57 protein-coding genes and 2 pseudogenes (2 of these 59 cut by a window edge) are annotated in these 54921 nt (G+C 62.9%); 29 read left to right on the forward strand and 30 right to left on the reverse strand.

The annotated features are described in order from the left end of the window. On the forward strand, positions 1 to 538 hold the 3' portion of the coding sequence (locus X726_RS158715; protein ID WP_023669087.1) for a metallophosphoesterase family protein. 191 nt of this gene lie to the left of the window's left edge; the window shows 538 of its 729 coding nt (coding positions 192-729); its start codon lies beyond the left edge, outside the window; it ends in the stop codon at positions 536 to 538. 15 nt (positions 539 to 553) lie between these two features. Here the strand turns inward: X726_RS158715 and X726_RS158710 are convergent, their stop codons facing one another. Continuing rightward, positions 554 to 1369 carry a VOC family protein gene (locus X726_RS158710; protein WP_023669088.1) on the reverse strand — a complete coding sequence of 272 codons (816 nt, stop codon included), beginning with the start codon at positions 1367 to 1369 and terminating at the stop codon, positions 554 to 556. Between the two features lie 194 nt (positions 1370 to 1563). Here X726_RS158710 and X726_RS158705 point away from each other — a divergent pair, with 194 nt between their 5' ends. After that, a complete protein-coding gene (locus X726_RS158705) occupies positions 1564 to 2118 on the forward strand; it encodes an alpha/beta hydrolase (RefSeq protein WP_023669089.1) in 555 nt (184 codons plus the stop codon). A 19-nt stretch (positions 2119 to 2137) separates the two neighbouring features. On the opposite strand, the gene X726_RS158700 is transcribed toward X726_RS158705, so the two are convergent. Together X726_RS158700 and X726_RS158695 are read right to left on the reverse strand one after the other, a co-directional pair. Next, positions 2138 to 2911, reverse strand: a complete 774-nt coding sequence (locus X726_RS158700) for an HpcH/HpaI aldolase/citrate lyase family protein (protein WP_023669090.1) — start codon at positions 2909 to 2911, stop codon at positions 2138 to 2140. Positions 2912 to 3038: 127 nt separating this feature from the next. Further along, entirely contained in the window at positions 3039 to 3359 is a 321-nt protein-coding gene (locus tag X726_RS158695) for a DUF1476 domain-containing protein (RefSeq protein ID WP_023669091.1), read from the reverse strand. Positions 3360 to 3406: 47 nt separating this feature from the next. Here X726_RS158695 and X726_RS1000000172230 point away from each other — a divergent pair, with 47 nt between their 5' ends. The 6 genes from X726_RS1000000172230 to X726_RS158670 all read left to right on the forward strand — a co-directional run bounded on the left by X726_RS1000000172230 (position 3407) and on the right by X726_RS158670 (position 6529). Then, positions 3407 to 3529, forward strand: a complete 123-nt coding sequence (locus X726_RS1000000172230) for a hypothetical protein (RefSeq protein WP_280790911.1) — start codon at positions 3407 to 3409, stop codon at positions 3527 to 3529. A gap of 105 nt (positions 3530 to 3634) precedes the next feature. Further along, the gene (gene purC, locus X726_RS158690) at positions 3635 to 4429 is read left to right on the forward strand and encodes a phosphoribosylaminoimidazolesuccinocarboxamide synthase (RefSeq protein ID WP_013532127.1); all 795 of its coding nucleotides are present in this window, start codon (positions 3635 to 3637) and stop codon (positions 4427 to 4429) included. 88 nt (positions 4430 to 4517) lie between these two features. Beyond that, positions 4518 to 4760 (forward strand): phosphoribosylformylglycinamidine synthase subunit PurS, encoded by a 243-nt coding sequence (purS, locus tag X726_RS158685; protein ID WP_023669092.1) that lies wholly within the window; start codon positions 4518 to 4520, stop codon positions 4758 to 4760. A 1-nt stretch (position 4761) separates the two neighbouring features. Continuing rightward, positions 4762 to 5430, forward strand: a complete 669-nt coding sequence (gene purQ, locus X726_RS158680; RefSeq protein WP_023669093.1) for a phosphoribosylformylglycinamidine synthase subunit PurQ — start codon at positions 4762 to 4764, stop codon at positions 5428 to 5430. Between the two features lie 39 nt (positions 5431 to 5469). Next, a complete protein-coding gene (locus X726_RS158675; protein WP_023669094.1) occupies positions 5470 to 5880 on the forward strand; it encodes a hypothetical protein in 411 nt (136 codons plus the stop codon). A gap of 4 nt (positions 5881 to 5884) precedes the next feature. Continuing rightward, complete coding sequence (locus X726_RS158670; protein WP_023669095.1) at positions 5885 to 6529, forward strand: Pr6Pr family membrane protein; 645 nt, start codon at positions 5885 to 5887, stop codon at positions 6527 to 6529. Between the two features lie 15 nt (positions 6530 to 6544). Here the strand turns inward: X726_RS158670 and X726_RS158665 are convergent, their stop codons facing one another. Further along, entirely contained in the window at positions 6545 to 6784 is a 240-nt protein-coding gene (locus tag X726_RS158665; RefSeq protein WP_023669096.1) for a DUF1127 domain-containing protein, read from the reverse strand. 93 nt (positions 6785 to 6877) lie between these two features. Between X726_RS158665 and X726_RS158660 the strand changes: the two genes are divergently transcribed. Then, positions 6878 to 8287: a PLP-dependent aminotransferase family protein gene (locus tag X726_RS158660; RefSeq protein ID WP_023669097.1), complete on the forward strand. Its 1410-nt coding sequence runs from the start codon at positions 6878 to 6880 to the stop codon at positions 8285 to 8287. A 42-nt stretch (positions 8288 to 8329) separates the two neighbouring features. Here X726_RS158660 and X726_RS1000000171060 read toward each other — a convergent pair whose 3' ends face one another. Next, positions 8330 to 8494, reverse strand: coding sequence for a hypothetical protein (locus X726_RS1000000171060; RefSeq protein ID WP_023669098.1), 165 nt, complete (start codon positions 8492 to 8494; stop codon positions 8330 to 8332). A gap of 188 nt (positions 8495 to 8682) precedes the next feature. On the opposite strand from X726_RS1000000171060, the gene purL reads away from it, so the two are divergent. From purL to X726_RS158645, 3 genes are all read left to right on the forward strand, one after another. Next, positions 8683 to 10914: a phosphoribosylformylglycinamidine synthase subunit PurL gene (gene purL / locus X726_RS158655; RefSeq protein WP_023669099.1), complete on the forward strand. Its 2232-nt coding sequence runs from the start codon at positions 8683 to 8685 to the stop codon at positions 10912 to 10914. Continuing rightward, on the forward strand, positions 10911 to 11435 hold the full coding sequence (locus X726_RS158650; RefSeq protein ID WP_023669100.1) for a hypothetical protein: 525 nt from the start codon (positions 10911 to 10913) through the stop codon (positions 11433 to 11435). The genes purL and X726_RS158650 overlap by 4 nt, the downstream gene beginning before the upstream one ends. Positions 11436 to 11534: 99 nt before the next feature. Continuing rightward, positions 11535 to 11768, forward strand: coding sequence for a BolA family transcriptional regulator (locus X726_RS158645; RefSeq protein ID WP_010909092.1), 234 nt, complete (start codon positions 11535 to 11537; stop codon positions 11766 to 11768). A gap of 12 nt (positions 11769 to 11780) precedes the next feature. Here the strand turns inward: X726_RS158645 and X726_RS158640 are convergent, their stop codons facing one another. Beyond that, entirely contained in the window at positions 11781 to 12614 is an 834-nt protein-coding gene (locus tag X726_RS158640; protein WP_023669101.1) for a phosphodiester glycosidase family protein, read from the reverse strand. A 160-nt stretch (positions 12615 to 12774) separates the two neighbouring features. On the opposite strand from X726_RS158640, the gene grxD reads away from it, so the two are divergent. Together grxD and X726_RS158630 are read left to right on the forward strand one after the other, a co-directional pair. Next, entirely contained in the window at positions 12775 to 13110 is a 336-nt protein-coding gene (gene grxD, locus X726_RS158635) for a Grx4 family monothiol glutaredoxin (RefSeq protein ID WP_023669102.1), read from the forward strand. A 118-nt stretch (positions 13111 to 13228) separates the two neighbouring features. Continuing rightward, positions 13229 to 14497, forward strand: coding sequence for a multidrug effflux MFS transporter (locus X726_RS158630; RefSeq protein WP_023669103.1), 1269 nt, complete (start codon positions 13229 to 13231; stop codon positions 14495 to 14497). A gap of 63 nt (positions 14498 to 14560) precedes the next feature. Here the strand turns inward: X726_RS158630 and X726_RS1000000171550 are convergent, their stop codons facing one another. The 4 genes from X726_RS1000000171550 to rpsD all read right to left on the reverse strand — a co-directional run bounded on the left by X726_RS1000000171550 (position 14561) and on the right by rpsD (position 17486). Then, complete coding sequence (locus X726_RS1000000171550) at positions 14561 to 14794, reverse strand: hypothetical protein (protein WP_245259853.1); 234 nt, start codon at positions 14792 to 14794, stop codon at positions 14561 to 14563. 262 nt (positions 14795 to 15056) lie between these two features. Continuing rightward, positions 15057 to 15884, reverse strand: coding sequence for an inositol monophosphatase family protein (locus X726_RS158620; protein ID WP_023669105.1), 828 nt, complete (start codon positions 15882 to 15884; stop codon positions 15057 to 15059). Then, a complete protein-coding gene (gene ttcA, locus X726_RS158615; RefSeq protein ID WP_023669106.1) occupies positions 15874 to 16761 on the reverse strand; it encodes a tRNA 2-thiocytidine(32) synthetase TtcA in 888 nt (295 codons plus the stop codon). Before ttcA ends, X726_RS158620 begins: the two co-directional genes overlap by 11 nt. Before the next feature lie 107 nt (positions 16762 to 16868). Beyond that, positions 16869 to 17486, reverse strand: a complete 618-nt coding sequence (gene rpsD, locus X726_RS158610) for a 30S ribosomal protein S4 (RefSeq protein WP_023669107.1) — start codon at positions 17484 to 17486, stop codon at positions 16869 to 16871. A 416-nt stretch (positions 17487 to 17902) separates the two neighbouring features. On the opposite strand from rpsD, the gene X726_RS1000000171065 reads away from it, so the two are divergent. Further along, positions 17903 to 18052: a hypothetical protein gene (locus tag X726_RS1000000171065; RefSeq protein WP_023669108.1), complete on the forward strand. Its 150-nt coding sequence runs from the start codon at positions 17903 to 17905 to the stop codon at positions 18050 to 18052. An 83-nt stretch (positions 18053 to 18135) separates the two neighbouring features. Here the strand turns inward: X726_RS1000000171065 and X726_RS158605 are convergent, their stop codons facing one another. Beyond that, positions 18136 to 18324, reverse strand: a complete 189-nt coding sequence (locus X726_RS158605) for a DUF3008 family protein (protein ID WP_023669109.1) — start codon at positions 18322 to 18324, stop codon at positions 18136 to 18138. Between the two features lie 160 nt (positions 18325 to 18484). Here X726_RS158605 and X726_RS158600 point away from each other — a divergent pair, with 160 nt between their 5' ends. Next, positions 18485 to 19867 (forward strand): RNB domain-containing ribonuclease, encoded by a 1383-nt coding sequence (locus X726_RS158600; protein ID WP_023669110.1) that lies wholly within the window; start codon positions 18485 to 18487, stop codon positions 19865 to 19867. An 83-nt stretch (positions 19868 to 19950) separates the two neighbouring features. Here the strand turns inward: X726_RS158600 and murI are convergent, their stop codons facing one another. The 3 genes from murI to X726_RS158585 form a co-directional block, all read right to left on the reverse strand. Next, a complete protein-coding gene (gene murI, locus X726_RS158595) occupies positions 19951 to 20739 on the reverse strand; it encodes a glutamate racemase (protein WP_023669111.1) in 789 nt (262 codons plus the stop codon). A 146-nt stretch (positions 20740 to 20885) separates the two neighbouring features. Continuing rightward, positions 20886 to 21470: a hypothetical protein gene (locus tag X726_RS158590; RefSeq protein WP_156940622.1), complete on the reverse strand. Its 585-nt coding sequence runs from the start codon at positions 21468 to 21470 to the stop codon at positions 20886 to 20888. A 105-nt stretch (positions 21471 to 21575) separates the two neighbouring features. Next, a complete protein-coding gene (locus X726_RS158585) occupies positions 21576 to 22424 on the reverse strand; it encodes an RNA methyltransferase (protein ID WP_023669113.1) in 849 nt (282 codons plus the stop codon). 216 nt (positions 22425 to 22640) lie between these two features. On the opposite strand from X726_RS158585, the gene X726_RS158580 reads away from it, so the two are divergent. Genes X726_RS158580 through X726_RS158570 form a run of 3 tightly spaced genes read left to right on the forward strand, consistent with a single transcriptional unit; the run spans position 22641 to position 25091 of the window. Beyond that, positions 22641 to 23852 carry an NADP-dependent isocitrate dehydrogenase gene (locus tag X726_RS158580; protein WP_023669114.1) on the forward strand — a complete coding sequence of 404 codons (1212 nt, stop codon included), beginning with the start codon at positions 22641 to 22643 and terminating at the stop codon, positions 23850 to 23852. A gap of 10 nt (positions 23853 to 23862) precedes the next feature. Next, positions 23863 to 24477, forward strand: a complete 615-nt coding sequence (locus tag X726_RS158575; protein ID WP_023669115.1) for a glutathione S-transferase family protein — start codon at positions 23863 to 23865, stop codon at positions 24475 to 24477. A gap of 14 nt (positions 24478 to 24491) precedes the next feature. Further along, on the forward strand, positions 24492 to 25091 hold the full coding sequence (locus X726_RS158570) for a demethoxyubiquinone hydroxylase family protein (protein WP_023669116.1): 600 nt from the start codon (positions 24492 to 24494) through the stop codon (positions 25089 to 25091). Between the two features lie 100 nt (positions 25092 to 25191). Here X726_RS158570 and alaS read toward each other — a convergent pair. Both alaS and recA read right to left on the reverse strand, forming a co-directional pair. Then, a pseudogene (gene alaS / locus X726_RS01000000166780) lies at positions 25192 to 27874 on the reverse strand (alanine--tRNA ligase). A gap of 271 nt (positions 27875 to 28145) precedes the next feature. Beyond that, complete coding sequence (gene recA / locus X726_RS158565) at positions 28146 to 29249, reverse strand: recombinase RecA (protein WP_023669117.1); 1104 nt, start codon at positions 29247 to 29249, stop codon at positions 28146 to 28148. Between the two features lie 282 nt (positions 29250 to 29531). Here recA and X726_RS158560 point away from each other — a divergent pair, with 282 nt between their 5' ends. Together X726_RS158560 and X726_RS158555 are read left to right on the forward strand one after the other, a co-directional pair. Beyond that, positions 29532 to 30476 (forward strand): carbohydrate kinase family protein, encoded by a 945-nt coding sequence (locus X726_RS158560; RefSeq protein WP_023669118.1) that lies wholly within the window; start codon positions 29532 to 29534, stop codon positions 30474 to 30476. Between the two features lie 70 nt (positions 30477 to 30546). Beyond that, a complete protein-coding gene (locus tag X726_RS158555; RefSeq protein WP_023669119.1) occupies positions 30547 to 31464 on the forward strand; it encodes a pseudouridine-5'-phosphate glycosidase in 918 nt (305 codons plus the stop codon). Positions 31465 to 31667: 203 nt separating this feature from the next. On the opposite strand, the gene X726_RS158550 is transcribed toward X726_RS158555, so the two are convergent. Next, positions 31668 to 31991 carry a TfoX/Sxy family protein gene (locus X726_RS158550; RefSeq protein ID WP_023669120.1) on the reverse strand — a complete coding sequence of 108 codons (324 nt, stop codon included), beginning with the start codon at positions 31989 to 31991 and terminating at the stop codon, positions 31668 to 31670. Between the two features lie 83 nt (positions 31992 to 32074). Between X726_RS158550 and X726_RS158545 the strand changes: the two genes are divergently transcribed. Next, complete coding sequence (locus tag X726_RS158545) at positions 32075 to 32572, forward strand: GFA family protein (RefSeq protein ID WP_023669121.1); 498 nt, start codon at positions 32075 to 32077, stop codon at positions 32570 to 32572. Positions 32573 to 32721: 149 nt separating this feature from the next. Here the strand turns inward: X726_RS158545 and sufA are convergent, their stop codons facing one another. From sufA to X726_RS158510, 7 genes are all read right to left on the reverse strand, one after another. Continuing rightward, positions 32722 to 33102, reverse strand: a complete 381-nt coding sequence (gene sufA / locus X726_RS158540) for a Fe-S cluster assembly scaffold SufA (RefSeq protein ID WP_013532156.1) — start codon at positions 33100 to 33102, stop codon at positions 32722 to 32724. A 105-nt stretch (positions 33103 to 33207) separates the two neighbouring features. After that, positions 33208 to 33594 carry an SUF system Fe-S cluster assembly protein gene (locus tag X726_RS158535; RefSeq protein ID WP_023669122.1) on the reverse strand — a complete coding sequence of 129 codons (387 nt, stop codon included), beginning with the start codon at positions 33592 to 33594 and terminating at the stop codon, positions 33208 to 33210. A gap of 21 nt (positions 33595 to 33615) precedes the next feature. Continuing rightward, positions 33616 to 34857: a cysteine desulfurase gene (locus tag X726_RS158530; RefSeq protein ID WP_023669123.1), complete on the reverse strand. Its 1242-nt coding sequence runs from the start codon at positions 34855 to 34857 to the stop codon at positions 33616 to 33618. A 132-nt stretch (positions 34858 to 34989) separates the two neighbouring features. Continuing rightward, a complete protein-coding gene (gene sufD / locus X726_RS158525) occupies positions 34990 to 36258 on the reverse strand; it encodes a Fe-S cluster assembly protein SufD (RefSeq protein WP_023669124.1) in 1269 nt (422 codons plus the stop codon). Positions 36259 to 36301: 43 nt separating this feature from the next. After that, positions 36302 to 37057, reverse strand: a complete 756-nt coding sequence (sufC, locus tag X726_RS158520) for a Fe-S cluster assembly ATPase SufC (protein ID WP_023669125.1) — start codon at positions 37055 to 37057, stop codon at positions 36302 to 36304. A 29-nt stretch (positions 37058 to 37086) separates the two neighbouring features. Beyond that, complete coding sequence (gene sufB / locus X726_RS158515; protein ID WP_023669126.1) at positions 37087 to 38604, reverse strand: Fe-S cluster assembly protein SufB; 1518 nt, start codon at positions 38602 to 38604, stop codon at positions 37087 to 37089. A 187-nt stretch (positions 38605 to 38791) separates the two neighbouring features. Then, complete coding sequence (locus X726_RS158510) at positions 38792 to 39955, reverse strand: cysteine desulfurase family protein (RefSeq protein ID WP_023669127.1); 1164 nt, start codon at positions 39953 to 39955, stop codon at positions 38792 to 38794. A 255-nt stretch (positions 39956 to 40210) separates the two neighbouring features. Between X726_RS158510 and X726_RS158505 the strand changes: the two genes are divergently transcribed. Then, entirely contained in the window at positions 40211 to 40885 is a 675-nt protein-coding gene (locus tag X726_RS158505) for an alpha/beta hydrolase (protein WP_023669128.1), read from the forward strand. A 242-nt stretch (positions 40886 to 41127) separates the two neighbouring features. After that, positions 41128 to 41775 (forward strand): FMN-binding negative transcriptional regulator, encoded by a 648-nt coding sequence (locus tag X726_RS158500; protein WP_023669129.1) that lies wholly within the window; start codon positions 41128 to 41130, stop codon positions 41773 to 41775. Between the two features lie 43 nt (positions 41776 to 41818). Here the strand turns inward: X726_RS158500 and X726_RS158495 are convergent, their stop codons facing one another. The 4 genes from X726_RS158495 to X726_RS158480 all read right to left on the reverse strand — a co-directional run bounded on the left by X726_RS158495 (position 41819) and on the right by X726_RS158480 (position 45665). Next, positions 41819 to 42715 (reverse strand): phosphatase PAP2 family protein, encoded by an 897-nt coding sequence (locus X726_RS158495; protein ID WP_023669130.1) that lies wholly within the window; start codon positions 42713 to 42715, stop codon positions 41819 to 41821. Between the two features lie 188 nt (positions 42716 to 42903). Further along, a complete protein-coding gene (locus tag X726_RS158490; RefSeq protein ID WP_023669131.1) occupies positions 42904 to 44547 on the reverse strand; it encodes a glycosyltransferase family 39 protein in 1644 nt (547 codons plus the stop codon). 58 nt (positions 44548 to 44605) lie between these two features. After that, positions 44606 to 44938, reverse strand: coding sequence for a lipid-A-disaccharide synthase N-terminal domain-containing protein (locus X726_RS158485; RefSeq protein ID WP_023669132.1), 333 nt, complete (start codon positions 44936 to 44938; stop codon positions 44606 to 44608). Beyond that, positions 44931 to 45665, reverse strand: coding sequence for a glycosyltransferase family 2 protein (locus X726_RS158480; RefSeq protein ID WP_023669133.1), 735 nt, complete (start codon positions 45663 to 45665; stop codon positions 44931 to 44933). Before X726_RS158480 ends, X726_RS158485 begins: the two co-directional genes overlap by 8 nt. Before the next feature lie 254 nt (positions 45666 to 45919). Between X726_RS158480 and tyrS the strand changes: the two genes are divergently transcribed. After that, entirely contained in the window at positions 45920 to 47173 is a 1254-nt protein-coding gene (gene tyrS, locus X726_RS158475; RefSeq protein ID WP_023669134.1) for a tyrosine--tRNA ligase, read from the forward strand. 17 nt (positions 47174 to 47190) lie between these two features. On the opposite strand, the gene X726_RS158470 is transcribed toward tyrS, so the two are convergent. Next, on the reverse strand, positions 47191 to 50577 hold the full coding sequence (locus X726_RS158470; RefSeq protein ID WP_023669135.1) for a DUF3971 domain-containing protein: 3387 nt from the start codon (positions 50575 to 50577) through the stop codon (positions 47191 to 47193). A gap of 184 nt (positions 50578 to 50761) precedes the next feature. Here X726_RS158470 and X726_RS158465 point away from each other — a divergent pair, with 184 nt between their 5' ends. The 3 genes and pseudogenes from X726_RS158465 to X726_RS158455 form a co-directional block, all read left to right on the forward strand. Continuing rightward, positions 50762 to 51229 (forward strand): peroxiredoxin, encoded by a 468-nt coding sequence (locus X726_RS158465; protein WP_023669136.1) that lies wholly within the window; start codon positions 50762 to 50764, stop codon positions 51227 to 51229. A gap of 156 nt (positions 51230 to 51385) precedes the next feature. Further along, a complete protein-coding gene (locus X726_RS158460) occupies positions 51386 to 52669 on the forward strand; it encodes a M23 family metallopeptidase (protein WP_023669137.1) in 1284 nt (427 codons plus the stop codon). Positions 52670 to 52831: 162 nt separating this feature from the next. Next, positions 52832 to 53092: pseudogene (locus X726_RS158455) on the forward strand (ABC transporter permease subunit); the annotation flags it as partial. 47 nt (positions 53093 to 53139) lie between these two features. On the opposite strand, the gene X726_RS158450 reads toward X726_RS158455, so the two are convergent. Beyond that, complete coding sequence (locus X726_RS158450) at positions 53140 to 54321, reverse strand: M24 family metallopeptidase (RefSeq protein ID WP_023669139.1); 1182 nt, start codon at positions 54319 to 54321, stop codon at positions 53140 to 53142. Positions 54322 to 54532: 211 nt separating this feature from the next. Here X726_RS158450 and X726_RS158445 point away from each other — a divergent pair, with 211 nt between their 5' ends. Then, positions 54533 to 54921 carry the start of an ROK family transcriptional regulator gene (locus X726_RS158445; RefSeq protein ID WP_023669141.1) on the forward strand. 778 nt of this gene lie beyond the right edge of the window, so 389 of the gene's 1167 nt are visible here — the first part of the coding sequence; its start codon is at positions 54533 to 54535; its stop codon lies off the right edge, out of view.

Genomic DNA, 54921 nt, shown 5'->3' on the forward strand with positions numbered 1-54921 from the left:
CCGTGTGCTGATCGAGCCCCCTGCTTCCGGGTTGGAAGACGTCGATGCTTTCACCCACCAACGCCTCTCTGAGACATCCCTGACCTGGCTCTCGGCCTTGCCGGTCACCCTGTCGCCTGCCCCGGACATCCTGCTTTGCCATGGCAGCCCCAGTGACGACGACGTGTTCCTGCTCGAGGAAGACGGAGGCAGCCACTTCCACCCCTCCAATGAAAAGCAGATCAGGCACAAGCTGGGCAGCGCCGGCGCCGGGCTGACCTTGTGCGGCCATACACATACGCCGCGCGTTGTGCGCTTGTCGGACAACCGGACAATCCTCAATCCGGGCAGCGTCGGCGTCCAGGCATTCCCCGGCCTGACCGTGACCGGCAGTCCGCATGCCCGCTACGCCCTCGCTACGCGCAAGGACGGACAATGGTCGTTCAGCCATCACGTGGTCAATTATGACTGGACCGAGGCGTCCACCCGCGCGACAGCCACCGGCTTCGACAGCTGGGCGCATGGGCTGCTGACGGGCTACGCCGCCAATTCCTTGTAAGAACCGAGCGGGCGCTCAGCCGGCGGCGCCCGGCACGGTGCGGATAACCGTGCCCCACGGATCTTCCCGCGTGGTTTCAGCGGTTGTCTTGTCCGACCGCATCTCGACCCAGGCCAGACCCGAGCGGGACGGATCGCGCCGGCCGGCGCCGGCGCTGTGCCACGAATTGCCACCGATATGATGGTGGTAGCCTCCCGACGACAGGAACACCGCCTGCCCTCCATACTTAGCGACCGTGTCGAAGCCAAATTCGTCGTGCCACCAGGCCTCGGCATCTTCCGGCCGGCCGACGCGCAGATGGACATGGCCGATAATGCTGTTTTGCGGCGCGCCCTGCCAGCCGGCGTCACCGGCCGGCACGCTGCCAACCACGGCGGCCAGATTCAGCCGCTCGGTCGCCATGGCGATCTTGTCGCCGTTCCACTTCCACTCCTGCGGCAGACGGTCCCTATAGATTTCAATGCCGTTGCCTTCGGGGTCGGTCAGGTACAAAGCCTCGCTGACCAGATGGTCGGAGGCGCCCTCGATGCGGATCTTGTTGGCGGCGGCATGGTTTATCCAACGGCCGAGATCGGCGCGGCTGGGCAGAAGGAAAGCGGTGTGGAAAAGGCCGGCGCTGCGCGGATCGTCGGGCTTGGCCGCTGCGTCAGGCTCGATGACCAGCAGCGGGCGCTCGGCAGCGCCCAGCGTGATGGCGCCATCGGCGCGGCTCAATTCCTGCAGGCCGACAACAGCCCGGTAGTAATCGGCAAGTCCTTCGGCGTCGCGCGCCTTCAGGCCCACGCGTGACACGCTGACGGGGGTCGTCGCGGCAAAAGGCAGTTCGCTCATAAAACTCTCCGTTCAGCGCATTATCCCAGGCCGCGCCACCAGTCTATTCTGTTGTCCATCTCTTCCTGCCTCAAATCGTCGATCCTGATCGTTCACACAAGATGGAAAGAATCGAACAGGTTGTTCACGATTGTGATGCACCGCATGCGTCAGCGCGGGTTGCACGAGACACGGCCGCTCGCTATCTCAGCGCCATGAAAGTCAAAGACGCAGATATTCTGATCGTGCCGGGCTACACCAATTCCGGCCCCGAACACTGGCAGACACGCTGGCAGTCGAAACTGTCGACGGCGCGCCGGGTCGAGCAGGCGGAGTGGTCGAAGCCGGTGCGCGAGGACTGGACGGCGAGCGTGGCGAACGCTGTCAACGAGGCCGAGCGGCCGGTGGTGATCGTTGCCCATTCCCTGGGCGTGGCGGCCGCGGTGCAGGCCATTCCGCAGTTCAGGAAGCCGGTCGCCGGCGCGTTTTTTGTCGCGCCGCCCGACGTCGCCAACCCGGAGATAAGGCCGCGTCACCTGATGACCTTTGGTCCCTATGCGCGCGAACCGCTGCCCTTCCCGTCCATCGTCATCGCCAGCCGCAACGATCCGTTCTGCGCCTTCGAGGTTGCCGAGGACATTGCCGGCGCCTGGGGTTCGCTGTTCATCGATGCCGGCGAAACCGGTCACCTCAATGAGGATGCCGGCTTCGGCCCTTGGCCGGAAGGGTCGATGACCTTCGCCAAGTTCCTGACCGACCTCAAGGCCTGACCGGGCAAGGCACCACGCCTCAGCCCTTTATCGAATCGTTCATGCTTTTGATGAGTATCTTTGCGCCGAGCGAAATCAGCGCATGGTCCGAGCCCATCGCCAGCAGCCGGTAGCCCATCGCCACGACGCGGCCGGCAATCGCCGGCTCAACGACGTAGATCGCCGCATGCTTGCCCGCCTTGCGCGTCCGCTCGGCGATGGAGGCGACGGTTTCCATCATGCTTTCCAGCGTCGAATTGACGGTGGCGCCATTCGACCAGGCGATGGAGAAATCCGATGGGCCGAGGAAGATGCCGTCAATGCCCGGCGTGTCGAGGATGCCGTCCAGCGCATCGAGTGCGGCGCGCGTTTCGACCATGGCAAAGGCCATGGTGCGTTGATTGGTGTCGCGCAGCCATTCGGCGTGGTCGCCTTTGCCATGGCGCGGAAAAGCATAGGTCGGGCCCCAGGAGCGCTCGCCCATCGGCGGATATTTCATCGCCGCGGCAAAGAGTTTTGCATCGGCCACCGAATTCACCATCGGTGCAATCACCGCCTCGGCACCGAAATCGAGGGCGCGGCTGGCCATGTCGAAGCGGCCGACCGGAATGCGCACCAGCGCCGGCTTGTTGGCGGCCAGCACCGGCACCAGGCCGCGCAAGACCGAGTCTTCGTGGTGTCCGCCATGCTGCATATCGAGGGTGACGGCGTCAAAACCCTGCTTGGCGATGATTTCGACCGTCAAAGCGTCCGGAACGCCGGACCAGGCGGTGAACAGCGTTTCATCCGCCGCCAGGCGTGACTTCAGGGACATGGGTGCTTTCCTCGTTGGGTAGAGCCTTGTAACAGGCCTACGCACAGTTTCAGCCGGAAAAGGCTGAAAAGGCAAAGAAAAACCGCCCGGCTGGACCGGGCGGTCGATTGGTCCAGCGCTACTCGCTCTAGGTGTTCTTGATCTGCTCGATCGCCTGCGCCATCAGTTCGTCCATGGTGCGGCGGATCTGGTGATCCGACTGGTCGACGCCGGCGGCGTCGAAATCCTTGCGGATCTTGCGGAATACGTCGTGATCGCCGGCTTCCTCGATATCGGAAACCACAACTTCCTTGGCATAGGCGTCGGCGTCAGTGCCGGATTTGCCCAGCTTTTCGGCGGCCCACAGACCGAGCGCCTTGTTGCGGCGTGCGGAAGCCTTGAAGCGAAGTTCTTCGTCGAAGGCGAATTTGCGCTCAAAACCCTCTTCGCGGTCTTTCATGCTGCTCATGGCTTCCCTCCGATGAAATCGATTCGCGTTGGCGATGGATATGTGTGTTGCCGCAGCACAAACCAAAAGGGCGCGGGCCGGTCAATATGCTACATCACTTGCTGCGCTGCGGCATTTCATTCCTGAAAGCGGTCGATGGAAAGGATTTGCCGATTGAGCAAACGCTGTGATTGGGATAGACCCGGCATTGAACCCCACCCGTCGCCGCACCAATTTAGGCAGACGGACAGGAACTGGTCGCTTGCCGCCTGCCCGCAAATCCAGAGAAAAATCAGATGAAAAATCGCCGCCGCATTTATGAAGGCAAGGCCAAGATCCTCTATGAGGGACCGGAACCGGGCACGCTTATCCAGTTCTTCAAAGATGATGCGACCGCATTCAACAAGAAGAAACATGAGGTCATCGACGGCAAGGGTGTGCTCAACAACCGCATTTCCGAGTACATCTTCAACCATCTGAACCGCATGGGCATTCCGACCCACTTCATCCGCCGGCTCAACATGCGCGAGCAGTTGATCAAGGAAGTCGAGATCATTCCGCTCGAAGTGGTGGTGCGCAATGTCGCCGCCGGCTCGCTGTCCAAGCGCCTCGGCATCGAGGAAGGCACCGTTCTGCCGCGCTCGATCATCGAATTCTATTACAAGGCCGATGCGCTCGACGATCCGATGGTGTCGGAAGAGCACATCACCGCTTTCGGCTGGGCAAGCCCGCAGGAGATCGACGACGTCATGGCGCTGGCCATCCGCGTCAACGACTTCCTCTCCGGCCTGTTCATGGGCGTCGGCATCCAACTCGTCGATTTCAAGATCGAATGCGGCCGCCTGTTCGAGGGCGACATGATGCGCATCGTCGTTGCCGACGAGATCTCGCCGGATTCGTGCCGGCTGTGGGACGTGGCAACGCAGGACAAGCTCGACAAGGACCGTTTCCGCCGCGATATGGGCGGCCTCGTCGAAGCCTATCAGGAAGTTGCCCGCCGCCTCGGCATCATGAACGAGAACGAGCCGCCGCGCCCGACCGGCCCGGTGCTCGTCGCCTCGACCGATGGCCTCAAAGGCAAGCCGCACTAAGTCTTCATTTCTTGACGCGATTCCGGACGAAAAACCGCTTCAGACTTTTCCTGGAATTGCTAAGTCTTCGAACAGGAACCTGTCCAGCATGATCAAGGCCCGCATCACCGTCACCCTCAAGAACGGCGTGCTCGACCCGCAGGGAAAAGCCATAGAGCACGCTCTGTCCGGACTGGGGTTCGGCGGCGTCGGCCAGGTGCGGCAGGGCAAGGTCTTCGACCTCGAGCTCTCAGAGACCGACAAGGCCAAGGCCGAAGCCGATCTGAAAGCCATGTGCGACAAGTTGCTGGCGAACACAGTGATCGAGAATTACGCGGTGGAGATCGCTTGATATGAAATCAGCTGTCGTTCTTCTCCCCGGCCTCAACCGCGACCGCGACATGATTGCGGCGCTGACCAAGATTTCCGGGCAGGCGCCGGCGACCGTCTGGCAGACCGACACCGAAATCCCTGATGTGGACCTGATCGCCATTCCCGGCGGCTTCTCGTTCGGCGACTATCTGCGTTGCGGCGCCATTGCCGCGCGCATGCCGGTCATGCGGGCGGTGGCGGAAAAGGCGGCCAAGGGCGTCATGGTCATCGGCGTCTGCAACGGGTTCCAGATTCTGGTGGAAGCCGGCCTTTTGCCTGGCGCGCTGATGCGCAATGCCTCGCTGAAATTCGTCTGCCGAGAGGTGAAGCTCGAAATCGCCAACGCCAACACCATGTTCACCCGCCGCTATCAGCCGGGCCAAATCATCCGCACGCCGGTTGCGCATCATGACGGCAATTATTTCGCCGATACCGACACGCTTGCGCGCCTCGAAGGCGAAGGACAGGTGGTGTTTCGCTATGCCGAGGGCAGCAATCCCAATGGCTCGATCAACGACATTGCCGGTATCGTCAGCGAGAAGGGCAATGTGCTCGGCCTGATGCCGCATCCGGAAAACCTGATCGAGGCCGCGCATGGCGGCAGTGACGGCCGGGCGCTGTTCGAAGGCGCACTCGGCATCGCCGCCTGATATCTCTTCGAACCTTTCAAAACGCGGGGGCGGTTGACCATGAGACTGACGATTGTTCGCCTAGGTCCCCTGGCTGCTGCCGGCTTGGCGTTGGCGTCCTGCCAGTCCAGCCCGAAGAGCGCGCCGGTCCCCACGGGCAAGAGCGCTTCGCTGCTGGCCATGGAACAGGTAGCGATATCGGCCCACAAATGCTGGATCGCCAGCAAGGATCCCGCCTTCAAATCCTATCAGATGGCCAATGAGCTGAATTCGTTCAGCGGCACGCCCCGCTTCCTGCTGGTGCCGGCCAAGCATTATGGCGGCAAGCCGCTGCTGGTCGTCCAGGCGCAAGGCAATTCCAGCCGCGTCGACGTGTTCGGTCCGCTGATGGACGATCCGCTCGGCGCGCGCATCGGATCCGACATTGCGCGCTGGCAAACGGGCAACCCCTCCTGCAACGCGGCCGCCTGACGCCATGGGCCGCTTCCTGCAGTTTGCGGGATTGATCATCGGTCTGGCCGGGCTTGTACTGCAAGCGTGCATCACCATCCCGGCATCGATGGAAGCCGGCCGCAGTTTTCTCGGCTCCATCGTCTTTCTGTTCAGCTTCTTCACCATCCTGACCAACATCGGTGCAGTGCTGGTCCATGTCTCGCTGCTGTCGCCTTCGGGCTACGCCTGGCTGCCGGCCTTTGCCGGGCCGCGGATGCGGGCGGGCGTGGCGGCTTCCATCGCCCTGGTCTTCATCGTCTACGCGACAGTTCTGGCGCAGCTCTGGCAGCCGCAGGGGCTGTTCCTGCTCTGTGACGTGCTGCTGCACTATGTGACGCCGGTGCTGTTCGTGCTGTGGTGGCTTGTTGCAGGCGCTGACGGCAGGACACGCTGGAGCGACATTTCGTGGTGGATGGCCTTTCCGATCGCCTATCTCGCCTATGCGCTGGCGCGCGCACCGATCGCAGGCGAAGTGCCCTACCCGTTCCTCGACGTTGCGAAAAACGGCGCGGCCAGCGTCGCCCTTGCGGCGCTGGCCGTCACCGGGGTTTTCCTGGTGCTGTGCATCCTCGCCGTGCTTGCCGATAGGGGCGTCTCACGCCTCAGGGCTCCGCGCACCCGTCGTTGACGAACCGGCTCCGGGTCAGTCCCAGAGCCGTCGGATCCCTTCGCGGTGAGCGTCGTCACGCGACACACCGATGTCCCTGAGCTGCTCGTCGGTCATTTCGAGCAAAGCCAGGCGGCCGCGACGGCGCTCGATCAGCACGTCGATCCATCGCGCCAGCGATCTGACCACATGCACGATCCGGCCGACAAAGCCTCGCCGGCTGGACGGCCCGACCAATTCAATGCCCGCGCAGCGGATTGTCTCGATTGTATCCATGTTCTTTCTGCCAAGGTTGCAAATTGTACCCATCTTGGTACGGTTCTGATATGCATTGACACCCGATCTGGTGCAATATACAGAATTGTCACCATGACAAATTGGCTCCCTGACCTCACCATCGGTTCCGGCCCGCTTTACCAGCGCCTTGCCGACAGCATCGAGTCGGACATCGACAAGGGCGTCATCGATGCCGGGGCAAAATTGCCGCCGCAGCGCGATCTCGCCTATGATATCGGCACGACGGTCGGCACGATCGGCCGAGCCTATCAGCTGCTGCGCGAGCGCGGCCTGGTGAGCGGCGAAGTCGGTCGCGGGACCTATGTGCTGGCGCAGCAATCGGAAGCGTCACCCGAATTCGCCGAGCCTGCCGTGCAAGGCACGCGCTATGTCGATGCGCCGCCCGGCAAACTGCGTTTCGACAGCACTGCCGCGCCCGACATCGGCCAGGGCGCCATTGTCGCTGACATGCTCTCGCGCACGGTGCAGGAACACCCGCACGAGATTTCGAGCTACACCAGGGATTTTCCGGAGCGCTGGTTCGAGGCCGGCGCCCGCTGGCTGTCGCGCAATTCGTTCCGTCCGGCGGCCGACACCATCGTTCCCACGCTTGGCACACATGCCGCGGTGATGGCGGCGATTGCGGCACTGACCACGCCGGGCGACTATGTCGCCTTCGAGCACCTCACCTATTCGCAGATCGCCCGCAGCGCCGGGCTGATCGGGCGGCGCATAGCACTGGTGGCATCGGACGAAGAAGGCCTCGATCCCGAGGATTTCGAACGCGTCTGCGCGCAAAAGCACCCGAAGATGATCTTCCTGATGCCGACGGTGCAGAACCCGACGCTGGCGATCCTGTCGGTTTCGCGCCGCGAGGCGATCGCTCGTGTCGCGCGCGCGTACAATGTCATCGTCATCGAGGACGATCTCTATGGCGGCCTGACCGAAGATCCGACGCCGCTCATCGCCGAATATGCACCCGAGCGCACCATTGTCGCCGGCGGTCTGTCGAAATCGGTCGCGGCAGGTGTTCGCGGCGGCTGGCTCTCCTGCCCGCCCGCCTATCGCCATCGCATCCGCGTCGCCCACAAGATGATGACCGGCGGGATGCCGTTCCTGCTGGCGGAGGTGAATGCGCGGCTGGTGCTGTCAGGGCAGGCTGGCGATATCCGCAAACGCAGCATTGCCGAAATTGCCGCCCGCATCGCCATCGTGCGCGAGACACTGGCGGGTTTCGCCTTCAAGTCACACGGCAGCGTGCCCTTCGTCTGGCTGACGCTGCCCGATCCCTGGCTGTCCGGCACGTTCAGGAGCGCATGCCTCGAAAATGGCGTGCTCCTCGACGACGAGGACGAGTTCAAGGCGGGGCGTTCCGAGCAGGTTTTTCACGGCGTGCGTTTCGGCGTCTCGCAGCCAAGGCGGCGCGAGGACATCACCGGCGGCGTCGCGGTGATCCGGCGGCTGCTGGAGGAAGGCCGCGCCGGCTACGACAGTTCGTCCTGAATCGTTGGCGCTAAACCGTGCGCCTGTGTACCGATCTCAGGTTCAGCCCTCTGCCTTGAAGTTTTTGGCTTCCTTTGCGCCCTTGTCCTTGCCGTGCTTCTCGGCCAGGTCCTTGGCCTGCTTGGGCGAAACGTCGGTGGTCTCGGCAATATGCATGGCCTCCTTGTCGGAGAGGCGATTGTCTTTCTTGCCTTGCTTGGTGGCCATGTCGAAATCTCCTGATTGGTTTGAGGCCTAACGGCCGGGATGCCATAGCGTTCCCCAGCGGCTCCCCGCTACCATCGTCGCCCTGTGGTTTTCCGGCGTTTTTCGTCATCCAATGGGGTGTATCACGCCAAAGCTTGCGATATGAGGGGACTCAAATTCCCCTCTCCCATGGACATCAATCGCCGCCCATGACCATTTCCAATTCCGTGCCGATCACCCCGGAACTCATAGCCGCGCATGGGCTGAAGCCCGACGAATACCAGCGCATCCTCGATCTGGTCGGGCGCGAACCGAGCTTTACCGAACTCGGCATCTTCTCGGCGATGTGGAATGAGCACTGCTCCTACAAATCCTCGAAGAAATGGCTGCGCACGCTGCCGACCACCGGGCCGCAGGTCATCCAGGGTCCGGGCGAGAACGCCGGCGTGGTCGATATCGGCGACGGCGACTGCGTCGTCTTCAAGATGGAGAGCCACAACCATCCCTCCTACATCGAGCCCTACCAGGGTGCGGCGACCGGCGTCGGCGGCATATTGCGCGACGTCTTCACCATGGGCGCGCGGCCAATTGCGGCGATGAACGCTTTGCGCTTCGGGGCACCGGACCATCCCAAGACCAGGCACCTGGTCAGCGGCGTGGTTTCCGGCGTCGGAGGATACGGCAACGCCTTTGGCGTGCCGACCGTCGGCGGCGAGGTCAATTTCGACGCCCGCTACAACGGCAACATCCTGGTCAACGCCTTTGCCGCGGGCCTCGCCAAGACCGATGCGATCTTCCTGTCGGAAGCCAAGGGCGTCGGCCTGCCGGTCGTCTATCTCGGCGCCAAGACCGGGCGCGACGGCGTCGGCGGCGCCACGATGGCCTCGGCCGAGTTCGACGACAAGATCGACGAGAAGCGCCCGACCGTGCAGGTCGGCGATCCCTTCACCGAAAAATGCCTGCTCGAAGCCTGTCTTGAGCTGATGGCGTCTGGCGCCGTCATCGCCATCCAGGACATGGGTGCGGCCGGCCTCACCTGTTCGGCGGTCGAGATGGGCGCCAAGGGCGACCTCGGCATCGAGCTTCACCTCGACCAGGTGCCGGTGCGCGAAGAGCGCATGAGCGCCTATGAGATGATGCTGTCGGAGAGTCAGGAGCGCATGCTGATGGTGCTGCGCCCCGAGAAGGAAAAGGAAGCCGAGGCGATCTTCCACAAATGGGGCCTCGACTTCGCTATCGTCGGCAAGACCACCGACGATCTGCGTTTCCGCGTCATCCATCAGGGCGACGAGGTCGCCAATCTGCCGATCAAGGACCTTGGCGACAAGGCGCCGGAATATGACCGCCCCTGGGTCGAGCCGAAGAAGCCGGCGGCGCTCGCAGCCGGCGATGCGCCGAAGGCCGACGTTGCCGATGCGCTGTTGAAACTGCTCGGCGGGCCGAACCTGTCGTCGCGCCGCTGGGTGTGGGAGCAGTACGACACGCTGATCCAGGGCAATTCGCTGCAGCTTCCCGGCGGCGACGCCGGCGTGGTGCGCGTCGAAGGCCATCCGACCAAGGCGCTCGCCTTCTCCTCCGACGTCACGCCGCGCTATTGCGAGGCCGACCCGTACGAAGGCGGCAAGCAGGCGGTGGCCGAATGCTGGCGCAACCTCACCGCCACCGGCGCGCTGCCGCTGGCGGCCACCGACAACCTCAATTTCGGCAATCCGGAACGGCCTGAGATCATGGGCCAACTGGTCGGCGCGGTGAAAGGCATTGGCGATGCCTGCCGGGCGCTCGGCTTCCCGATCGTGTCGGGCAATGTCTCGCTCTACAACGAAACCAATGGCCAAGGTATCCTGCCGACGCCGACCATCGGCGGCGTGGGGCTGATTGCCGACTGGTCGAAGATGACCCGTATCGGCTTTGCCGCCGAGGGCCAGATGATCCTGCTGGTCGGCGCGCCCGCAAGCTGGGGCAGCCATCTCGGCCAGTCCGCCTATTTCAGGGACATCCATGGCCGCACCGACGGGCCGCCGCCATCCGTCGACCTCGCCCATGAAAAGCGCGTCGGCGACCATGTGCGCGCGCTGATCGCGTCGGGCGTCGTGACCGCGGCGCATGACCTTTCCGATGGCGGCTTGGCGATAGCCCTGGCCGAAATGGCGATGGCGTCCGGCATCGGCGCCACCATTCCGGGGCTCGCCGGCACCGACCCGATCCCGGTCTGGTTCGGCGAAGACCAGGGCCGCTACCTGCTGACGCTGTCCGTCGATCCGCAGAGCAAGGAATGGGACGCCATCCGCGAGGAACAGAGCAAGCTCGGCATCTTTGCGCCATGGATCGGCTCGACCGGTGGAAACGAACTGAAGCTCGGCGATGCCAGGGCGATCCCGGTCAGCGAATTGACCGCCGCCCACGAAGGCTGGTTCCCGAACTTCATGGACAAGTCCATTTGACCAGCCTGGCAGCCCGGACGCTGATCGCAGTCGTCTTCTGGCCGTCGCTGTTCTTCTTCTGGTTCCTCGGGCCGTTCGTCTTTTTCCTGCTGTCGACGACCTCGAGCGAGGTCTGTCCGCTGCTGGAAAGGCGTGACCAGTTCATTGAGGCGGCCAATGGCACACTGCAGATGCTGGCCTTGCAAAGTCTGATCTATGCGATCCCCATCGTCTGCCTGGTGCTGTGGAGCCGCCTTTTGCCGAACCCGGCGCGCGCAAGGCATGTCGCCACCTGCATCAAGCTCTTTGCCATTGCGGTCATTACCGGCGCGCTGTGGGAATACGGGTCATCGCTGATCTGCGACGGCTATGGCCAACCATTCTTTTCGCCCTTGTGGCAGATGACCAGCTATCTCCCGATTATCAACCTGGCGCTCAACATCCCGCTCTATGTCCTGGTGTTCAGCCTTGGCCGGGGGTTCTCGACCCGCGACGACATTACCGAAGATGGTGTGGTTCACCCGCGGCAGGATGGCCCTTAGACACTGCGTCGCCGACAGAACGGCTTCAACCCGGACCAGAAAGGCTTTAGGCTGCCGTGCGAGTCACTCGTGCCTAGCCGCCCAGAACAGGATTTTGCCATGGCAATGGATGCCCACGACATCGAAAAACTGATCAAGGACGGCATTCCGGACGCCAAGGTGACGATCCGCGACCTCGCCGGTGACGGCGATCACTATGCAGCCGAAGTGGTGGCCGAAAGCTTCCGCGGAAAGAGCCGCGTCCAGCAGCACCAGATGGTCTATGATGCGCTGAAGGGCAATATGGGCGGCGTGCTGCACGCGCTGGCCCTGCAGACCAGCGTGCCGGACTGAAGCCAGACTGGCCTACTGTTTCTGCGGCTGCTTCGCCGACACTGACGTGATCGGCTTCGCCGACACTGAGATGATCGGGCCCGCCGGGTATTTTCCGCCGACGATCATTCTTTTCCCATCCGACAGCGCGGAAACCGCGCCGTCGAGGAACAGCGCGTTGCGGCATTGTAGCGCGTCGCGAAACAGCCGCGCAAAGCTGCCGAAACTGACCTCAGACCGCGAGATCGCCAGCAAAACGGTGTTTTCATCGCGCACGCCGACGCCGTTGCGGATGTAGCGCGAGGTTCCGTTCGGCTCGAAGCGTGGGTGAATCTTGCCATCGATCACCAGCATCGGGCCGGACTGCGTGGCGAAGGCAACATCGCGTTTGGTGACCGCATAGGCGTTGCTTTCCATGACAGCCGCCTTGCCGTCATTGCCCACCAGAAAGACGCCGTTCGGTTTCAGGAAGAAATTGCCTTCGCCGTCGGCAAGATTGAGCCGTGACTTTTCGCTGCCGTCCTCGACCAGCAGGCCGACCGGCGACAAATCCTCGTGATACATGCCGCCATTCATGGCGAGCAGCACCGGCCTCCCCTCGCCCGCAACCGCCTTGTCGAAGGCTTCGAGCGAACCAAAAGGCTTGCCATCGGCGCCGGCGTGGAAAACACCGATGCTGTCGGCGCGAAGATCGGTCTCGCAGACGACATAGGTCACCGCCTCGAAGGCGACATTCCGGCAAGGCGCGGGCAGGTCACCGCCAATGACCAGCGGCGGCGGCTCGGGGCGTCTCGGCCACCAGACAACGGCAATCGCCGCCAGCAGGATGGCGATCGGAAGGGCGGCGCCATATCGTCTTTTCATCATGTTCCGAAGGTTGCAATCGGCTCGGATGCTTGGCCCAAGACAGGCGATCCTTTGCGCCATTTCCGAGACGGCGGCGCAAACATCTTGTTTCGGCCCATCTATGGGTTTATTTGATGGCTATGCTTCGAGCCTGACTCCCACAGGCGTGAAAGGATATCTCATGAGCGGCATCAACGACTACATCGACAGCGAAGTGAAGGGCAACGACGTCGTCCTTTTCATGAAGGGCACGCCCGGTTTTCCGCAGTGCGGCTTTTCCGGCCAGGTCGTCCAGATCCTCGATTACATCGGAGCCGACTATAAGGGCGTCGACGTGCTGACCTCGGCCGAACTGCGCCAAGGCATCAAGGAATATTCGAACTGGCCGACGATCCCGCAGCTTTACGTCAAGGGCGAATTCGTCGGCGGCTGCGACATCATCCGAGAAATGTTCCAGGCAGGCGAGTTGCAGACGTTGCTCGTCGACAAGGGCGTCAGCGTCAAAGCGACAGCCTGATTCTGAGTTGAGACGGGGCAGCCCCGCCCCGGCAAAATGTTACCTCCCCCTATCGGAGTGAGGACGAACTTATGCGCCGGCATGCCGGCGCATATTCGTTTTGAAGATCGGACCCGCCGTGGACCAGCCAGCAAAAGCGCCGCAACAGGCACGCAAATTGCCTATTCCGCGCTGGGAATTCATCGCGCTGTGCGCGGCACTGATGGCGTTGAACTCGCTGGCCATCGACATCATGCTGCCGGCACTGCAGCAAATCGGCGCCACGCTTGGCGTTGAGAATGAAAACCACCGCCAGTATGTGATCACCGCCTATATATTGGGCTTCGGTGGCGGACAGCTTTTCTTCGGACCGATCTCGGACCGGTTCGGGCGCCGCGCGCCACTCGTTGCCGGGCTGGCGATTTATGTCGTGGCGGCGGCAGCTGCCGCCATCGCCCCGTCATTCGCCGTCCTGCTGCTGTGCCGGCTGGTGCAAGGCATCGGTGCGGCGGCGACCCGCGTCATCGCCGTCTCGATCGTGCGCGACACGTTCGACGGTCGGCGCATGGCCGAGGTGATGTCTCTGATCTTCATGGTGTTCATGGCCATCCCGGTGATCGCGCCTGGGATCGGCCAGTTCATCATGCTGTTCGCAACATGGCACTGGATCTTCGTCACCATGGCCGTCGGAGCGCTGATCGTGTCGGCGTGGTCGCTGCTGCGGCTGCCGGAGACGCTGCATCCGGAGTACCGCCGGCCGCTGACAGTCTCATCCGTCGTCGGTGGTTTCCGCATCGTGCTCACCAACCGCATGGCGCTTTGCTACGCCTTTGCCAGCACCTTCATTTTCGCCGCCATGTTCGGCTTCATCGCCTCCGCACAGCAGATCTATGTCGACATTTTTCATGTCGGCGAATTGTTTCCTGTCATCTTCGCGGGTGTCGCCGGCGTTCTCGCTTTTTCGAACTACCTCAACTCGCGCCTGGTCGGCCGCATCGGCATGCGCCGCCTGTCGCAGAGCGCACTGCTGTTGTTCCTAGTGATCAGCCTTGCCTGGCTCACCGTTTCGCTTCAAATGAAGATGCCACTCTGGCTGTTCATCACCTTCTTCGCCAGCGCGATGCTCCCGTTCGGCGCGCTCGGCGCCAATTTCAACGCGCTCGCGATGGAGCCGCTCGGCCAACTGGCGGGCACCGCGTCGTCCATCCTGGGCTTCATGCAGACTTTTCTCGGCGGCATCCTCGGCACGCTGATCGGCCAGGCCTTCAACGGCACGGTGACGCCGCTTGCCGCCGGCTTCTGCAGCGTCTCGGTCGCGGCCCTGCTGATGATCCTGATCGCCGAGCGCGGCAAGATGTTCCAGCCGCACAACCCACCCATTTTAGGGCACGTCACCGACCTGCATTGAGCAACTGTTCTGCGCTACGAGTTTTATTTGTCTCAGACCGCAGCCACCTTCAAGCGACGCGTTTCAGGATGCGCCGCCAATCACTGCCGTGAAACGAGGGAACAGCGGGCGCCCTGCGATGGCGCCACCCATGCTGTCCGAAAGAGGCATCGGCAGAGCCTTGTCGAGAGCTTCGAGCACGGATGACACAAAGACCCGGTTGAGCGAGGCATCATCTCCCATATGGGAGAAAGTGGCGCGCGGTTTGCCCATCAGCGTGCCGTTTTTGCGAATTGAGAAACTCAGCGTCAGGGTCATGCCAGCACTTCCAGGCGGCGGCTGCCAACAGGCAAAGATCGCGGAAAACATCTCGTCTATGGTATCGACGGGATCGCGACTGCCGCACGCGCGTTCCTGCGATCTTGCCTCAGTGGCGCCAGCGGCGGCCAAGGCAAGTGCAAGCGCCGTTGCAACAATTGCGGACCGATGTTTCATTTCGCAGCTTCCGACTTCGTGAGAGATTGGACACTATAACAGAGCCAATATACTTGACGAAAGCCTCTACCAGCAGTTGGACCGATTATTGCGCCCAGAGTTCCCTGCGCAACTCCTGCCAGCTTTCCTTGTCCGGGGCGACAAGAATGCCGCCGTCGATATACGAGGGCAGATAGGCGCTGCCGTCGATCCGCGCGGTGTAGCCGCCGGCCTCGGCGTGGATCAGCACACCGACCAGATGGTCCCACGGCATCAGTTTGTTGTAGACGACGAAATGGGCATGGCCGCTGGCCAGAAGACGGTATTCATGTGCCGCGCAGCGATAGCCGAACTGCGATAGGGTCTTGGTCTGGTTGCGCGCCAAGAGCGAGCGTTGCGGTTCCGCCAGATATTGCCAGGAGACGGAGCCGGTCATCTGCGAGATCGGCACGGCATCGGCGACATGCACCGTCTCCAGCGCGCCATGCGCATGGCGGATATGGCTGCCGGCGCCCTTGGCGCCGATCAGCCAGTCCCGGCCTACGGGGTCATGGATGATACCGGCGACGGTTTCGCCCTTGACGACGACGCTCAGCATGACGCCGAAGAGCGGCACGCCGGAGGCGAAGTTGAAGGTGCCGTCGACCGGGTCGACGACGAAGGCGAGGTCGGCATCGCCGAGCCCTTGAAGCAGCGCCGGATTGTCGGAACAGGCTTCCTCGCCGACGATCATCGCCGTGGGATAGCGCTCGCGCAGCCTGGCCGTGATCAGCCGCTCGGCGTTGATGTCGGCCTCGGTCACCAGGTCGGCAGCCGAGGTCTTCTGTCTGATGTCGCCCTCGCCCAGCCGGCGAAAGCGTGGCATGATTTCGGCCCTGGCTGCATCGGCGAGAAGTTCGGCCAGCCAGTCGATCGCTTGGTCGTCAAATATCATCGGAAATGTCTTGTCCTGTGCTGAGGCTGCCATTGAGGGCGGCAAAGTCGAACAGCTTTCTGTCGAGCAGATGCGACGGCCTGGTGTTGGACAGCGCGCGCAGCATCGTATCCTTGCGGCCCGGCATGCGCTTTTCCATATCGTCCAGCATCGCCTTCATGGCGTTGCGCTGCAGGCCTTCCTGGCTGCCGCAGAGATCGCAGGGAATGATCGGGAATTTCATAGCGGCGGCGAATTTTTCCAGATCGACCTCGGCGCAGTAGCTCAGCGGCCGCAGCACCATGACGTCGCCGTCGTCATTGAGCAGCTTTGGCGGCATGGCGGCAAGGCGGCCGCCATGGAACAGATTCATGAAGAAGGTTTCGAGAATGTCCTCGCGGTGGTGGCCGAGCACCAGCGCCGAACAGCCCTCCTCGCGCGCGATGCGATAGAGATGGCCGCGCCGCAGCCGCGAGCACAGCGAACAATAGGTGCTGCCCTGAGGCAGCTTGTCGGTGACCACCGAATAGGTGTCCTGATACTCGATGCGATGGGCAATGCCATGCGCATCGAGGTAGTCGGGCAAAATGTGCTTCGGAAAATTCGGCTGGCCCTGGTCGAGATTGCAGGCCAGCAGCTCGACCGGCAGCAGCCCGCGCCATTTGAGATCGAGCAGCACGGCCAGCAGCCCGTAGGAATCCTTGCCGCCGGACAAGGCCACCAGCCAGCGGTCGCCGGGCCTCGCCATGGCGAAATCCTCGACCGCCTGACGGGTTAACCGCAACAGCCGCTTACGCAGTTTGTTGAACTCGACGGAAGACGGCACGTCGGCAAACAGCGGATGGAAGCCGCCTTCAGCAATCGGTTCAACTGTTTCGATGTCTGCCAGCATGTTCATGGCTTGTCGCTTTCCATAGCCGAGAGTGCCGGATTAGCGGACATGGCCGACAAAGAAAAGGCCGCCTCGACGGGCGGCCCTTTCCAGTATCGCAGAAAAGCGATCGCTTAGCGCGAATAGAATTCGACGACCAGGTTCGGCTCCATCTGCACGGCGAACGGAACATCGGCCAGGCCGGGGATGCGCGAGAAGGTCGCGACCATCTTGTTGTGATCGACTTCGATATAGTCCGGCACGTCGCGCTCGGCGAGGCCGACCGCTTCCAGCACGATGACCAGCTGCTTCGACTTTTCCCGCACTTCGACGACATCGCCCGGCTTGCAACGGTACGAGCCGATGTTGACGCGCTTGCCGTTGACGTTGACGTGGCCGTGGTTGACGAACTGGCGAGCCGCGAAAATGGTGGGCACGAACTTGGAGCGGTAGACGACCGCATCCAGACGCGACTCGAGCAGGCCGATCAGGTTCTCGGAGGTGTCGCCCTTGCGGCGATCAGCCTCTTCATAGACCTTGCGGAACTGCTTTTCGGAGACATCACCATAGTGACCCTTCAGCTTCTGCTTGGCGCGCAGCTGCAGGCCGAAATCGGAAAGCTTGCCCTTGCGGCGCTGGCCGTGCTGGCCGGGGCCGTATTCACGCTTGTTGACCGGGGACTTCGGGCGGCCCCAGATGTTTTCGCCGAGACGGCGGTCGATCTTGTACTTGGCGGATTCGCGCTTGCTCATCGCATTCCCTTTCAAAACAAACCACCCGGAACCTCATGGTCCGGGTGAAGGAAACGCGCCCTCCTCTGGCCTCCGTTTTCGAGGCCTGACAGGGTTTTCCCACGCAACGCGGCGGAAACCCACGGGACACGTCAGTCTAGACAAGGCCCAGGAAACGATAAACCTGCTTTCCCGGGCTTGCCATGCAAAAGAAACAACCGGGCATTGCGGCCCGGTGTTGGTGCGCTCGTTAAACGGAGATTTGAGCAGAGTCAAGCGCGTCGCTGGCACTGGGCCCGGCAACCATATCACGTCTTTGGCGTTGAGTGCCGTGCCGGATGCGGCGGGAGGTTGTTGCGCCGACGGCATTTAGGAAGGGACCGGAGCCAAAGGAGCCCGAAGTCGCATGAAGAAGTTTTTCCGTCCTGGCCGGGACGATGTCGATCGCCGTGCCCGAGCCAGCGATGGCCAAGCATTGGCAGGGCCACAAGCATCGTCAGACCTGCCATGTCGTGGTGAAGAAGAAGGTCATCTGGCGGCATGGCCACAAGAAGGTCATCCGCTACAAGGTGAAGCGCTGCTGGTGACGTCAGGGGTTTCGGGCTTGGCCTGAACCGAAGAAGCCCGTGGTTTCGGCCACGGGCTTTGTTTATCGACTCGGTTGAAGGTTTCAGTCTGCCGATTTCTTCTCCGGCAGGCCTTTGCGCTTGGTGTCTGCGAATTCCTCGAGCTGTTTTTCGCTCATCGAATTGTACATCGACTTCGACGCGCCTTGAAGTTCGCTCTTCCTGGTCTCGCCGCGCTTGGCCGACAGGGCTGCTCCAGCGGCCTTTTGCTGTGCTTTTGAGGTTGCAGGCATATCGGCACCTCCTTTGCTGACAGAGGAAGAAACGTTGCGCTCCGGCGACGGTTCCAGCGCTGGCGGTCAACTTCCGTTCCGCGCTCATGCCTGCCCATGGTCGGCCAACTGCCGGCAAAACCACCTTCCCGTGCCCGCAACGCCGGTGTAGGACGGCGCCATGAAATCGTTGAACGATCCCTCGCAGGCACTCGCTACCGGCCTCGCGAAAATCCGCACCGAGTTCCATGTGCCGGAGGCATTTCCCCCTGATGTAATGGCCATGGCACAGACGGCGGCCAGGCGCGTGCCCGACCAGCATGCCGACCGCACGGCGATGCCCTTCGTGACGCTCGATCCCGCGGCTTCCACCGATCTTGACCAAGCGTTTTCGATCGAAGCGAGCGGTAGCGACCTTCTGTTGCACTATGCGATTGCCGACGTAGCCTGGTTCGTCGCGGACGGCGACGCGGTGGATCGCGAAGCCTGGGCGCGGGGCGAAACCCTGTATTTGCCGGACGGCAAGGCCGGGCTCTATCCCCGGGTGCTTGCCGAGGGCGCCGCGAGCTTGCTGCCCAGCGGTCCGCGTCCGGCTGTCATCTTCACGGTCCGGATCGTCGACGACGGAGCGGTAAGGCTGGATGGCGCGGAGCGGGCAATCATTCAAAGCCGCGCCAAGCTCGCCTATGACAGCGTGCAGGCCGCCGACGTCCCAGTCGGCTTCGCCGAAATCGCGCGACGCATGGCGGCGGCCGAAGACCGTCGCGGCGCTTCGCGCGTCGACCCGCCCGAGCAGGAGGTGGAACAGCTTGCCGATGGCACGTTCCAGCTTGCGTTCAGACCGCTGCTGCAATCCGAGCAAGACAACGCAGCACTTTCGCTGGCCGCCAACATGGCGATTGCCGACGCCATGCTGGCACACCGGACCGGCTTGTTCCGGGTGATGGCGCCGCCCGATGCTTCCAAAGTACAAAGACTGCGCAGCGCGGCACGGGCCTTAGGCCTGTCCTGGCCTCCTTCGACCAGCCTGTCCGACTATCAGCGAACCCTCGATCCGACCAACATGCACCAGGCAGCGCTGATGCTGGAAATCCGCCGCGCCGGCTCCGGTGCGTCCTACCAACCCTATGAAGAAGGCGTTGTCCCCTGGCACGAGGCGATGGCCGCGACCTATGCCCACGCCACCGCGCCCCTGAGGCGGCTGGCCGATCGCTATGTCGTGCGCTGCGTGCTGGCCATCGTCAACGGCCAGCCGGTGCCGCAAGCCGTTACCGAGGCGTTTTCCAGACTGCCGAAGGTGATGGGCCGCGCAGGCGCCCGCGCCTCGCAGATCAACCACGCGGCCATCGACCTTGCCGAGGCGGTGATGCTGAGGGGGCGCATGGGTGAAACATTCAAGGCCGTCGTCACCGACGTCGGTGATCAGCGTGTGCGCGTTCAGCTCTCGGACATGCCTGTCGTTGCGAATGTGAAGGCCTCTGGGTTCAGGCAGGGCGATGGCCTGACGCTAAGGCTTGTTTCGGCCGATCCGGATCGGCGCGTCATTGTCTTCGAGCCTGCCTAAAGCGCGTCGGCGACGCGCTTTAGTTTTTTCGTTTTGTGCATGTCCTTGTCCCAAAACCGCTGCGCACTTTTGGGCGACATGCATTAGCGCGCGCTCAATCCAAAACCCTGCATCAGCCGGCTGATGGCGAAGTCCGCCTTTCCCGAGGTAAAGACGGCGATGTCGGGCTCGCTTTGCGGCAATGGCCCGGCGACAGCCGGAAGCAGCGACAGAGCGCGCCGCGCAATCGCCTCGGCCGGGTCGATCCAGTCGACCGGCCAGGGCGCGGTCTTGCGCATGCGATTGGCCAGGAACGGATAGTGCGTGCAGGCGAGCACGACGATGTCCGTGCACAAATCGTCATGCTGGACGAAACACGGTGCGATCTCGGCACGCACGGCCTCCTCGTCGACAAAGCCCTCGCGCATGTAGGCCTCGGCCAGTCCGGCGAGATTGTTGCTGCCGACCAGCCGCACATGGCATTTCTGCGCCCATTTGCCGATCAGGTCGCGCGTGTACTGGCGCTTCACCGTGCCCGGCGTCGCCAGCACCGAGACCAGCCCGGACCGGGTGCGCTCGGCCGCCGGCTTGATTGCCGGCACGGTGCCGACAAAGGGATGGCCAGGGAATTTTTCCCGCAACGCATCGATCACCAGCGTCGAAGCGGTATTGCAGGCGACGACCGAAATTTCCGGATCAAAACGGTCGAGCAGCTTGGCGAAGAGCTCGACTATATGGGCCTGCAGCGCCGGCTCTTCCCAGGCGCCGTAGGGAAAGGCCTTGTCATCGGCGACGTAGACGAAGCGCCGGTCAGGCATCAGCACGCGCGCTTCGCGCAGCACGGTCAATCCTCCAACGCCGGAATCGAACATCAGTATCGGACGGTGGCTCATTGATATCGGACCATGAAAGAGGCTGGATCAGAAGGCTTGGCGGTCATTGGCCAATGCCGTTCTATCTGCAACCATCATGGCCTTGAAGTGGCGAATGTTAGCAACTTCCATGCAAAGCCGGCGAAGACGACCTTGCCTCGGTTGCTCTAGAGCCCGCGCTTGCCGAACCCGGCGGGCCGCGGACGGCCCAGAGGCTGGGCGGACGGCACCGAGCGCGTGGCCGGTGTGGCGTTGCGCATGGAAGACTGTGCCGTGCTGCTGGCCGTCCGGCCGGATGCCGCAGGCATGGGCGTATCGCCATCGAAATCGAAAACCGATGTCAGTTCGTCGATATTGATGCCCGCCACCGGCTTAGCCACCAGAATCGTGCACCAAAGGCCAAAGATCGACAGCGCAAGCAGGTTCAAACCGCTGGACGTGCTTTCCGGATTGTTGAAATCGATGACCAGCAGCGTGCCTGCCTGCAGAAAGGCGTAGATGGCGCAGAACACGATGTAGGACCACAGGATCCAGGCTTTGCCGTTGGCGTCGCGGCTGCGTCGCCAGGCGATGTTGGCACGCATGACCACGGCCAGGAGGGAAACGACCAGAACCGCGCCTGCCATCCCTTGCCGCAATGGACCGGGCGCCGAGTTGACCAGCCCCTCAAAGCCGATCGTGCCAACGATGCACAGCACAGCTAGAACGGCCTCGAGCAGGGCTACGCCGAGCGAATAGAAGAAGAAGCGCATACGGCCGATTTTGGACGTGAACATTTGCCACCCCACCGTTTTGACAACAATGGATGAGAGGCAAATAAAATTCGGTTACTTCAGCCGTTCGAAGCTTAGCGATTTCTAATCTTCTTTGTCTGCCTGGCGTTTTCGCGCAGCGGCCGGCAAACGCCTTGGATCGTCTCCCGGCGAGCCGTCACCGCGCGGCATGGCCGGCGAAAACCGGTCGAGCGACGAGATGATGCCACGCAGCACTTTCAGTTCCGGCTCGGCGAAACCGGCGCGCGTCAAGACGGCGCGCAGATTGTCGACCATCTTGGGTTTCTTGGGCGCCGGGCGGAAATAACCGCGCGCTTCGAGCGCGCCTTCGAGATAGGCAAACAGGCCGTGCAACTCTTCCTTGCTCGCCGGCTTCATTTCAGGACTGGAGAAATTGGTCGCCGTCTCGTCCTCCAGGCCGGATTTCATCCATTCATAGGACATCAACAGCACGGCCTGGGCGATGTTGAGCGACGAAAAGCCGGGAACGACCGGGAAGGTGACGATCTCGTCGGCCAGCCCGACCTCGTCATTGTAGAGCCCAAAACGCTCGCGGCCGAACAAGATGCCGGTGCGCAGGCCGGCCATCTGACGCGCCCTGAGCGCCCTGCCCGCCTCGACCGGACCACGCACGGGTTTGAAGCCGTCGCGCTCGCGCGCCGTGGTGGCGAAGACGAAGTTGAGGTCGGCGACGGCGGACGCCAGGTCGCCGAACACTGTTACGGCATCGATGACATGGTCGGCGCGGCTGGCGGCGGCGCGCGCCTTCTCGCTCGGCCAGCCGTCACGCGGGTTGACCAGTCTCAGTTCGGCAAGGCCGAAATTGGCCATGGCGCGCGCGACCATGCCGATATTCTCGCCGAGCTGCGGCTCGACCAGGATGATCGCCGGCCCGGCGGCGGATGCGTTTTCAGGATGATCGACGGCGGACATGATCTCAATGAACTGCTGTTTGCGGCATTTCAGCGTTCCCTGCCACATCCGCTCGGCAAAATGAAGCTTTTGCAAACACCGGTCGCGGCACAGACGACCCATTCTGCACGGATGGTCGTTTGCGCGGCCAAATAGGCTTTGATATACGCTCCGCATACCCGGCCGAAGCCATGCGGGCGAGGCCGTTTTGTTCCCCAAAAGCGAGGCATTCTTTTCATGGCGAAGATCAAGGTGGCGAACCCGGTCGTCGAGCTCGACGGCGACGAGATGACCCGCATCATCTGGCAGTTCATCAAGGACAAGCTGATCCACCCTTATCTCGACCTGAAGCTCGAATATTACGACCTCGGCGTCGAGCACCGCGACGCCACCAACGACCAGGTGACCATCGATTCGGCCAATGCCATCAAGAAATGGGGCGTCGGCGTGAAATGCGCGACGATCACGCCCGACGAGCAGCGCGTAGAGGAATTCAAGCTGAAGAAGATGTGGAAGTCGCCGAACGGCACCATCCGTAACATTCTCGGCGGCACCATTTTCCGCGAACCGATCATCATGAAGAACGTGCCGCGTCTGGTGCCGGGATGGACCAAGCCGATCATCGTCGGCCGTCATGCTTTCGGCGACCAGTATCGCGCCACCGACTTCCGCTTCCCCGGCAAGGGCAAGCTGACCATCAAGTTCGTCGGCGAGGACGGCAAGGTGATCGAGCACGACGTATACGACGCACCCGGCGCCGGTGTTGCCATGGCGATGTACAATCTCGACGACTCCATCCGCGAATTCGCCCGCGCCTCGCTGAATTACGGCCTGCTGCGCAATTATCCGGTTTATCTCTCGACCAAGAACACCATCCTCAAGGCCTATGACGGCCGCTTCAAGGACATTTTCCAGGAGGTCTACGAGGCTGAATTCGAGGCCGAGTTCAAGGCGAAGAAGCTGTGGTACGAGCACCGGCTGATCGACGACATGGTGGCCTCCGCCCTGAAATGGTCTGGCGGCTATGTCTGGGCCTGCAAGAATTATGATGGCGACGTCCAGTCCGACACGGTGGCGCAAGGTTTTGGCTCGCTCGGCCTGATGACCTCCGTGCTGATGACGCCGGACGGCAAGACGGTGGAAGCGGAGGCCGCGCACGGCACAGTGACGCGCCACTATCGCCAGCACCAGAAGGGCGAGGAAACCTCGACCAATTCGATCGCCTCGATCTTCGCCTGGACGCGCGGCCTCGCCCACCGCGCCAAGCTCGACGATAATGCCGAGTTGAAGCGATTTGCCGACACGCTGGAGAAGGTCTGCATCCAGACGGTTGAGAGCGGCTTCATGACCAAGGACCTGTCGCTCTTGATCGGTCCCGACCAACCATGGCTGTCGACCACCGGCTTCCTCGACAAGATCGACGAGAATTTGCAGAAGGCGATGGCGTAAGCCGGCAGCCATGGCCAAGCCGGTCGTCTACGGGGCGGACTACAGCGTCTATGTGCGCATCGTCCGCCTCGTGCTGGCGGAAAAAGGCATCGACTACGACCTTGTGCCGGTCGATGTCTTTGCCGCCGAGGGCACTCCCGCCTGGTACTTCGAGCATCACCCTTTCGGCCGCATTCCGGCCTTCGAGCACGGCGGGTTTCGCCTGTTCGAAACCAGCGCAATCGCCCGCTATGTCGACGAGGCGTTCGACGGCCCGGCACTGCAGCCAAAAGACGCCCGCACCCGCGCAACGATGAACCAGATCATCGGCATGCTCGACGCCTATGCCTACAGATCGATGGTCTGGGACGTCGCCGTCGAGCGGCTTGAGAAGGAAGCGCCAGACGAGGCACTGGTCGCCAACGGGCTGCGCCAGGCGGAAACGGTGCTGCGGGTGCTCACCGCACTCAAGCCTCCCGGGCCGTGGCTGCTCGGGGACCAGCTGACGCTGGCCGACCTGCATGCGGCATCCATCATCGCCTATTTCGTCAAGGTCGCCGACGGGCAAAAGCTGCTTGCGGCGTTCGCCGACATCCAGGCCTGGTGGGAGGGCATCGCAAAACGTCCGAGCCTGGCGGCGGGCTGATATGGGTTCGGGCCATGGCTGACCCATCTCGCCAGGACGCGCTCACCGTCGCCAGAATTGTCAGGGTCAACCACGCCGGTGAGTTCGGTGCGATCAGGATCTATTCGGCGCAGATTCTTGTCGCCAGGCGCTTATGGCCGGATTGCGTGCCATCCTTGTCGGAGATGCTTGGGCACGAGCGCACGCATTGCGCTGCGTTCCGCGCCGCCATGCCGGCGCGGCGGTCGCGACCGTGCCGGGTGATGCAGTTCTGGAGCTGGGGTGGCTGGGTGCTGGGTTTTGTCACCGCCCTGCTCGGTCCGCAAGGCATCTGGGCCTGCACGGCGGCGGTTGAAGCGGCGGTGCACCGCCATCTGGACGATCAGCTGTTTTTCCTCGCCAACCGCGACCACGACTTGCACGGCATCATCCTGGCGATCCGCGAGGAAGAGCTCGCCCATCTCCATCACGCCGAAGAGCAGCTGAAATCGCCCGGCCCGGCGCTGAACTTTTTACGGTCGCTGATTTCGATCGCCACGGACGTGCTGATCTGGCTGTCCACCTGGGGCGATTCCAGCAGAATGACGCGCGCCCTGAAGGCGGCGAAAAAAGAACTAGCTAGACGGACCGTCTAAGAGCTGATTGCCGGCTTGCCACTATCAGCCACAGAATGGCAAGCACGGCGGCGAAGGCCGGAAAGCCGCACACAAAACCAGATAAGGCATAGGGTGGCTTTCAGGCTGCCTCCAGCGCCGCCCTCACCGCGGCGATCGCATCATTGGCCTTCGAGGCGTCCGGGCCGCCGGCTTGCGCCATGTCGGGCCGTCCGCCACCGCCCTGCCCGCCCAATGCGGCCGAGGCAACGCGCACAAGATCGACAGCGCTGAAGCGGCCGACGAGATCGTCCGTCACTGCGACCACGACGCTTGCCTTGTTGTCTTCGCCCGCACCGACGAAGACGACGACGCCTGAGCCGAGCGAAGTCTTGCCGGCATCGGCCAGCGGCTTCAAATCCTTCGGCGACACGCCGGAAACCGCTTTGCCGAGGAAGCCGATACCGGCGNTACCGGCGACGGTTTCGGTGGTGGCCGGAGCATCGGCCGCGGCACCACCGCCCAGCGCGAGTTTCTTGCGCGCTTCGCTCAGCTCCTTCTCGAGCTTCTTGCGTTCCTCGAGCAGCGCCTCGACACGCGCCGGCACGTCGGCCGGCGAGATCTTCAGCACGGCCGCAGTTGCCTTCAGGCGTCTGTCCTGCTCGTCGAGATATTTTCGTGCGGCTTCGCCGGTCAGCGCCTCGATGCGGCGCACGCCGGCGGCGACCGCGCTGTCGGAGACGACACGGACCAGGCCGATATCGCCGGTCGCCCGGACATGGGTGCCGCCACAAAGTTCGACGGAATAGGGTCGATTGGCCTTGGCGCCATGCACGCCGGTGCCCATCGAGACGACACGCACCTCGTCGCCGTATTTCTCGCCGAACAGCGCCATGGCGCCCTCGGCAATGGCGTCGTCGACCGACATCAGCCGCGTCGTCACCGGGCTGTTCTGGACGACGATTTCGTTGGCCATGCGCTCGACCTCTTCGAGATCTTCGGCCGAGATCGGCTTGTTGTGCGAGATGTCGAAGCGCAGGCGCTCGGGCGCGACCAGCGAACCTTTCTGCGCGACATGGGTGCCCAGCACCTCGCGCAGCGCCTCATGGATCAGATGCGTTGCCGAATGGTTGGCACGCAGCCGGGTGCGGCGCGCATGGTCAACCTTCAGCTCGACGGCTGCACCTGGCTTGACCGTGCCGTTCGTCACCTTGCCCAGATGCACGAACAGGCCGTCGGCCTTTTTCTGCGTGTCGGAAACCTCGATCGAGAAACCTTCGCCGGAGATGATGCCGGTGTCGCCCATCTGGCCGCCCGACTCGCCATAGAACGGCGTCTGGTTGACGACCACCGCCACCGCGTCGCCCTTGCCGGCGCTATCGACTGTCTTGCCGTCCTTGACCAGGGCCTGGATGAGGCCTTCCGCCTGTTCGGTCTCGTAGCCGAGGAATTCGGTGGCGNGTGGCGCCGGCCTTCTCGCGTACAGAAAACCAGATGGTCTCGGTGGCCGCGTCGCCGGAGCCAGCCCAATGCTTGCGCGCTTCGGCCTTCTGCTGCTCCATCGCATGGGTGAAGCCGGCAAGGTCGACCGAGATGTTGCGCTGGCGCAGTGCGTCCTGCGTCAGATCGAGCGGGAAGCCGTACGTGTCATAGAGCTTGAACGCCGTCTCGCCATCCAGCATATCGCCGGCGTGCAGCGTATCCGTCGCCTCCGAGAGCAGGCCGAGGCCGCGCACCAGCGTCTTGCGGAACCTGGTCTCCTCGAGCTTCAGCGTCTCGGTAATCAGCTGTTCGCCGCGCAGCAGTTCGGGATAGGCCTGGCCCATCTCACGCACTAGCGCCGGCACCAGCTTCCACATCAACGGCTCCTTGGCGCCGAGCAACTGCGCATGGCGCATGGCGCGGCGCATGATGCGGCGCAGCACATAGCCGCGGCCTTCGTTCGACGGCAGCACGCCGTCGGCAACCAGGAAAGAGGACGAGCGCAGATGATCGGCAATGACGCGGAAGGAGGCGACCGTCTCCTTGTCGGGTCCCTGCCCGAGCGCTGACGAGGCCGCATCGATCAGATGACGGAACAGGTCGGTCTCGAAGACGCTCTCCACCCCTTGCAGGATGGAGGCCATGCGCTCCAGGCCCATGCCGGTGTCGATCGACGGCCGCGGCAGGTCGATGCGCTCATCCTTGGTGACCTGCTCATATTGCATGAACACCAGGTTCCAGAATTCAAGGAAGCGGTCGCCGTCCTCCTCCGGGCTGCCGGGAGGGCCGCCCCAGATGTGCTCGCCACGGTCGATGAAGATTTCCGAGCACGGCCCGCACGGTCCGGTGTCGCCCATAGCCCAGAAATTGTCGGAGGTCGGGATGCGGATGATGCGGTCATCGGAGAAACCGGCGATCTTCTTCCAGAAGCCGGCCGCCTCGTCATCGGTGTGATAGACGGTGACCAGCAGCTTGTCCTTGTTCAGCCCGAACTCCTTGGTGATCAGGTTCCAGGCCAGTTCGATGGCGCGCTCCTTGAAATAGTCGCCGAAGGAGAAATTGCCGAGCATTTCGAAGAAGGTCAGATGGCGCGCGGTGTAGCCGACATTGTCGAGGTCGTTGTGCTTGCCGCCGGCGCGCACGCTTTTCTGCGCAGTGGTGGCGCGCGAATAGGACCGCTTCTCCAGGCCGGTGAAGACGTTCTTGAACTGCACCATGCCGGCATTGGTGAACATCAGCGTCGGGTCGTTGCGCGGCACCAGCGGGCTCGAGGCCACGACCTCGTGGCCCTCCTTGCGGAAATAGTCGAGGAATGTCGACCGGATCTCGTTCACGCCACTCATGAGTGCTGCCTTTTCGCGAAAACCGCCGGCACGGCCGGCGGACACTGGTCTCTGCTTTTTAGAAGATCGACTTGGCCTTTTAGCGGGCACGCCCCACCCTGTCCAGAAACACGGAATTGGTCCAATCCGGCAACTGCCAAGCCGGCCTCACGCTGCCCAAAAACGAAAACCGCCGGCGCGAAGGCCGGCGGTTTGAAACGCAATACTAAAGAACTCGGTTACTTAAGCATCGGGTAATAGACTGGATTTATGGCCGAACTCTGGCCGTGCCCTACATGGCGCCGGATTCTTCCTCGAAGCCGTCGTCGCTTTCGCCGCGCTCGGGGCCGCCATTCTCGAGAAACTTCTCGGCAATCAGCCCGGCATTCTGCCGCAGTGCCAGTTCGATCTCGCGCGCCGTGTCGGGATTGTCGCGCAGGAACAGTTTGGCGTTTTCACGACCTTGGCCGAGACGCTGCGAATTGTAGGAGAACCACGCGCCGGACTTCTCGACCACGCCGGCCTTGACGCCGAGGTCCACCAATTCGCCGGTCTTGGACACGCCCTCGCCATACATGATGTCGAACTCGACCACCTTGAAGGGCGGCGCCAGCTTGTTCTTGACGACCTTGACGCGGGTCTGGTTGCCGACGACCTCGTCGCGGTCCTTGACCGAGCCGATGCGGCGGATGTCGAGGCGCACCGAAGCGTAGAATTTCAGCGCGTTGCCGCCGGTCGTGGTTTCCGGCGAACCGAACATGACGCCGATCTTCATGCGAATCTGGTTGATGAAGATGACCATGGTGTTGGAGCGCGAGATCGAGGCGGTCAGCTTGCGCAGCGCCTGGCTCATCAGACGAGCCTGGAGACCGGGCAGCGAATCGCCCATCTCGCCTTCGATTTCGGCGCGCGGCGTCAGTGCCGCCACCGAATCGACGACCAGCACGTCGATGGCGCCGGAACGCACCAGCGTGTCGCAGATTTCCAGTGCCTGCTCGCCGGTGTCCGGCTGCGAGATCAAGAGGTTTTCCAGATCGACGCCGAGCTTGCGGGCATAGACCGGATCGAGTGCGTGCTCGGCATCGACGAAGGCGCAGATACCGCCTTTCTTCTGGGCTTCGGCAACTGTGTGCAGCGCCAGTGTCGTCTTGCCCGAGCTTTCCGGCCCGTAGATCTCGACAATGCGGCCGCGCGGCAGGCCGCCGACGCCAAGCGCGATGTCGAGGCCCAGCGATCCCGTCGGCACGGTTTCAATCTCGACGACCTGCTCATTGGCGCCAAGCCGCATGATCGAGCCCTTGCCGAAGGCGCGCTCGATTTGCGACAGCGCCGCGTCCAGAGCCTTTGATTTGTCCACCGCTTTGTCCTCTACAAGCCGCAAAGAATTCTGAGCCATGATACATCACCCCTTGGTCGTCAATGAAGGCCGGACAATCCGTAATCCCTGCCCATTTTGTACTACTTTTGTTCTCGTTTGGCAAGAGGGGTCAAATAACTGAAAAACCATCTTTATCCGGATTTGTTCTTTTTTTGTCTCTTGGTTTGGTTTTCGGACGCGTTCCGCGTTGGGCCAGACGCGCCGGCTGTTTCGATCGGCCGAATCGCCGGCTCGCCTGCGAAGCTCCGCCGCACAGCGTAGCGCTTGTGCGGCTCGAATAACAAAGGTCATATCGCCGGCATGGTGAAATCAGCAAAGATACTGGCGGTGGGCGGCGCCCATATCGATCGCCGCGGCCAGGTGTCGGGCACGTACGTGCCCGCGGCGTCCAACCCCGGCACGATGCGCGAGGATGTCGGCGGCGGCGTATTCAACGCGCTGCGCAGCCTGGTGCGGCGCGGCGTCTCGGCCTCGCTTTTGTCGGTGCGCGGCGGCGATGCCTCGGCCGAGACGGTTGCGCGCGCCATCGCCGACTCCGGCATTGCCGACCTGTCGGCGGTTTTCCTCGACCGCACGACGCCGAGCTACACGGCGCTGATCGATCGCGACGGCGAGCTGATCACCGGCTTTGCCGACATGGCGCTCTACGATTTGGCGTTCCCCAAGCAGATCCGCCGCTCCAAGGTGCGCGAGGTGGTCGCCGAGGCCGATGCGGTGCTCTGCGACGCCAATCTGCCATCAACGGCGCTGGAGCGGCTGGTGGGGCTCGCCGCCGGCAAGCCGGTGTTCGCCATCGCCATTTCGCCGGCCAAGGTGGTGCGGCTGATACCGGTGCTGAAGGAACTCGCGCAGGTCTTCATGAACCGGCGCGAGGCCATGGTGCTGGCCGGCGTCGATGCCAATGCCACCGAGCGCGAGACCGTCGACGGACTGCGCTGCAGCGGCCTCACCAGTGGCGTGGTGACGGCGGGCGACGGCCCGGTGCTGGGATTCGACGAAGCCGGCGCCTTCTCTATCCTGCCGCCGGCGCCGAGAAAAGTCGCCGACGTCACCGGCGCCGGCGACGCGCTGGCCGGCGCCACCATCGCTGCCCTGCTGCGCGGCCTGGCATTGCGCCAAGCCCTCCGCGAAGGCGTTGCCGCGGCGACGCTCGCCATCGAAAGTTCGGATGCCGTGCCGGCCTTCACCGCCGCGATCTTCACCGAGGCACTGGCTCTTGTGCCCGACGCGCAGGAAATGGCATGAGGGCGGCCAATTGCCATTGCCGGAGCGTGACGTCCAAGCGGACGCGCGGATCTCCGGATCGGAGACCATCATGACACCGCAAAGCGCCCGCCCCTTCATCGACATCCACGCGCCCGTGGCCGAGGCGCTCGCCGCTGGCCGCCCGGTCGTGGCGCTGGAAAGCACCATCATCACCCATGGCATGCCTTACCCCGACAATGGCGCCATGGCCGCCAATGTCGAAAAGATAATCCTGGACAATGGCGCGGTGCCAGCGACGATCGCCGTGGTCGCCGGCCGCATCAAGATCGGGCTTTCCGACGGCGAGCGCGAGTCGCTGGCGATGACCGGCGACGCCATGAAGCTGTCGCGCGCCGATCTCGGCTTTGCGGTGGCGCAAGGCCGCACCGGCGGCACCACGGTCGCCGCCACCATGATCGCCGCTGACTTGGTCGGGATAAAGGTGTTCGCCACCGGCGGCATTGGCGGCGTCCACAAGGGCGCGGAAAAGAGCTTCGACATCTCGGCCGATCTCGACGAGTTGGCGCGCACGCCGGTCATCGTCGTCTCGGCCGGCGCCAAGGCGATCCTCGACATCGAAAAGACGCTTGAAGTGCTGGAGACGCGCGGCGTGCCGGTGATTGGCCATGGCTGCGAGACGATGCCGGCCTTCTGGTCGCGGCATTCGCCGTTCCGCGCGCCGCTGACCCTGCACAGACCGGAAGAGATCGCGCATTTCTACAAGACCAGGGCGGCACTTGGCCTGGTCGGCGGCATGCTGATCGCCAACCCGGTGCCGCAGGACGATGAAATTCCGGCCGACGAGATGGCAGGCTACATTGAGGCCGCGCAGAAGGCGGCCGAGGCGCAGATTGTGACCGGTAAGGCGGTGACGCCGTTCCTGTTGGGCAAAATCCTCGAACTGACCGGCGGCCGGAGCTTGAAGACCAACATCGCGCTGGTCGAGAACAATGCGCGGCTGGCGGCGAGGATTGCCAAGGCGCTGTAGGATCGCCTACGTCGGCGGGACAGCACCCCCCTCTGGCCTGCCGGCCATCTCCCCCGCAAGGAGGGAGATTAACAGCTTAGCCGCAGGCTCCCATTTTCAACGATGGTGATTGGCGAAGGCCAATGTGACAACTGATCTCCCCCCTTGCGGGGGAGATGTCCGGCAGGACAGAGGGGGGTGGGAAGAAACGCGACGGTCCCGGTTCACTTCCCCGCCCGCCGCCCCGCCTCATACGCCCGGCGCGCCCACACCCTCATCTCGTCAGGATCATCAAACGCGTCGTCGGGAATGCTCCAGTACGGCATCGCGACCAGCTTGCCGTGGCGGGTGCCGGTATAGGTCCATTGCTTGCAGCCGGCGGCTTCGAAATCGGGCGCGCTTTGCTCGTCAGCCTTGAGCAGCAATTCGCCGCGCAGCACGATAGCGACGATGACGCCGTCGAAATAGATACCCTTGCCGCCGAACAGTTTTCGGATACTGACCGGGCCGAGGCCTTCGAACAGCTCTTCGATGCGTTCATTGTCCATGCCGCAATCATGTCACCGGGCTTGCCATGGCTGCAACCAAAAACCATGCTGGCAAGTTGAGAGCCATCCGTCGGAGTTTTGTCATGCCGCTGCTGCTCAAGGGATCCTGCCGCTGCGATGCCGTCCATTTCGAGGTGGAGAGCAACACGCCGGTGCCGTTCATGCTGTGCTACTGCTCGATCTGCCGCAAGCAGCAGGGCGGCGGCGGCTTCGCCATCAATCTCGGCGCCGATTACAAGACGCTGAAAATCAAGGGCAAGCGCAATCTCGGCGTCTACCAGGCCGAGATCGCGGACGACGAGCATCCAAAGTGTGAGATTTCGACGGGCGAGCGCAATTTCTGCAAGAAGTGCGGTTCGGCGCTCTGGCTCTACGATCCGACATGGCCGGACCTGGTCCACCCCTTCGCCTCGGCAATCGACAGCGAGTTGCCGAAGCCGCCGGAGAAGGTGCATCTGATGTTGAAATACAAGGCGAGTTGGGTCGAGCCGGTGATCGGCAAGAAGGACAATGCGTTCGACGTCTATCCCGAGGAATCGATCGCCGACTGGCACAAGCGGACGAAGATGTGGGTGAAGTAAGCAGGGAGGCGCGGAGCGCGACTTCCGATGGTCAGCGCTGCCCCTCATCCGGCCCTTCGGGCCGTTCGTCATTCGAAAAGCCAAGCAATTGGCTTTTCGCCCGCTGCGCGGACCATTCCTCACCTCCCCGTGAACGGGGAGAAGGAAGATCAGGCCGAAGCGCGCGCCTCAGCCAGCGCCTTCAGGTCGGCGGGCTTCAGTTCGACGGATTCGCCGCAGCCGCAGGCCGAACTCTGGTTCGGGTTGTGGAAGGTGAAGCCGGTGCGCAGCGTGGTCTGCTCGAAATCCATCTCGGTGCCGAACAGGAAAAGGGCAGCCTCGGGCGCGACATAGACATGCGCGCCGTCGCGTTCGATATGGTCGTCCTTGGTGTTGGGCTCGGTCACCAGGTCGACCGTGTATTCCATGCCGGCGCAGCCGCCCTTCTTGATGCCGAGGCGAATGCCATGCGCATTGTCGCGCGTGGCGACGATCTCGCGCACCCGGTCGGCGGCCTTTTCGGTCATCGTGATGACGGCGAAGCGTCCCATTCTTTTTCCTCTTCCATTCCATGCAGGTTCAAGGCCTGCCGAATGATTCCTCACCTAAAATGGTGAAGTTTTACCACTGGTGCAAGTGCACCAACCTCAGTCAACCTAGTACCAGCCCACCGCCACCTGCGCCTCTTCCGACATGCGGTCGGGCGACCAGGGCGGGTCGAAGGTCATGTTGACCTCGACGCCGGAGACGCCTTCGACGGCGCCGACGGCGTTTTCCACCCAGCCGGGCATTTCGCCGGCCACCGGACAGCCGGGCGCGGTCAGCGTCATGTCGATCTTGACCGCGCGGTTGTCCTCGATGTCGATCTTGTAGATGAGGCCGAGCTCATAGATGTCGGCCGGTATTTCCGGGTCATAGACCGTCTTCAGCGCCGAGACGATGTCGTCGGTCAGCCGCGCCAGCTCGTCGGCGGGAATGGCCGAGGCGGAAACCAGCGGATTGACGGCCGCTTCCGGCGCGGTGGTGTGGCTCGCATCATCCATGGTCGTCATCCAAAGAACCTGTCACCCGAAGAACTTGCGCGCTTTTTCCAGCGCATCGGCCAAAGCGTCGACTTCGGCCCTGGTATTATACATGCCGAACGATGCCCTGCATGTGGAGGTTACGCCAAAGCGTTTCAACAGCGGCTGGGCGCAATGGGTGCCCGCGCGGACGGCAACACCCTGCCTGTCTATCACCATCGACACGTCATGGGCATGAATGCCCTGCAACTCGAAGGAAATGATGGCGCCCTTGTCCGGCGCGTCGCCGAAGATGCGCAGCGAGTTGATGGCGCGCAGCCGCTCGTGCGCGTAGGTCTTGAGGTCGGCCTCGTGCGCGGCGATGCGCTCGCGGCCGATCTTTTCCATGTATTCCAATGCTGCACCCAGCCCGATCGCCTGGACGATCGGCGGCGTGCCGGCCTCGAAGCGGTGCGGCGGCTCGTTGTAGGTGACGACGTCTTCCGTCACTTCCTCGATCATCTCGCCGCCGCCCATGAAAGGGCGCATGGCCGAGAGAATATCCTTCTTGCCGTAGAGCACGCCGATGCCGGAGGGCCCGTAGACCTTGTGGCCGGTGAAGACGAAGAAATCGCAATCGAGGTCCTGGACGTCGATCGGCATGTGCACGGCGCTCTGGCTGCCGTCGACAAGTACGGGAATTCCACGCGAATGCGCGATGCGCACGATCTCCTTGATCGGGGTTACCGTGCCCAGCGCGTTCGACATATGCGTGATGGCGACGAGCTTGGTCTTGTCGGTCAGGCGCTTTTCGAATTCCTCGATGTGGAAGATGCCGAGATCGTCGACCGGCACCCAGACCAGCTTGGCGCCCTGCCGTTCCCGGATGAAATGCCACGGCACGATGTTGGAGTGGTGCTCCATGATCGACAGCACGATCTCGTCGCCCGCGCCGATATTGGGCATGCCATAGCCGTAAGCCACGGTGTTGATCGCCGCGGTCGTGTTCGAGGTGAAGACGATGTTGTCGGTGCTTGGCGCATTGAGGAAACGGCGCACCGTCTCGCGTGCCTTCTCATAAGCGTCGGTTGCGGCATTCGACAGGAAATGCAGGCCGCGATGCACGTTGGCGTATTCCTGGGAATAGGCGTGCTGGATCGTATCCAGCACCACCTGCGGCTTCTGCGCCGAGGCGCCATTGTCGAGATAGACCAGCGGTTTGCCGTAGACTTCGCGCGACAGGATCGGGAAGTCGCGGCGGATCGCATCGACGTCGTATGGGGTTGTTTCGATCTTCTGGTCCATTACAAGCTCTCTTGAGGCACCGCCTCACTTCGTCACGCACCCCTCACCCGACCGAGCTTCGCTCGGCCACCGCCCGGGGCGTGTCACTTGCCTCGCCCGTCCTTCGGACCCACAAGGGGAGAAGGGGAGGCGCTACCCATGCGCCACGAACCAGTCGTCCAGCCTTGTTTCCAGGGCCTCGACGATGGTTTCGTCGTCCAGTTCCTCGATCACTTCGGCGACGAACGCCTTGACCAGCAGGCCACGGGCGCTCTTCTCGTCGATGCCGCGAGCCATCAGGTAGAACAGATGGTTGTGGTCGATCTCGGTAACGGTCGCGCCGTGGCCGCAGATGACGTCGTCGGCGAAGATTTCCAGCTCCGGCTTGGTCGAGAACTCGCCATCATCCGACAAAAGCAGCGTGTTGCAGGCCATCTTGGCGTTGGTCTTCTGCGCGTATTGGTGGACGTTGATGCGGCCCTGGAAGACGCCGCGCGCCTTGCCGGTCACGACATTGCGGATCACTTCCGTCGATGTCGTATGCGGCACGGCATGGTCGAGCACCATGGTCACGTCGGTGTGGGTGTCGCCGGCGAGCAGGTTGATGCCGCGCAGTTTGAAGTCGGCGCCTTCGCCCGTGGTCTTCACCACGATCTCCTGGCGCACAAGCTTGCCGCCGGCATTCATGAAGAACAGCGTCAGCTTCGAATTCTTGCCGAGATGCGCCTTGAACTGCGCCAGATGGGTGGCCGTTTCCGGCTGTTCCTGGATGATCAGCCAGGTCACCTCGGCGCCCTCGCTCAACACCAGCTGGCTGACGGAGCTGGCCAGAGCCGCGCCCTCGCCCGCCTGACGCTCGACGATCGCAGCCTTGGCGCCGGCGCCGACACGCACGGGAAAGCGCACATGGGTCTGTCCGCCGGCTTGCAGGTTCTGCAATTCGATCGGCTTCTCCAGTGCTGCGCCATCGGCGATGTCGACGAAATAGCCGTCGGCGACGAAAGCAGTGTTCAGCGCGCCGATGGCGTCATCGCTGCCATAGGGGTCGAGGCCGGGCGCAATCGAGCCGTCGGTCAGCTTTTCCGACAGGCGCTGGACGGTCACGCCTTCGATGGCAGGGAATTTCGCACTCGAGACGCCGTTTAGAACTGCCAGCACGGCGGAACCTTCGACGATGGGCGCCAGCCCCTTAGCGGCGGCCGTCGGATCGAACGCCGGCACCGCAGTCAACAGCCGGCGCAGGTCAGTGTAATGCCAGGATTCGATGCGCCGCGTCGGCAGCCCGTGCTTGATTGCCTCAATGGCGTCGTCGCGCTTCAGCATCACCGCGCCGTCACCCGGCAGCAACGACAGACGCTCGCCAAAGGCGTCGATCAGCGCCGTTTCGGCCTGCGTGCGCTGGGGTTGTGTATGCATATTCATCAGTTTTGCCCCGCCTTTCAGCATAAAATGGCCTTCTGGCGTCTCACGCGGCTTCGCCGATCACGCCGGCATAGCCATTGGCTTCGAGATCGAGCGCCAGCGACTTGTCGCCGGACTTGATCACCTGGCCCTTGTATAGGACGTGCACGCTATCGGGCACGATGTGCTCGAGCAGGCGCTGGTAGTGGGTGATGACGATGATGGCACGGTCGGGCGAACGCAGCGCGTTGACGCCGTCCGAGACGATCTTCAGCGCATCGATGTCTAGGCCTGAATCGGTCTCGTCGAGCACGCAGAGCTTTGGCTCCAGCAGCTTCATCTGCAGGATCTCGGCCCGCTTCTTCTCGCCGCCGGAAAAGCCGACATTGAGCGGCCGCTTCAGCATCGCCATGTCCATCGAGAGCGAGGCTGCCGCCTCTTTCACCCGCTTCAAAATTTCCGGAATTTTTAGCGGCTCCTCGCCGCGCGCCTTGCGCTGCTCGTTCATCGCCACCTTCAGGAACTCCATGGTCGCGACACCAGGTATCTCCATCGGATACTGGAAGGCGAGGAAGATGCCCGCGGTGGCGCGCTCGGCCGGATCCATTTCGAGGATCGACTGGCCATTATAGAGGATATCGCCTTCGGTGACCTCATAGTCCTCGCGGCCGGCGAGGATATAGGACAGCGTCGATTTGCCCGAGCCGTTCGGGCCCATGATGGCGGCGACCTCGCCGTTTTTCACCGTCAGGTTCAGGCCGCGGATGATCTCGGTGCCGTCATCGACGATGCGGGCATGCAGGTTCTTGATCTCAAGCATTTTTTCTTTCCTGGATATATATTGTCCGGTCAGCCGACCGAGCCCTCGAGGCTGATGCCGATAAGCTTCTGCGCTTCGACCGCGAACTCCATCGGCAATTGCTGGATGACATCCTTGACGAAGCCGTTGACGATCAGCGCGATCGCCTCCTCTTCCGGGATGCCGCGCTGCATGACGTAGAACTTCTGGTCCTCGGAAATCTTCGAGGTCGTCGCCTCATGCTCGAACTGCGCCGTCGAATTCTTGGCTTCCATGTAGGGCACGGTGTGCGCGCCGCACTGGTCGCCGATCAGGAGACTATCGCAATTGGTGAAGTTGCGGGCGTTGGTCGCCTTGCGGTGCGCCGAGACCTGGCCGCGATAAGTGTTCTGCGAGAAGCCGGCGGCGATGCCCTTGGAGATGATGCGGCTCGACGTGTTCTTGCCGAGATGGATCATCTTGGTGCCGCTGTCGACCTGCTGGTAGCCGTTCGACACGGCGATCGAATAGAACTCGCCGGAGGAATCATCGCCGCGCAGGATGCAGCTCGGATATTTCCAGGTGATCGCCGAACCGGTCTCGACCTGCGTCCACGAGATCTTCGAACGGTGGCCGCGGCAGTCGCCGCGCTTGGTGACGAAATTGTAGATGCCGCCCTTGCCCTCGGCATCGCCGGGGTACCAGTTCTGCACCGTCGAATATTTGATCTCGGCATCGTCGAGCGCCACCAGTTCGACGACGGCGGCATGCAGCTGGTTCTCGTCGCGCTGCGGCGCCGTGCAGCCTTCGAGATAGGAGACGTAAGCCCCCTCCTCGGCGATGATCAGCGTGCGCTCGAACTGGCCGGTGTTCTTCTCGTTCATGCGGAAATAGGTCGACAGCTCCATCGGGCAGCGCACGCCCTTGGGCACGAAGACGAACGAGCCGTCGGTGAAGACAGCCGAATTCAGCGTGGCGTAGAAATTGTCGGATGTCGGCACGACCGAGCCGAGATATTTCTGCACCAGCTCCGGATGCTCGCGGATGGCTTCCGAGATCGAGCAGAAGATGACGCCGGCATGCGCCAGTTCCTTCTTGAACGTGGTGACGACGGAAACGGAATCAAACACCGCGTCGACCGCGACACGGCCCGATTTGTAGACATTGTCGCTGGGCTCCTCGAGATCGGAGACGTCGGTCTTCTGCACGCCAGCGAGGATTTCTTGTTCCCGCAGCGGAATGCCGAGCTTCTCGTAGACCTTCAACAGCTCGGGATCGACGTCGCTCAGCGAGGTCGGGCCGGGCGTGCTCTTGGGCGCCGCGTAGTAATAGAGGTCCTGAAAGTCGATCTTCGGATAATGGACGCGCGCCCAGGTCGGCTCTTCCAGGGTCAACCAGCGCCGATAGGCTTCCAGACGCCATTCCAGCATCCAGGACGGTTCATCCTTCTTGGCCGAGATGAAGCGAATAATGTCTTCGCTCAGGCCCTTGGGGGCCTTGTCCATCGCGATCTCTGTCTGGAATCCGTATTTGTACTGGTCGACGTCGATCTTTCGAACCCGATCGATCGTGTCCTGCACAGCAGGCATAAGCGTTCTCCATCCACGCCGGGGTCAAGGCCCGACAGTTTTCAAACTATGGCATCGCCGAGGGCTGCCCATGAGGCGCCGAAGGCGGCGTAAGTTTCATATAGTGCGTCTCGGCCGGGAATTCACCCGGCCACTTGCAAACGCACGGCTCTACCAGGCCGCGAGGCCTGAATTCTTTGTCGCCGCCTCAGGCGGCTTGTTCCCTGCCCGCCCGGCGCTGGGCAATACCGGCCAGCGCAGCACGGAACAGTTCGATATCCCCGGCACTCGTTGCGTGGCCGATGGACACGCGCAAAGCGCCCAGGCTGTCGCCATGACCCATGGCTTTCAGCACATGGCTCGGCCCGACCTTGCCCGACGAACAGGCCGATCCCGCCGACAGCGCAACGCCAGCCAGATCGAACGCGATCTGCGCCGTCTCGGCCTTGATGCCGGGAATAGCGAAGAATGTCGTATTGGCAAGCCTTGGCGCGCCGGTTCCGAAGATTTCTGCGTCCGGCACCAGCGTTTTGAGTGTTTTCTCGACCTCGCCGCGGCGTTGCGCGATCGCTTCGACGTCTTTCAGTCCAGCCAAAGCCTGCCGCGCCGCGGCGCCAAAGCCGGCGATGGCCGCCAGGTTTTCGGTGCCGCCGCGATGGCCCTTTTCCTGGCCGCCGCCATTGATCAGCGGCTTCGGCATCATCAGATCGGCTGCCGCAACGACGGCGCCGACACCCTTGGGGCCGCCGATCTTGTGCGAAGACAGAATCAAATAGTCGGCGTAAGCCGCTGACATATCGATGGGAACGCGGCCCGCAGCCTGCACCGCGTCGACCACCAGAATGCCGCCCGCCGCCTTGACGATTGCAGCGATTGCCTCGATCGGCTGGATGACGCCGGTCTCGTTGTTGGCCGCATGGATCGCGACCAACGGCAGGCCTTCGGCCTTGTCATGCGCGGCCAGAGCGGCTGTCAGCTGAGCGAGGTCAGCGATGCCATCGGCGTCGACGCCGATCTGCGAAACCTGTGTTGCCGGGAAGCGGCCGCCGTTCAACAGGCAAGGGTGGTCGGCCTCGCAGACATAGAGCCGGCTCATGCGCGCCGTGCCACGGCCCATCCGCCAATCCGGTGTCAGCAGCGTCGATGCGGCTTCCGTCGCGCCGGAGGTGAAGACGACATGCTCGGCCTTGGCGCCGACAAGCGCTGCCACATCGCGCCGGGCAGTGTCGATCAAGCGCCGCGCCGCGCGCCCCTCGGCATGCACCGACGACGGATTGGCGACGAGATCGAGCGCGGCAATCATCGCCTCGCGCGCCTCGGCAATGAGCGGCGCGCTGGCATTGTAGTCGAGATAGGCGCGTGCTGCGGCCATTTTCACCCAATCGATCCCGTCAAGACCCTTTCCGCAAGGATAGCGCGTTATTTCCTTGAAATTGCAAGGCAAGACGTCCTATTTACGCGGCTTGCGGCGAGGATGGCCGGGCCGTCACGGCTGGCTATCCAGTTTTGAACAATTCTAAACTAGCTTCTAAGAAGACGCTTGCCCTGCGTCAAGGCCCGGAAGGGCTGGGGCTGGAGTAAGAATTGTTCCGGGCGCCGCGCATTCGTATGCCATTTGGAGTATTTCATGCCTGAGGTCATTTTCACCGGTCCGGCCGGCCGCCTGGAGGGCCGCTACCAGCCTTCCAAGGAGAAGAGCGCGCCGATTGCCATCGTGTTGCATCCGCATCCGCAATTCGGCGGCACGATGAACAACAAGATCGTCTATGACCTCTTCTACATGTTCCAGAAGCGCGATTTCACCACGCTTCGCTTCAACTTCCGCGGCATCGGCCGCAGCCAGGGCGAATTCGACCACGGCACCGGCGAATTGTCGGATGCCGCCGCAGCGCTCGACTGGGTGCAGTCGCTGCATCCGGATTCCAAGAGCTGCTGGGTGGCCGGTTATTCCTTCGGCTCCTGGATCGGCATGCAGCTTCTGATGCGCCGGCCCGAGATCGAGGGCTTCATCTCGATCGCGCCGCAGCCCAACACCTATGATTTCTCGTTCCTGGCGCCCTGCCCGTCATCGGGTCTGATCATCCATGGCGATGCCGACAAGGTGGCGCCGCCCAAGGATGTGCAGGGCCTGGTCGACAAGCTGCACACGCAAAAGGGCATCACCATCACGCAGAAGACCTTGCCCGGCGCCAACCACTTCTTCGCCAACGACGCCGATCTGCTGCTCGAGGAATGCGCCGACTATCTCGACCGACGGCTGGCCGGCGAATTATCCGATCCGCGGCCGAAGCGGCTGCGCTAAGAGCAATTCCAGGAAAAGTGCAAACGGGTTTTCCGTCCGGAATTGCGTCAAAACAAAAACTCCCGGTCCGATGCCGTCACAGTCGTGCCCATCATGGGCGCGACAATGCCATTTCGGCTGATCCAAACGGTGAAGCCAGCCTGACATGTGGCGCGGCTCGGCTGAACGGTGCACAATGCCGGTTCAGCCAGCGCAAGAAGGCATGACCGATCATNTCAGCCAGCGGAAGAGCATGACCGATCATGTACCAGCCTCCCCATTTCCAGGAAACGCGGCCGGACGTCCTGCACGGGCTGATCCGGACGCATCCGCTGGGGTTGCTGATCTCCAACGGCACCGATGGCCCGGTCGCCAATGCCATTCCTTTCCTGCTTGATGCAGAGGTTGGGCCGAATGGCCGGCTGCGCGCCCATCTGGCCAGGGCCAACCCGCAATGGCGTCAGCTGGCCGACAATCCGACATCGCCGGTGCTGGTCGTCTTCCAGGGCGCCGACGCCTATGTGACGCCGTCCTGGTACGAGACCAAGCGCGAGACCGGCAAGGTCGTGCCGACCTGGAACTACGCCATTGTCCAGGTGCGAGGAACGGTAAGAGTGATCGAGGATTCCGCCTGGATCGCACAGCAGATCACCGAGTTGACGCTGTCGCAGGAAAACGCCCGCGAGGCACCCTGGGCGGTGACCGATGCGCCGCCGACCTTCATCCAGTCGCAGATCAAGGGCATCATCGGGCTGGAGATCGAGATCGCCGAAATCAGCGGCAAGTGGAAAGTCAGCCAGAACCGGCCTGTCGCCGACCGCGTCGGTGTCGCCGAAGGGCTGGAGAAGGACGCCGCCGGCGCGCCTGACATGGCTCGGCTGGTGCGGAGCTGGGGTGGCATCGACAGCTAGCTGGGGTGGTCTTAGTCTAGATGGTTCCAAAGGCGTCAGCAATTCAGTTGCTTGCCGGCGCTGCTCCAATGCGGAAATTCGTCTGTCTCGGCGCATCGTTTTGGTTTGGTTTGCGAGCCCGACGGAATAGGCGGAACGTAGTTTTTGCCACCGGCAACCCCGACGCCGTGTAGCGGAAGATACATCCCAGCCGGCCAAGCACCATCGCGCAGACGATGGCAACAGCACAGCCAAGGCCGAATCCGGCGACAGTGTCGCTCGGATAGTGCGCGCCGATAAAGATCCGGGTCGATGCGACCGACAAGGTTGCTGCCAGCAGCACCCATCTGCGCTGGGGCAACAACAGCAGTGCAATGCCGAAAATGACGCCCATGGTCGTGGCATGGCCGGACGGGAAGCTGGCAAAGCGCGCCTCCAAGGAAAAAGGATGCAGCGACAGATCGCCGAGCTTGTCGAAATTCATCGGCCTGGCTCTGCCCACGCCATATTTCAGCACGTTGACGACCATGGCCGAGAGTGCGATCGAACCCAGCACCATGAAAGCAAAGCAGGTCCAGTTGTAGAAGGTCATCCGCGCGCGCCGGGAAAGGCTGCGCCAATCCGTCAGATTCGCGGCAATCAGCACCAGTACCGACGGGACAAGATACCAGCCGCCTAGGCCGAAGAAGGTAAAAAACTCGGCGATGCGGAAGACATTGGTCGAGCCTGAAGCCCACTGCCTCGCCATGGTCCCTGCAAGATGGTCGAAACGGAGCGACACCGCGATCGTCAGCAAAAGCCAGGCCACAACCCAGACCGACCACAGGATTTTCGGGTAGCGCGCCGGGCGCGTCGCCAGGCGATGCCGTACAATCCCGAAAGTATCGCGGAAATTAGCGACAGACTGCCGGAGCATGGCAGGCAAAGCGGCACGCGCCGGCGATGGCGACTTCGTCAACATGCGGAGCTCGAAGCGATCATCGAAGAGATATCAGTTCGCCACACGGTACAGGCCGAGCGACAATTTATCACCTGACNAGTATCGCGGAAATTAGCGACAGACTGCCGGAGCATGGCAGGCAAAGCGGCACGCGCCGGCGATGGCGACTTCATCAACATGCGGAGCTCGGCGCGATCATTGAAGAGCTATCAGTTCGCCACACGGTACAGGCCGAGCGACAATTTATCACCTGACGAATAGTTGATGCCGTCGATCTCGGCGACGCGGCTGGCCTTCTTGCCTTGCCCTGCCAGCAGGTCATCCAGCCGTTTTTCATCGCCGACCGGCGCCAGGCCCAGCGCGCAGGCCGGATCGCCAAGCAGATGTTGCGCAACCCCGTCGACATCGGTCAGTACCGTCTTTGTGCCCACCAGAAATACCAGGCTCGGTTCGTGATATTGCGCGGAGGCGAGCACGCTCATCTCACAGGGACGATCGGCGCGAACCGCAGCCTCGATTTCCCGGCTCATCCAAATCGGTTTCAGTGACGGCACGATGACACCGAACAGCAGGGCGTAGGTTATACCGGCGCAAACCGCAGCCCCGCCGATGCGGACCAGCGGCACCAGCGTCTGGCGCGAAACAGCGAGGTAGCCGGCGCCCAATGCTGCCGCGGCGGCCGGAACGCTCCACCATAAAAATGTCTTCATGAGATAGATCGGCGCACCGACGCAAAGCACGGCGAGACCGACTGTCACCAGAACGGTGCCGAATGCGGTCGCCCACCACAGCCATGTCTGCCAGCGCCTGAGCGGCGCATTTGCCTCTTGCGGTGTCAGCGTCAAAAGCCAGCCGATGAGCAGGGCCATGCCGGGATAGGCCGGCAGCACATAATGCGGCAGTTTCGTCGGGATCAATTCGAAGACCAGCCAGAACGGAATGTACCAGGCGAGGCAGAAACGCAGGCGCGGATCGTCGCGCAATCGGTTGAGCGCCTGCAGTCCGGCGCCGAGCGCCACAAGGCCGAACGGCCACATGAACAGGCAATAGGTCAGCACGTAGAAGCCCGGCGGAACGCCGTGCGACTCCTCGCCTTGCGCGACCTTGCCGAGCATATCCTTGCCGACGGCCTGCTGCAGGAAGGCGCCGTTGCTCTTCCAGGTGATAAGGGCGAGCCAGGGCAGCACGATCAACAGCACCAGAATCAGCCCACGCCCGGCTTTCAGCCTCGCCAGCCAGCGCCAGTCGCGCTCGAAGGCAACCAGCGTGAGCACCGTCAGCGCCGACAGCAGCGGTGCAATCGGCCCCTTGATGAGGATCGCCGCGCCCTGCGCAGCCCAGAAAATCCACGGCAGATGGCCGGCGACCGGCTCGTTGCGGCGCGATGCCAGATAAATCTGCGCCAGCGCGCCTTGCGCCAGAACGCAGCAGGCAAGCAGCATCGCGTCGGTTTTGGCGTCGCGGCCTTCGAAGGCGGTGGCGAAAATCGCCGCCATGACCAGGCCGGCGGCAAGACCGGCATTGGCGCCGAACAGATTGGCCCCGGTCCAGGCGATTGCGACGACGGCGATGGCGATGCCCAGCGCCGAGACCAGCCGGTAAATCCAGATCGGCGCCTGTGCCCCCTGGCCGCTCAGCGTCACCGCCGCCGATTGCAGCCAGTAGATGCCGATCGGCTTTTGGTAACGCGACGCGTCCTGGAAGCGGATGTCGACATAGTCGCCGGTCTCCGTCATCTGCTTGGTCGCCTGGACGAAGCGCGGCTCGTCGCGGTCGAGCGGCGGCATAGAGGCCAGTCCCGACGCCGTCATCATCAGGCTGAACAGGAAGAGAAAGATGTAGTTCCTGCTCATTTCGACACCGGACAGACTGGTCAACACCGGACAGACTGGATTTGGCGGGACTGGTGGCTCAGTCGACCTTGGTCATCGCCGCCTTGCGCTCATTGGCGATGAGCCATAAATTTCTGACATAGATCACCATGCCCATGGCCTGGCCGGCGATGAACACCGGATCCTCACGCTGGATGGCGTAGACCAGCAGCAGCCCGCCGCCGAACAGCGAGAAGAACCAGAAAGCGATCGGCACGACGCTGCGCTTGGCCTTTTCCGAAGCGATCCACTGTACCAGGAAGCGCATGGTGAAGAAGAACTGGGCAACGAAGCCGAGCAGAACCCAGGCGTCGAACTGCTTGACGAAAACCTGGTGCAGCCAGGTCGCCAATTCCTGAAACACGTTAGCCATGCGTGATTTCCTCTACCTTTGGCATTCTGCGGCGCCGGCGCCGAAGCCACCAGACGCCGGCGAGATCGAGCGCGCCCTGCAGGCCGCGATCGAAGATGCCGTAATTCGACTTGCCGTGGCGGCGGGAGCGGTCGACGACGTCGCAATGGACGACGCGGTAGCCTTCCTGGATGACAAGCGCCGGAACGAAACGATGCGTACCGTCGAAAAACGGCAGTTTGCGCAAGATATCGGTGTGGATCGCCTTCAGGCCGCAGCCGGTGTCGCGGGTGTCGTCATGCAGGATCGCGCCGCGCAGCCAGTTGGCGAAACGCGATGCCAATTGCTTGATCTTGCTGTCGCGGCGCTTCAACCGCTGCCCCTGCGCGGCGCCGAAATCGGGCCCTGCCCGACGCAGCGCATCGACCAGCACGGGGATATATTGCGGGTCGTTCTGGCCGTCGCCGTCGATGGTGGCGACGATCGAGCCGCGCGCCGCCCAAGCGCCCGAGCGCACCGAAAGCGACTGGCCGGCGGATTTTTCGTGCCGAAGCTGCCGAAGCGGAAACGGACGTGTGGCGGCTTCAGCGGCAAGCACCGAAGCGGTGTCGTCAGTCGAACCGTCATTGACGACGATGATTTCGAAGTCGCGCCCGGTCATCGCCGCCTCGATCTCGTCGATCAGCAGCGGCAGGTTCGCCGCCTCGTTGCGGCAGGGAATGACGATGGATATCAATGCGTCCGGCATATCGCGTCGGGCTCTGTCACAAGATATGGCATTCGGTGGATGCCGTGCGGTGCCGTTCCAGCGGATCGAACCCGTTGGCGCGGCGCCTCATTACGCCAGCCGACAGGATGAAGCAAGCATGCGCGGCAGTGCAGAATAGGCTCTCCATGCCGGCGCAAAATCGGAAACCACTTTTGCTTGACGCGCTTGGATGCTAAACGCCCGCGTTCAGGCCATGCCGGGCCGTTCGGACCCGGCGCTTTCAGGAAGAAACAATGCCCGCCTTCAAGTCCGATTTCCTGCGCGTCATGAGCGAGCGCGGCTTCATCCACCAGATTTCGGATGAGACCGGGCTGGATCAACTTTTCGCGAAGGAAACCGTGACCGCCTATGTCGGCTACGACGCCACGGCGACCAGCCTGCACATCGGCAATCTGATATCGGCGACCATGCTCTACTGGATGCAGGAGACCGGCCACCGGCCGATCGCACTGATGGGCGGCGGCACCTCGATGATCGGCGACCCGTCCTTCCGTGACGACCAGCGCAGCCTTTTGACGCCCGAGGCGATCGCCACCAACATCGAGGGCATCAAGCGAATTTTTGGCCGCATCCTGCGCTTCGGCGACACTGGCAACGACGCCATCATGGTCAACAATGCCGACTGGCTGATGAAGCTCAACTATGTCGAGTTCCTGCGCGATGTCGGCCGCCACTTTTCGGTCAACCGGATGCTGACCTTCGACAGCGTCAGGCTGCGGCTCGAGCGCGAACAGTCGCTGTCCTTCCTCGAATTCAACTACATGATCCTGCAAGGCTATGATTTCGTCGAGCTCAGCCGCCGCCACGACTGCCGGCTGCAGATGGGCGGTTCGGACCAGTGGGGCAACATCATCAACGGCGTCGATCTCGGCCACCGCATGGGCACGCCGCAGCTTTATGCGCTGACCACGCCGCTGCTGACGACATCGTCGGGCGCCAAGATGGGCAAATCGGCCAAGGGCGCGGTGTGGCTGAACGGCGACCTCTTCTCGCCCTATGATTTCTGGCAATACTGGCGCAACACCGAGGATGCCGACGTCGAGCGCTTCCTGAAGATCTTCACCCGGCTGCCGCTTTCGGAGATCGCGCGGTTGGCCGCCCTTGGCGGCTCGGAGATCAACGAGGCCAAGAAGGTGCTGGCCACAGAAACCACGGCCATCGTGCACGGCCGCGAGGCGGCGCTCGCGGCCGAGGAAACCGCGCGCAAGACGTTCGAGGAAGGCGTGACGGCCGAAACCCTGCCGAGCGTCGAGGTGGATGGCGCAGCGCTGGAAGCTGGCATCGGCATCCTGTCGCTGCTGGTCACCGCGGGCCTTGCCGGGTCGAACGGCGAGGCGCGCCGGCATATCCAGGGCGGCGCCGTGCGCCTCAACGACCAGCCGGTGGCGGACGACCGGCGGATGGTGACGCCTCAGGATTTGAGTCCGGAAAACGTCGCAAAGCTTTCAGTGGGCAAGAAAAAGCACGTGCTTGTGCGGCCTGCCTGAGCCGTCTTCTGGGATCCTCAGCGATACTCGAAGATCGACCGGAAAATGCCCGGCGCGATTACCGATAGCGGGTTGATGTCCAGCACCGGCTTGTTGGCGTTGCCCTTAAGCCGGTAGGTGACGCCGATCAGGCCTCGGTCGCGGCCGTTGCCGAGCAGAACGCCGACCAACGGCAACTCGCCGAAGATGCGGTTGAGGCCATAGGCCGGCATGAAGGTTCCGGTCATGTCCATATTGTTGTTCTGGTCGTAGAGCGTGCCTTGGAAGGTGGTGCCGATGCGCGGGCCGCGCAGCACGCCATTCGCCAATTTCAAATAGCCCGACCCCTTGTCGATCTCGGTAAAGCCGCGCTCGAACTTTACCCGCGATGTGTCGATCTTGCCCTTGACCGCTTCGTTCAGGCTGCGGCTGTCGCCGGCTGGCGTAGTCGATACGATGGACGCAAGCTTCGGTTCATTGACGATGAAGAAGTTGCTCGAATCGACCTGTCCCCGCATCGGGCCGTCGGCTGCGCCGCTGAGCGCCAGCGTGATCGATCCGCCTTCCATATGCTCGTAGATGTTGAGGAAGCGCAATATGGCGCCTGCGTCGGCCGACTTCATGGTGAGCGCGCGAGCACCATTGCCTGCCGTATTGCTGATGGTGATGGCGGCGCCGGAACTTGCCGCGGCGCTGACCTTGAGCCTGTTCACCCTGGAGCCGGCGGCACTGTAGTCGAGCTTCAAATTGGACAGGACCTCGTCATGGAACCCGCTTAGCGAATTGACGTCGGCGCTAACCGAAACCGCGTCCGTGCCGGTGGTTTTGGTGGCGGTATCGACATCGGAGGTGAACTGCTTGATCAGCGAGCGGGCATCGAGCGCGTTGCCGCTGACATCGACTGCGAAGCCCTTGCCCGACCGCTTCACCGTCACGGCGACATCGTCGCCCCGGTTCAAGGCGACTTTGCTGAAGCGGGCCGAAGACAGCGCGCCCTTGACCAGGACGACATCGCCTTCGACCGAAAAGCTCTTTCCGTCGAGGTCGAAGTCAGACAGCGTCGTGGTATCGCCGGACTTGCTCATGGTAAAAGTGGCATTGGCGGCAATGCCCGGCCCCTTGCTCCAGCCTGCCCAGGGAATGTCCAGCCTGGCGCTCGTCAGGTCAACGTCGACGTTCTGGCTGCCGCCTTCGCCGCTCTTGTCGATTGCCACCTTGATGGTGCCGGAAATCAGCGGCGACAGGCCAGGCATGGCGATGGCGCGCGTCTTGTCGTCGAGCACAAGCGCCACCTTGCGGCTGCGCGGCGGCCCGCCATCCCTGAGCGGCTCAACCAGATCGAGCTCGGCTGGAATGCCGTTCAGCCGCGCCTTGGCAGAGATCACCGCCTTGTCAGGCCCGACTTCGATCGATCCGTCGGCATCGGTCACCATCTGGCCTTCGAACGGCTTGGCGAGCGACAGGTCCTTGTAGTCGAGCGATACCAGCCAATCGAGCTTCGACGTGTCGACGCCGGATTGCAACGGAATGTCGGCCTTGACGTGGCCGGTCACCGTGCCCGACAGGTCGTCCGGCAAGATGCCGACATGGCGCATGGCGTTGATCGGTTCGTAGGAGGCAAGTTCGGCGATGGCCGGCGCCTCACCGGCGACGTCGATGTCGAGCGCGCCGATCACCGGCGGGTGGTTTGCCGCCTTTACCGACAGTGTGCCATTGCTTGCCGCCACGGTGCGGCCGCTCGGCATATAGACGCTGCCCGACGACAGCGCGACGTCGACATCGTTGCCGTGGAAGGAAACGACGCCGACGGCATCGCGTATCGGCGGGATGCGGCCGGCGGTGTCGAAACGCGAGCCCTCGACCTGGAAGCGGCCGAACACCTCGTCGGCCGAAAGCGGCACGCCGTTGCCGAGACGCCCCGGCACGACCTGGAACTGCAGGCTGGCATCGACGACGCGGCCGCCAAACAGGTTCTGCAGCACCCACAGCCGCGCGTTCTTGGCCGAGAACCAGGGCCACAATTGCTTGACGTGCGAGACCGCCATGTCGTGGACGTTGAGCGACACCGAGATACCCGGCGGTCCGTTGTCGATGAAGGAAACCGCAGCGGTTCCCAGCACTTCGCTCCCCGATCCCGACCTGATGCCGATCTGGTCGGCGACAAGCTTGCGGCTCTTGATCTGATAGACGCCGGCGATGCGGGCGAAGAAATTTAGCGCCGGCTCGGGCGATTCCGAAGGCGCCAGCGTCGAGCCGTCGCTGGTCAGGTCGTAACGATAGGAAGGCTCCTCGCCGGCCGCGCCGGTCGACGGCTTTGGCCCGATCGAGCCGGCGAAATTGAACGCCGAGCGCCCGGTCTTCAGAACCAGCCTGCCGACATCGATCTTGTTGGAGCCGGAGACAAGGGCGGCGTCGACATCGACATCGGCCGGCAACAGCCCGCGTGTGCCGAGGTCGAGCACCGAGCCGGTTAGCGACAGCGAGCCCGTCAGCCGCGAATCGGTCTCGCCCGAGCCTTCGGATCCCGTGAGCTTCAAAGCCATCGCGCCGGTTCGCCCGCCGGCCGCCGGCGTTGTCTCCGCGACATCCGCCATGTCGATGGCGGCGTTCAAGGCGGTAACGCGCATCGAGCTCGTATCGCGGGTGGCGGTGGCCGTGACGGTGAGCGCGCGGCCATCGACATCCGCCTCGGACGAGAACTCCATGCTGCCGGGGCCTGACTGCAGCACCGTGGCGTTGGCGATCGTGACCAGCTTGACCGATCCGGCCTCGGGCAGCTCGAACGCGACATTTCTAAGATCGATGCGGCGCATCGAATCCTCGCGCACGGCATCGAGTGCACGATTGACGTCACTGAAGACGACGGCGGCCAGTTTTTCCGGATCGATGAGACCGTCTTGATTGCGCAGGCGCGCTATCCAGTCACCACCCGACGGCATTGCCGCGGTGACGATATGGGCGTCGGAAATCCTGGCGCTGGTCAGCCGAACCTCGCCCGAAAGCAGCGGGACCAGCCGGATGCCGAAGCGGACGCGCCCGGCATCGGCCATCGGCTTGCCGTCGGCCGTCTCGACGCTGACATCCTTGACCTGCAGCGCAATGAAGCTCGATCCGTCAAGTGTCAGGCTGGCAGGACCGACGGCGACTTTGACGTCGAAACCGGCCAGTTTCTCGATCGCCGTTTCGGCTTCCAACCGCAGCCGTTCGCTGCCGATGCCGGTGGCGCCGATGACGTAGACGGCGGCCGCCGCCAGCAGCACAAGGGCTCCAATGCCGGCAAACAGCCGGGCAAGGATGCGAAAGCCGCGGCCGATCCGTGCCTTGCCGAGCGGCGGCACGCGGCAAGCGGACGGGAAAGCCCCCAGGTCGGTGATCTCGTCACGCCTGAACCGGATTTTCTCGTGCTGCGGTTCTTCCTGATCCACGCAATTTTCCGTTGTGCGAATTCGATCGTGGACGAATCCCCGCCCGACACTATAACGACGCAGGCTAGAGCATGATGCCGAAAAGTGTGAGGCGGTTTTCTCGGACAAACGGTTTCCGTTTGTCCAGACATCATGCTCTATCTCTTTGATTTAGGGCCGCGTAACCTCAAACAAGGGCATCGATATGGCTGATCTCGACGTTGGCGACGTTGCGCCGCAATTCGATCTTCCGCGCGACGGCGGCGGCTCGATCAGCCTTGCCTCGATGCGGGGGAAGCCCGTTGTACTTTATTTCTATCCGCAGGACGACACCACAAGTTGTACCAATGAGGCGATCAGCTTTTCGCAGCTGAAGCCGGAGTTCGAAAAGGCCGGCGCCGTGGTGATCGGCCTGTCGCCGGACAGCGTGAAGAAGCACGACAAGTTCAAAACCAAATACGATCTCACCGTCGGCCTGGTTGCCGACGAGGAGCGCAAGGTGATCGAGGCTTACAATCTGTGGGTCGAAAAGACGATGTATGGCCGCAACTATATGGGCGTCGAGCGGGCGACGTTCCTGATCGGCAAGGACGGGCGGATCGCCGGGATCTGGCGCAAGGTCCGGGTGAAAGGCCATGCCGAAGCAGTGCTGGAGGCGGTCCGCGCGCTCTGAGGCGCCACCGATCTGGCCAACGCCGCGCAGTGCATTGGGGCATAAGACATATGCGGGTGGCTGACCGTTGGTCACTAGCGCGCCCGCGACGGCAAAACTTTGTTAACCCTAATAATGTGTAATCGGGCTTCGTTGGTGTAACGAAAGCTTGGTCCCGTGAACCTAACCGGTCAGTCAGCGGTCTTCGGCAGGCGCAAGGAGCCGCATACGGTCATCATTGCGCGGGGCAATGAAATACGGCATTTCACCATCCGGCCGTGGCTCGTCGCCTTTCTCGGCTCGGCACTGGCGGCGATCGCCATCGGCTATCTCTTGGCGACCTCCTATCTCGTACTGCGCGACGATCTGATCGGCGCCACCACGGCCCGGCAGGCGCGCATGCAGCAGGCCTATGAAGATCGCATTTCCGCATTGCGCGCGCAGGTCGACCGCATCACCAGCCGCCAGCTTCTCGACCAAAAACTGATGGAAACCAAGGTCAGCGAATTGATCCAGCGGCAGAGCCAGCTCAGCCAGCGCCATGGCCGCCTCGGCCCGATTCTCGAGCGGGCCGAAAACGAAGTCGGGACGCCGCCAACCGCTGATGCCGCAGCGACAACAAAACCCGACGAACATGCCGAACTGACTGGCGGCGAGCCACTCGCCTATTCGGTCGCCAGCCTTGGTTCGGGCGACACCAGGCCATTCTCGCTGTGGTCGACACGTTCCGATCCGCTGCCCAGCGAAACGGCTGCGGACCGCGCCGACAAATTGTTCGTCTCGATCAATGATTCACTGAAGGCTATCGAGAGCCAGCAACTCACCCGCATCGAAACCCTGGCCGACAACGCCTACAAGAACGCCGATGCCATCACCCAGGCGCTGGAAGCGGCCGGTCTGCCGGTCGACAGCGATTTCGGCAAAAACGAAAGCGATGTCGGCGGACCGCTGATCCCGCTTGACAGCTCGATGATGTTCGACAGCAAGGTCAAGGAACTGGACGAGGCGCTGGATACGCTCGACCAGTTGAAGAAAGAGGCGCGGCGGCTGCCGCTCGCCAACCCGGCGCCGGGCCACTCCGTCACCAGCCCGTTCGGCGTACGCACTGACCCCATCCTCGGCACCGCTGCCCTGCACTCGGGCATGGATTTCCGCGCGCCGGTCGGCATGGCAGCCAAGGTCACGGCGGCCGGAATCGTTACCAAGGCCGGCTGGAACGGCGGCTATGGCCGCATGGTCGAGGTCGATCACGGCAACGGCTTTGCCACGCGCTACGGCCATCTGAGCGAGATCGACGTTGCCGTCGGCCAAAAACTCGCAGCCGGCGACATCATTGGCAAAACCGGCAGCAGCGGCCGTTCGACCGGCCCGCACCTGCACTACGAGGTCCGCCACAATGGCGAGGCCATCGACCCGCTGCGCTTCCTGACCGTCGGCAAGAAGGTCGAGCAGTATCTGTAGGGTCAAGCCAGGCGGCTGGTTGCACGCCCCCGCCTCCTTCACCCGTTGTACCATCCTGTTGTTTGGCAATCCGACATCGCGTGCTCCGGCGTCGTGATCGTTGACTCACGCCCTGCGGCGTGAAGTTTCTGCAAGCTGGAAACCCTCTGAGGCACGCGCCCAGAAGTGTTTTGGAGCCTGCGGCTGCCGCGCGCTTTGCCGATGCTGTTCTCATCGCTGAGGATTGCCTCGGCCACCGCCGTGATCGGCGCCATTGTCGGCGAATGGATCGGCTCCGACCAAGGACTTGGCGTGCTGATCATCCAGGCGTCCTTCAACTACCAGTCGGACCGCCTCTACGCGGCGATCGTGCTGTCATCGGGCCTGTCGATCGTCCTGTTTTGTCTTGTGGTGCTGATCGAGCGCCGGACGATCCAATATTGAGCAGATGCGTCAGGCGGGTCGCGGTGGCGTCCGTCGTGGCTGACCGGTCAGGATTTGACATGGATGTCTCGCGGGAATTTGGTTAGCGTCTCATGGCCGGTCTCGGTCACCAGAATGGTCTCGCTGATCTCGATGCCCCAGCCATCCATCCACATGCCAAGAATGGAGTGCACGACATTGCCGGGTTGCAGCGCGGTCTTGTCGCCGGGCCGCAGGCTGATCGTGTGCTCGCCCCAATCCGGGGGATAGGCGACGCCGATGGAGTAGCCGATGCGCGATTCCTTCTTCAGCCCGTAGCGCTGGATAACCTTGCGCCATGCGGCCTCGACCGCTTCGGCTGTGGTCCCCGGCCTGACCGCGTCGAGCACCGCATCCATGCCTTCGATCACCGCCTTTGCGGTGTCGGCGACACGGGCCGGCGTCTTGCCGAGCTGCATCGTCCTGGCGAGGCCGGCGGCATAGCGACGGCAGACGCCGGCAAGTTCGAGCGCAATCGTCTCGTCCTTGCCGAACCGCCGGTCGCTCCACATGATGTGCGGAGCCGATGCATTCTCGCCGCCGAGGATGGTCGGCGGAAGCGCCGTGATGTCGCCGGCAAAGTCGGGGCTGCCGGCAATCTGCGCCGCCTGGATCGCGGCAATCGCATCGCATTCGCGCACGCCTGGCGCGATGACTTCGAAGGCCCACGCGACGGCTGCTTCAGCCAAGGTCGACGCCTTGCGCAGGTAGGCGATTTCCGGCGCGGATTTCACGGCGCGGATCCAGTTCACCAGGAGATCGGCGTCGTGCCATTTCGCATTGGGCAGGCCGGCGACCAGCCGGGCATGCGCCTTCGGCGAGAAATAATAGGCTTCGAGCTCGACGCCGATATGTCTCGCGCCCCAGCCCTTGGCGACGATCCAGGCCCCTATCCAGTCCATCGGATGGCGATCGGCGCGCTGGACATGGTCCTCGGGAAAACCAACAACATTCTCCGGCTTCATCCAGGCCGTCAGCAAGCCGCCTGCCGCATCCATGGCGCGGCCGATCCAGACCGGCTCGGCCTCGTCTTCGATCGGGACCAGCACGACCTGCGGCGTGTAGAACGACCAGCCGTCATAGCCGGTGATGTAATGCTGGTTGGCGACATCGTTGACGACCAGCAGTTCGAGCCCACGCGCCGCCATCTCGGCGCGGATCTTCTGGAGCCGCCGCTGGTACTCATCGCGCGCAAAAGGCAATTCGATCATCGGTTTTCCTGCTGGATTGTTGGCCGGCGAGCCCCACGCCCGCGTGACGTCATTCACCATTGCGGTGGTTTCAGCCCGGCTGCAATCAGCCAGCGCGACGAATGGGACAGGTCCTGCACCGCGCCCGGGAACCGTCGCGAATTATTTTTGAATTCCATTTGACTGAATAAATTGCCTGTGCAAGTCTTGGCCTTCCTAAGGGGCGCGGGACATGGCACTGCGGGGGACCAATCAGGAGTTCGGGCGGCCTTACAACCGGCGCATCGTCCTGGAGTCCATCCGTCTTCACGGTCCCATAGCTCGCGGCGACATTGCCAGCCGGGTAGGCCTCACCGTCCAGACCGTATCGACCATCGTTCGCGAACTCGAAGAGCATGGCTATGTGCTGTCGCTGCGCGAAGAGCCGCGCGGACGTGGGTTGCCGCCGGCGACGCTCAGGATCAACCCCGAGGGCGGCTATGCCGTCGGCGTCCACCTCACCCCGCTGGGGATCGACGCGGCGCTCATCAATCTCAGCGGCGATGTCATCGAGAGCATGCATCGCGAGGCGCCGCATGCGACGCCTGACCATGCCTTCGAGCTGATCGGCGCGATGGTGCC

This window comes from Mesorhizobium sp. LSJC285A00 (assembly GCF_000503155.1).
GTDB lineage: Bacteria > Pseudomonadota > Alphaproteobacteria > Rhizobiales > Rhizobiaceae > Mesorhizobium.

What these genes read in the sequence shown, in the direction of transcription:
- X726_RS158710 (WP_023669088.1), bottom strand. Translation starts at nt 1,369, where the DNA reads ATGAGCGAACTGCCTTTTGCCGCGACGACCCCCGTCAGCGTGTCACGC.
- X726_RS158705 (WP_023669089.1), top strand. Translation starts at nt 1,564, where the DNA reads ATGAAAGTCAAAGACGCAGATATTCTGATCGTGCCGGGCTACACCAAT.
- X726_RS158700 (WP_023669090.1), bottom strand. Translation starts at nt 2,911, where the DNA reads ATGTCCCTGAAGTCACGCCTGGCGGCGGATGAAACGCTGTTCACCGCC.
- X726_RS158695 (WP_023669091.1), bottom strand. Translation starts at nt 3,359, where the DNA reads ATGAGCAGCATGAAAGACCGCGAAGAGGGTTTTGAGCGCAAATTCGCC.
- purC (WP_013532127.1), top strand. Translation starts at nt 3,635, where the DNA reads ATGAAAAATCGCCGCCGCATTTATGAAGGCAAGGCCAAGATCCTCTAT.
- purS (WP_023669092.1), top strand. Translation starts at nt 4,518, where the DNA reads ATGATCAAGGCCCGCATCACCGTCACCCTCAAGAACGGCGTGCTCGAC.
- purQ (WP_023669093.1), top strand. Translation starts at nt 4,762, where the DNA reads ATGAAATCAGCTGTCGTTCTTCTCCCCGGCCTCAACCGCGACCGCGAC.
- X726_RS158675 (WP_023669094.1), top strand. Translation starts at nt 5,470, where the DNA reads ATGAGACTGACGATTGTTCGCCTAGGTCCCCTGGCTGCTGCCGGCTTG.
- X726_RS158670 (WP_023669095.1), top strand. Translation starts at nt 5,885, where the DNA reads ATGGGCCGCTTCCTGCAGTTTGCGGGATTGATCATCGGTCTGGCCGGG.
- X726_RS158665 (WP_023669096.1), bottom strand. Translation starts at nt 6,784, where the DNA reads ATGGATACAATCGAGACAATCCGCTGCGCGGGCATTGAATTGGTCGGG.
- X726_RS158660 (WP_023669097.1), top strand. Translation starts at nt 6,878, where the DNA reads ATGACAAATTGGCTCCCTGACCTCACCATCGGTTCCGGCCCGCTTTAC.
- X726_RS1000000171060 (WP_023669098.1), bottom strand. Translation starts at nt 8,494, where the DNA reads ATGGCCACCAAGCAAGGCAAGAAAGACAATCGCCTCTCCGACAAGGAG.
- purL (WP_023669099.1), top strand. Translation starts at nt 8,683, where the DNA reads ATGACCATTTCCAATTCCGTGCCGATCACCCCGGAACTCATAGCCGCG.
- X726_RS158645 (WP_010909092.1), top strand. Translation starts at nt 11,535, where the DNA reads ATGGCAATGGATGCCCACGACATCGAAAAACTGATCAAGGACGGCATT.
- X726_RS158640 (WP_023669101.1), bottom strand. Translation starts at nt 12,614, where the DNA reads ATGATGAAAAGACGATATGGCGCCGCCCTTCCGATCGCCATCCTGCTG.
- grxD (WP_023669102.1), top strand. Translation starts at nt 12,775, where the DNA reads ATGAGCGGCATCAACGACTACATCGACAGCGAAGTGAAGGGCAACGAC.
- X726_RS1000000171550 (WP_245259853.1), bottom strand. Translation starts at nt 14,794, where the DNA reads ATGACCCTGACGCTGAGTTTCTCAATTCGCAAAAACGGCACGCTGATG.
- X726_RS158620 (WP_023669105.1), bottom strand. Translation starts at nt 15,884, where the DNA reads ATGATATTTGACGACCAAGCGATCGACTGGCTGGCCGAACTTCTCGCC.
- ttcA (WP_023669106.1), bottom strand. Translation starts at nt 16,761, where the DNA reads ATGAACATGCTGGCAGACATCGAAACAGTTGAACCGATTGCTGAAGGC.
- rpsD (WP_023669107.1), bottom strand. Translation starts at nt 17,486, where the DNA reads ATGAGCAAGCGCGAATCCGCCAAGTACAAGATCGACCGCCGTCTCGGC.
- X726_RS1000000171065 (WP_023669108.1), top strand. Translation starts at nt 17,903, where the DNA reads ATGTCGATCGCCGTGCCCGAGCCAGCGATGGCCAAGCATTGGCAGGGC.
- X726_RS158605 (WP_023669109.1), bottom strand. Translation starts at nt 18,324, where the DNA reads ATGCCTGCAACCTCAAAAGCACAGCAAAAGGCCGCTGGAGCAGCCCTG.
- X726_RS158600 (WP_023669110.1), top strand. Translation starts at nt 18,485, where the DNA reads ATGAAATCGTTGAACGATCCCTCGCAGGCACTCGCTACCGGCCTCGCG.
- murI (WP_023669111.1), bottom strand. Translation starts at nt 20,739, where the DNA reads ATGAGCCACCGTCCGATACTGATGTTCGATTCCGGCGTTGGAGGATTG.
- X726_RS158590 (WP_156940622.1), bottom strand. Translation starts at nt 21,470, where the DNA reads ATGCGCTTCTTCTTCTATTCGCTCGGCGTAGCCCTGCTCGAGGCCGTT.
- X726_RS158585 (WP_023669113.1), bottom strand. Translation starts at nt 22,424, where the DNA reads ATGTCCGCCGTCGATCATCCTGAAAACGCATCCGCCGCCGGGCCGGCG.
- X726_RS158580 (WP_023669114.1), top strand. Translation starts at nt 22,641, where the DNA reads ATGGCGAAGATCAAGGTGGCGAACCCGGTCGTCGAGCTCGACGGCGAC.
- X726_RS158575 (WP_023669115.1), top strand. Translation starts at nt 23,863, where the DNA reads ATGGCCAAGCCGGTCGTCTACGGGGCGGACTACAGCGTCTATGTGCGC.
- X726_RS158570 (WP_023669116.1), top strand. Translation starts at nt 24,492, where the DNA reads ATGGCTGACCCATCTCGCCAGGACGCGCTCACCGTCGCCAGAATTGTC.
- recA (WP_023669117.1), bottom strand. Translation starts at nt 29,249, where the DNA reads ATGGCTCAGAATTCTTTGCGGCTTGTAGAGGACAAAGCGGTGGACAAA.
- X726_RS158560 (WP_023669118.1), top strand. Translation starts at nt 29,532, where the DNA reads ATGGTGAAATCAGCAAAGATACTGGCGGTGGGCGGCGCCCATATCGAT.
- X726_RS158555 (WP_023669119.1), top strand. Translation starts at nt 30,547, where the DNA reads ATGACACCGCAAAGCGCCCGCCCCTTCATCGACATCCACGCGCCCGTG.
- X726_RS158550 (WP_023669120.1), bottom strand. Translation starts at nt 31,991, where the DNA reads ATGGACAATGAACGCATCGAAGAGCTGTTCGAAGGCCTCGGCCCGGTC.
- X726_RS158545 (WP_023669121.1), top strand. Translation starts at nt 32,075, where the DNA reads ATGCCGCTGCTGCTCAAGGGATCCTGCCGCTGCGATGCCGTCCATTTC.
- sufA (WP_013532156.1), bottom strand. Translation starts at nt 33,102, where the DNA reads ATGGGACGCTTCGCCGTCATCACGATGACCGAAAAGGCCGCCGACCGG.
- X726_RS158535 (WP_023669122.1), bottom strand. Translation starts at nt 33,594, where the DNA reads ATGGATGATGCGAGCCACACCACCGCGCCGGAAGCGGCCGTCAATCCG.
- X726_RS158530 (WP_023669123.1), bottom strand. Translation starts at nt 34,857, where the DNA reads ATGGACCAGAAGATCGAAACAACCCCATACGACGTCGATGCGATCCGC.
- sufD (WP_023669124.1), bottom strand. Translation starts at nt 36,258, where the DNA reads ATGAATATGCATACACAACCCCAGCGCACGCAGGCCGAAACGGCGCTG.
- sufC (WP_023669125.1), bottom strand. Translation starts at nt 37,057, where the DNA reads ATGCTTGAGATCAAGAACCTGCATGCCCGCATCGTCGATGACGGCACC.
- sufB (WP_023669126.1), bottom strand. Translation starts at nt 38,604, where the DNA reads ATGCCTGCTGTGCAGGACACGATCGATCGGGTTCGAAAGATCGACGTC.
- X726_RS158510 (WP_023669127.1), bottom strand. Translation starts at nt 39,955, where the DNA reads ATGGCCGCAGCACGCGCCTATCTCGACTACAATGCCAGCGCGCCGCTC.
- X726_RS158505 (WP_023669128.1), top strand. Translation starts at nt 40,211, where the DNA reads ATGCCTGAGGTCATTTTCACCGGTCCGGCCGGCCGCCTGGAGGGCCGC.
- X726_RS158500 (WP_023669129.1), top strand. Translation starts at nt 41,128, where the DNA reads ATGTACCAGCCTCCCCATTTCCAGGAAACGCGGCCGGACGTCCTGCAC.
- X726_RS158495 (WP_023669130.1), bottom strand. Translation starts at nt 42,715, where the DNA reads ATGTTGACGAAGTCGCCATCGCCGGCGCGTGCCGCTTTGCCTGCCATG.
- X726_RS158490 (WP_023669131.1), bottom strand. Translation starts at nt 44,547, where the DNA reads ATGAGCAGGAACTACATCTTTCTCTTCCTGTTCAGCCTGATGATGACG.
- X726_RS158485 (WP_023669132.1), bottom strand. Translation starts at nt 44,938, where the DNA reads ATGGCTAACGTGTTTCAGGAATTGGCGACCTGGCTGCACCAGGTTTTC.
- X726_RS158480 (WP_023669133.1), bottom strand. Translation starts at nt 45,665, where the DNA reads ATGCCGGACGCATTGATATCCATCGTCATTCCCTGCCGCAACGAGGCG.
- tyrS (WP_023669134.1), top strand. Translation starts at nt 45,920, where the DNA reads ATGCCCGCCTTCAAGTCCGATTTCCTGCGCGTCATGAGCGAGCGCGGC.
- X726_RS158465 (WP_023669136.1), top strand. Translation starts at nt 50,762, where the DNA reads ATGGCTGATCTCGACGTTGGCGACGTTGCGCCGCAATTCGATCTTCCG.
- X726_RS158450 (WP_023669139.1), bottom strand. Translation starts at nt 54,321, where the DNA reads ATGATCGAATTGCCTTTTGCGCGCGATGAGTACCAGCGGCGGCTCCAG.